Genomic DNA, 43556 nt, shown 5'->3' on the forward strand with positions numbered 1-43556 from the left:
CCGCTTCGGCGGGGTTTTTGCTATCTGAATACCGGACGCAGGATGAATGACTGTCCACGACGCTATACCAAAAGCACGCGGCTTAACGGTCAGTTTCACCTCTTTATGTCAAAACCCCGCTTCGGCGGGGTTTTTGCTATCTGAATACCGGACGCAGGATGAATGACTGTCGACGACGCTATACCAAAAACACGCGGCTTATCGGTCAGTTTCACCTCTCTATACCAAAACCCCGCTCCGGCGGGGTTTTTGCTATCTGAATCCGTGACGCGAATGAATGACTGTCCACGACGCTATACCAAAAACCCGCGGCTTACCGGTCAGCTAGCGTTATTTAACCACCTTAGGATTCTGTAGCGTCGGTATCGTGGAATCTTGCACCTGATGAACCTGGCCGATAATCGTGGCGATGCTGCCGTTGCTTAAAGACTCGACGTCTGCGCTGTTATGCGATCCAAAATTAAAGGTCAGACGTTTATCCGTTTTATTCTGCTCATCGCGCATAGTCACGATAAAATAGTAGCTGCCGGCGATGCCGCTCATTCTGCGAATGTCGACAATCACGCCGCGCACCTTAACCCATTTACCCAGATAATCGCTGCTGGCCTTCGCCGGATTGAGAGTAAACGGCTGCAGAAACTGCGCGACGGAATACGTTTGCATCGAAGCGACGGCGTCATCTCCCGGCTGAAATAATTTATCGCCTGCGGAATAAAAGGCTTTAGAGGCCAGGCCGCAGCCGCTTAACAACAATATGAAAAATACCAACGGTAATACACGAAAGCGTAATAACATACCTATCTCCCTATTTATTTTTTTAATGATATCCCTGATTCACTGGATAACGTGATGTGCGCTGATTAAATTAAAGAAAAAGTCACCACTGTCAACTATTTGATCTGCTTCTTTAATTGAAGGTAATGAGTTAATGTTGTTGTATGGATTGTACGAATTAACATAGTGACCTCATTCATGTAATCAATGCGTTTGGTGTTTTTATTCTTATCACGAATGAAAATAATCTTTAGGTATTATTTTTTACAATTATTCACTCCCGGCTGTAAAATAATAAACCGCTATTTCTGGCAATTTCACATCAGGATAAGACAATGAAATTAATAACCCGTATTGCGTTCGCCACCCTTCTTACCAGCAGTTTCTCTCTGACGGCACAGGCCGCGGACGTGCAGGCGGCGCCAGCGCCAGCGCAGGATCCTATTGTCCAGCACTTAAAACTCACCAGCGATCAGGTGGCGAAAATTAAAAGCCTGCATCAGCAGCTGGAAAATAATGTGCAGCAGATTTCACAGCAAAACATTAAAGATGGCGCGCTGATTAACGTGATTGATTCCGGTAAATGGAATGAGAAAGCGGTGAAGGATCAGCTGGCGGCTTTCAGTAAAATTGATCAACAGGTACGTTATTATCGCGTGAAGTACTATTTTGATGTGAATCAGGTACTGACACCCGAGCAGCGTACCCAGGTGAAAAAAGATCTTGCCGACGCGCTGAGTGAATAATGCCATCGGCCCCTTTCGGGGCCGATATAAGTGGGAAGTCATCAAGGATAGCCGAATAATCCATACTGCAGGTTCAGGCGAGACTTTCTTCATCCCGCAGGCGAATCTCCGCCTCGGCAACAATGGCTTCCAGTTCGCTAAGCATCTCATCATAACCAAAGCTGACGACGCCGACGGTTTCCGGCGGCGTCGGGGCTAGCGGCGTCGGAGACGCCTTTTTTCTGTTTTTCTTCTTACTCACTGACAGACTCCATCACTTCCGTTGTTACACCGGTAAATCTATCAGCAAAGCGCGCAGCGGCGTATCGGCGACGAGGGTAATGTTAGCTTCGTCACGAATAAATGCCCCATCACCACAGGTGAGAGCCTGTTTTGGTTGTTCCTGCGCGACGGCATGGACCGTGCCGTGGATCGACTGCAGGTAGGCGCGTGGCCCATGCAATTGCACGTTGATCTGCTCACCTTTTTCCAGCGCGATATGATAGACCCAGGCCTGCTGGCGAAGTTGGAGGCTATTATTCCCCCCATCCGGTGAGGCCAGCAGCTGTAGCGGCGCGTTGGCGACCTCGATTTTCTGCTGCAACGGGTTTTCCCGCTGCGGGCAGGCATCGAGCCACAGCTGCATCCGCGTTAACGACTGCTCTTTGCTCAGATTATGCTCGCTATAGCTCACGCCAGGCTGGGTGGCGATCAGCAGTGCTTCACCGGCTTTGGCCTGCACGTGGTTGCCGTCGCTGTCGCGATACTCCGCTTCGCCTTCCAGAATCAGGTTCAGGATATCGACTTTTGGGTATGTTCTGGCCTGGAAGGAAGCGCCTGGCGCCAGCACTTCCTGATTGAGAACGCGTAAGGACGCGAAGCCCAGTAATTTCGGGTCGAAGTAGTGGCCAAAGGAGAAGGTGTAGCGGGCCTGCAGCCAGCCGAAGTCTGCTTGTCCGCATTGTTTGGCTGTTCGGGTAGTAATCATGTTCTTGACCTCTCTTTACACTAAATCAATGGTAAAGGTATGGACGCTGTATTGTTAGCCAGATATTCTGCCCGGTATGTTCAAATTTCCTGAATGAGAAAGCGATGGCCAAAGAGAGAGCATTAACGCTGGAAGCGTTACGCGTGATGGATGCGATCGACCGTCGCGGGAGCTTCGCTGCCGCGGCTGATGAGCTGGGACGCGTGCCTTCCGCCCTGAGCTACACCATGCAAAAACTGGAGGAGGAGCTGGACGTGGTGCTGTTTGACCGCTCAGGTCATCGCACAAAGTTCACCAATGTCGGACGGATGCTGCTGGAGCGCGGGCGCGTGCTGCTCGAGGCGGCGGACAAGCTCACCACCGACGCCGAAGCCCTGTCACGCGGCTGGGAAACTCACCTGACGATCGTCACTGAAGCGCTGGTGCCCACGCCGGATCTGTTTCCGCTGATTGAGAAACTGGCGACCAAGTCCAACACCCAGCTGTCGATTATCACTGAGGTGCTGGCCGGTGCCTGGGAGCGGCTGGAGCAGGGGCGGGCGGATATCGTTGTCGCGCCGGATATGCATTTTCGTTCCTCCTCGGAGATTAACTCGCGCAAACTCTATTCGGTGCTCAGCGTGTACGTCGCGGCGCCGGACCACCCGATCCATCAGGAGCCTGAACCGCTCTCTGAGGTCACCCGCGTGAAATACCGTGGCGTCGCGGTGGCGGATACCGCGCGCGAGCGGCCCGTTCTCACCGTTCAGCTGCTGGATAAACAGCCGCGCTTAACGGTGAGCACCATTGAAGATAAGCGCCAGGCGCTTCTGGCCGGGTTAGGCGTGGCGACCATGCCCTATCCGCTGGTGGAGAAGGATATTGCCGAAGGACGCTTGCGGGTGGTCAGTCCGGAATATACCAATGAAATTGACATTATCATGGCCTGGCGACGGGACAGCATGGGCGAAGCGAAGTCCTGGTGCCTGCGCGAGATCCCTAAGCTTTTTGCCGGCAGATAGTCGAGAACGCTCCTCCCGCTAGCGGGAGGAGCAGGAAGATTTAGTATGAAAAGGGTTTTGGATCGGGCCCGAATCGGTTGTTGCCTTCCGTTCCGCGCTGGCAGTTAAAGATCAGAATCACCAGCCAGCCGATGACCGGGATCAACAGCAGCAGCAGCCACCATGCCGAGCGGTCGGTGTCGTGCAGACGCCGAAACTGCACCGCCCACCACGGTAAAAAGACCAGTATGCCATAGATGGTCGTCAGAATGCCTTCGCCGCCCGCCCGCTGCCAGCCCAGCATTTTATCGATGATGCTCAATACGCCGGTCAGGATGAGGTTGACCAGAATAAACATCCAGTACTCTTTGCGCCGCGCACGGCCGCCAAATCCTATATAGTTTTTTAATACCTTGAGATACCAGTCCATTTCTACGCCTCAATTAACCGTCAATCACTTGTTTTTTAAGCGATCGCAATAAGAATAGACGTGAATGAATGGTGGGTAAATATCTGTTTTCTGAATTATTGGGCGCCATCACTGGCGCCCGACGGATCAACGGAAGCGCTGGTCGCGACCGTGCGGTTCGCTGAGATCCTGCTGCGGCCCAATGGAGATGATGCCGGTAGGGTTAATGGTTTTATGGCTGCGGTAATAGTGGTGACGAATATGCGGAAGACTCACCGTCTCCGCGATACCCGGCATCTGGTAGATGTCGCGCAGGAAACCGTAGAGATTGAGATAATCGCTGATGCGTCGTTTGTCACATTTAAAATGGGTCACATACACCGGGTCGAAGCGTACCAGCGTCGTCCACAGGCGAATATCCGCTTCCGTCAGCTGATTGCCCGTCAGGTAACGATGCTGACCGAGGATCTGCTCCAGCCGCTCCAGTGAGGTAAACACCGCATCCACCGCTTCGTCGTAAGCCTGCTGACTGGTGGCAAAGCCGGCTTTATACACGCCGTTATTGACGTTGTCGTAGATCCAGCCGTTCAGCTCATCAATTTGTTCCCGCAGCGCCGGCGGGTAGTAATCCCCGGCTCTGGCGCCCAGGCCATCGAAGGCGGTATTAAACATACGGATGATTTCTGCCGACTCATTGCTGACGATGGTCTGCTGTTTTTTATCCCAGAGTACCGGGACGGTGACGCGGCCGGTGTAGTGCGGGTCGGCGTGCAGATACAGCTGATAGAGAAAATCGTGCTGATAAAGGGTGTCACCGGTGGCTTCCGGGAAGCTGTCGTCAAAGGTCCAGCCGTTTTCCAGCATCAGCGGATGGACCACGGAGACAGGAAGAAAGGGCTCCAGTCCTTTCAGCTTACGCATAATTAACGTGCGATGCGCCCACGGGCAGGCGAGAGAGACGTACAGATGATAGCGATCTTTTTCCGCCGCAAATCCCCCTTCGCCACTCGGGCCGGCCGCGCCATCGGCGGTGAGCCAGTTACGGAAGGCGGAAACGGAACGCTTAAAACGCCCACCGGTGGATTTTGTGTCATACCAGGTATCCTGCCAGACGCCGTCGACTAATTGTCCCATCTTTGTTCCTCCTTCAGACTTCAGATAGCAAAAGCGAGGAGTGGTCTCCTCGCTTTTTTCATTCATTCAGTATAGTGCGCTTACCATTTCTTATTCAGTACACGGTCGATGCTGAATGCGCCCGGTCCGGTAATGGCCAGCAGCAGGTAACCGCCAGCGATGGTCAGGTTTTTCATGAACATCAGGGAGTTCACGCCTTCCGCAAAGTTGCTGTGGAACAGGAACGCGGTCAACAGGGTAAAGCCTGCGGTGAACAGCGCGGTGGTCCGGGTCAGGAAACCGAACAGAATCGCCAGTCCGCCGCCGAATTCAAGGAGGATGGTCAGCGGCAGCAGCGCGCCCGGTACGCCCATGGCTTCCATATACTGCTGGGTTCCCGCATAACCGGTGATTTTGCCCCATCCTGCAGTGATAAACAGAATCGGCATCAGAATGCGCGCTACCAGTACACCAACATCTTCTAATTTTTTCATTTCTTACTCCAGAAAACCCAAAGGGCGGCGGTTTTGTTTTTTAGCGCAATCCCGCGTAGTTACGCGGTGTTGCTGTCGATGGAGAGGATAGTAGCGAGGCGGAGAGGGAATTGTTAGCAAGGAAAACTGTAGATCTAGTTCAAAGTTTCTGAGTAATCGGCAAGAGGGGGGGCGAAAGATTCCTGAACGCGATGGATCACTACCGCTCCTGGTATAGGCCTGGCCAGGCGGGTAAGAGGAGTGGCTGACCGCGGATGACGGCCAGGAGGCAAGCTGTTACGAACGGCGTTGCGTATCGGGCGGGGAAGTGGCAGAGCGGGGCGCCGGGAAAAGCGCCCGCGCTCCGGGCGGCTAGCGGAGTGTCGACTGGCGCAGGATCCCGCGGACCAGCCGCCAGGTACTCCATAAACCCAGTCCGCGTTTGGTCCAGCGCATTAAAAAATGCGGGTGCCGTACGGACCACACGGCCATCAGACCGCTGCCTACCATCAGCCACGAACGTAAACTGAGCAGCGTATGCCAGCCTCGGTCTAAGGGCGCAGTCGCATCCAGCCAGTGGCGGCGACAGGCGCTCAGCTCCAGCCGTTGCTGCTGGATCTGGCGCAGCAGCTGCGCCTTTTGCCGTTCACGCTCCTGTCGGCCATTCATGGTTTATCTTCCTCCAGAAGGGCACGGTCGTTCTCCAGCTCTTTCCGCGTCAGGCGCAGCAGCGTGGAGCGTCGCGCCTTACGTAAGGTAAGGATTCCGACAATCGCGGCGGCGAGTAGCAGCACGACGGTGGTGGCGATCATGACGTGCAGGCGGTACTGAGCGTCAACGGCCCAGATAACCAGCACCAGCAGACTCATGAGGCCAAACGCGGCAAATAGCAGCGTCAGTCCGGTCATGATCAGCAACTGGAAGAGGTTGGCTTTCTCCTCCTCCAGCTCCACGACGACCAGGCGCAGCCTTGTTTCCACCATTTCGACCAGCAGCGTAACGATACGCTGGCCAATGGAGAAGACGCGCTGACCCGGCCCCTGCGTGTGTTGTGTATTCGCCATAATCAGCGACGCGACAGCAGGACACCCAGCACCAGCCCGACGGCGGCGCCTATCCCGACCCCAGTCCACGGATTTTCGCGAACATAATCATCCGCTCGCGCGGCGGTCTCACGAGTTTGACGCAAAATCGCTTCGCTGGTCTCACCCAGGCGGGCGCGGCTCTCTTTCAGCGCGCTCTCCGCTTTACTGCGCAGTTTACCCATCTCTTCTTTCGACTTGTCCGCCGAGGAATTCAGTACTTCCTCCAGGGTGTCCGCCAGCGTTTTCAGTTCTGCACGAAGGTCGTCAGTCACATTCTCTTTAGCCATGTCGTTCTCCTGTAGCGTGGTCCGTATTGCGAAAGTTAATGGTGATTAGTAATCCCGAGACTCCAGCGTTTTCAACTCCTGTTGCGCTTCATTGAGTTTATGCTGGCGTTTGTTGATTTTGTCCGCATCGCCTTTCTTCCGGGCTTCCTGCAGATCGCGCTGACGTTCAGCGATCTCTTCCCGCTGTTTGGCAATTTTTTGCTGATGATCGGCTTTGAGTTTACTGTCGCTGCAGTTCTCCCGTACCTGACGTAGCGCGGTATTTAGCCCATCAATGCGACTTTGATTGTGATGCTTTTCGGCATAGCTGATCTCTCGTTGAATATCCTGCTCTTTTTCCTGGCAGGGAGAGGCGGCTATGGCGCTGGCGCTAAGTGAAGACAGGGCCAGAAGCAGAGCGATGCGGTGTTTCATGGATAGTACCTTCCATTGTCTTAGGGTATACCCGGAGGATAAACCCGTTCCCGTTGGTAAACGTGAATGCGTTGATTCACGCAGGTTTAAGCATAGTAACAAATGCGGGAAACCACCAGACTGCGTTGAAAACGCAGTCTGACGGCCGTTTACCCGAGCCGATGCGGCGCGTCGCGCAGGCGGGATAACCAGGCGGTGGGCGAGTTATCGTCCTCCAGCAAGGCGATAATATAACCATGTGGCAGAGCGCGACCGAGAACCTCTTTCGCCGCCGCGCCCTGGGCGGTGGAATCAAACTTAATCAGCAGGCCATCCTTTTGCGGCGTAATGCTCTTGAAGCGGATACCGTTAGCGTCGAGGTGATGCCAGACGGAGAAACCATCCGGCATACTGACGCCCTGGCCAACCGGACGGATCGCCAGCGTGGCCTCCTGCTGCTGCACCGCCAGCCAGAGCCAGAACAGCGCGCAGAGCAAAAGAGAGCCACCCAGCAGCCAGCTGAGCTGGCGCAGGGAAGGGCGTTTTATGACCATCATCAGCCCCGGCTTCTGTATTTTTTCTTCCACAGCACCACCAGCGAGCCGATCAGTCCGAAGACCAACAGCGCAACCGGCAGGAGCATCAGGCAGGACATCAGCTGATCTTCATACTTAAGGAATACCGGGGTTTTGCCCAGCAGATAGCCCAGCGAGGTCAGGATGAGCACCCACAGCAGGCCGCTCATCCAGTTAAAGAACTGAAAGCGGGCGTTATTGAGACCGGAAAGCCCGGCGATGGTCGGCAGCAGCGTGCGCACGAAGGCGATGAAGCGGCCGATCAGCAGCGCGGAGAGGCCATGCTTATGAAACAGGTGATGCGCGCGCTGATGATAGTGAGAGGGCAGATGCGACAGCCAGTTTTGCACGATCCGTGTGTTGCCTAGCCAGCGCCCCTGGATATAGCTCAGCCAGCAGCCGAGGCTGGCGGCGGCGGTGAGCAGCAGCAACGTTTCCGGAAAGCCCATCGCCCCTTTGGCGATCAGCACGCCCACGAGCACAAGCAGGCTGTCCCCCGGCAAAAACGCGGCAGGCAGTAACCCGTTCTCAAGGAACAAAATCATAAACAAGACAAAATACAGCATGCCAATCATGGAGGGATTCGCGAGCGTTTCGTAATCCTGAGCCCACAAGGCATTCAATAACTGGGTTAATAGTTCCATTCACGATTCCTGGTACATCGGTTAACGGCACGTCTGAGCGCGTGGCATGTAGGGCGACAAGATTTTTATGAGATTATGGTCGCTGCTTCGGCGCTCTGAACGCTTCCCTGTATAAAACTGAAGTAAGTCAATACCTACTCCCAGAACGGCAAAATGCATCTAATTGTAACAAATCGCCTGACTTTCCGTCAGAGAAATTGCAAGGTGTTGCTCGTTGATTTTGCTGATTGCGGCGATGTGAGGCGAGAGGATTTACACAGGCTGACACTATATATGTTTTGCTTACCTCAGCCTGCCTGGGGAACAGGCGCGCAGGGGCCGCGCGCCGGGAGGATAAAGGCTTATTTCGCGCCGTTGGCCGCCGTATCGAGATGAACCACCGGGTTTTCGGCAAATAAGTAGCGATCGGCATTAAATTCAAAGTCGTCGCTGGTTTCGTTAAATAGCATTTGCTTGGTATTTTCCAGATGCTGCCACATCGCCAGTTTGGCGGCGTTCGGATCTTTTCGCAGCAGCGCCTTCAGGATCTGATCGTGGTCGTCGCACCAGTTATCGACGGTGCGCAGGTCGATATGCTCATGCAGCTTTTTCCAGTACGGGTTATGCACGCGCTGGGTCCACATTTTTTCCACGATCGCCGCCAGGGCGCTATTCTGCGTGGCCAGCGCCACCTGGACATGAAACTGCAGATCCCACTCGGAGTCGCGGAAACACTTCTCGTTGCGCGCTTTCTCCTGAATCTCCATCAGCTTCATGATGTCCTGCTTGGTCACCTGAGTGGCCGCGAATTCGGCGATATTGCTTTCAATAAGCTGCCGCGCCTGCAGCAGCTCAAAGGGGCCATAGTTGGCGAACTCAAGGCTTTCATCGGCCACTTGCTGGTATTTCGGATGGTTAGAGATGACGTGAATGCCCGACCCTTTGCGGACTTCGACATACCCTTCCACTTCCAGCATGATAATGGCTTCACGAACCACGGTGCGGCTAACGTTTTTTTCATCGGCGATAAAGCGCTCGGCGGGCAGCTTATCCCCTACAAGGTAGACACCTTGTTCGATGCGCGTCTTCAGCTCAGCGGCAAGCTGCTGATAAAGACGGCGTGGTTCAATGATTTCCATATTCGCTCCCGCAAGATGGCGACAATATTCGATTTGTTATACCACTTTTACGCGATTTCCACCACTGGCAGGGATGAAAAAGCCGCCTGAGAAGGCGGCTTGGCAGGCGATCACCTCAGCATAAGCGTCTCTAACTCTGGGTGGCCGGTTTGCGGCTGCTAAGCGGCGGCGTGTCATCGTCAGCCGGTTTGTTTTTCAGCACCGTCCAGATGACCAGCGCGCCCAGCAGGTCAAAGACCGCCAGTACCGCAAACAGCGGGCTGAAGCCGATGGTGTCTGCCAGCGCGCCGACGACCAGGGCGAACATGGTGCTCGCCAGCCAGGCGGCCATCCCGGTCAGACCGTTGGCGGTAGCGACTTCGTTACGGCCAAAGACGTCGGAAGAGAGGGTAATCAACGCCCCGGACAGCGCCTGGTGAGCGAACCCGCCGATGCACAGCAGGGCAATCGCCACGTACGGGCTGGTGAACAGGCCGATCATCCCCGGGCCAATCATCAGCAGAGCGCCCATGGTGACCACCATTTTACGCGACACGATCAGATTGACGCCGAACCAGCGCTGGAACAGCGGCGGCAGGTATCCACCGACGATGCAGCCGAGGTCGGCGAACAGCATCGGCATCCAGGCGAACATGGCGATCTCTTTCAGGTTAAAGCCGTAAACCTTAAACATGAACAGAGGGATCCAGGCGTTAAAGGTACCCCAGGCCGGCTCGGCGAGAAAACGCGGCAGGGCGATACCCCAGAACTGACGGTTGCGCAGGATCTGCCACGGCGACATTTTCTTCGCGTTATTGGTCTGGTGTTGAGACTCCTGGCCGCCAATGATGTAGTCGCGTTCTTCGTCAGATAATTTCTTCTGATCGCGCGGGTGTTTGTAGAAGATCAGCCAGGCGATGGCCCAGGCGAAGCTCAGCACCCCGGAGATAATGAACGCCATCTGCCAGCTGTGCATGACAATCGCCCACACCACCAGCGGCGGCGCGATCATGGCGCCGATAGAGGAACCCACGTTGAAGTAGCCCACTGCGATAGAGCGCTCTTTCGCCGGGAACCATTCGGAGCTGGCTTTCAGCCCGGCGGGGATCATCGCCGCTTCCGCCGCGCCCACCGCGCCGCGGGCCAGCGCCAGGCCACCCCAGCTGCCGGCGAGGGCGGTCGAGCCACAGAATATCGCCCAGGCGATAGCGAAGAAGGCATAGCCGACTTTAGTCCCCAGAATATCAAGGACATAGCCTGCGACAGGCTGCATGACGGTATAGGCAGCGGAATAGGCTGCAATGATATAGGAGTACTGTTGGGTCGAGATGTGTAACTCTTCCATCAGCGTCGGCGCGGCCGCCGCCACGGTGTTACGGGTCAGGTAGCCCAGCACGGTGCCCAGCGTCACCAGTGCGATCATGTACCAACGTAACCCTTTAATTTTACGCATGTAAACCTCATCGTCTGTAATTTCTCCGCACCAGGTGCGGCCTCTCCTGACGGCGATACGCGGTCGGGAAAGCGAAACGGAGGGTTCAGGAGGGCGGTCCCCTCTGGCCCGAACCTTACCATCAGTTGTTATGTAAAAAGTCGGTATCCATTCCGTATAAGCCGATGCCATCAACACCGGTAAAGCATTCCGTCGGTTTATATGTTGCGACGGCAGAAAGATAACTTGTCATACAACTTTAAAAGTTGAGTGCTGTCACAAAAGTGGGAAAGTTAGTGTGGTCTTTATGACTGGCGAGGAAAGCCAGATACGGCGCGCCCTGGCGAGACGTTTGCCGTGGACAGGCGGTTTTTTTTATCAGCGTTTATTGATCTAACTCACGAAAAACAGTTCAGTCTGTGGAAATTGGTGTGATAACTTTGTCAGCATTGTAGTCAATCATCTGAAAGGCTCCTGTTCCGGAGCGAAGAGGACACACGAATGACACCGTTTATGACCGAAGATTTTCTACTCGATAGCGAATTTGCCCGCCGCCTGTACCACGATTACGCGAAAGATCAGCCTATTTTCGACTACCATTGCCACCTTCCGCCGCAGCAGGTTGCCGAAAATTATCGTTTCAAAAATCTGTATGACATCTGGCTGAAAGGCGATCACTACAAATGGCGCGCGATGCGCACTAACGGCGTGCCGGAGCGTCTGTGTACCGGGGATGCCTCCGATCGCGAGAAATTTGACGCCTGGGCAGCCACCGTGCCTCACACGATTGGCAACCCGTTATACCACTGGACCCATTTAGAGCTGCGTCGCCCATTTGGTATTACAGGTAAGCTGCTGTCACCTTCCACCGCCGATGAGATCTGGGAACAGTGCAATGCGTTACTGGCGCAGGACGCCTTCTCCGCCCGCGGGATCATGAAGCAGATGAACGTGAAGATGGTCGGCACCACCGACGATCCGATTGATTCCCTGGAACACCATGCGGTTGTCGCCAAAGACACTTCATTTGATATCAAGGTGTTGCCGAGCTGGCGCCCGGATAAAGCGTTCAACATCGAGCAGGCGACCTTCAATGACTATATGGCTAAGCTGGGTGAAGTGTCCGACACCGATATTCGCCGTTTTGCGGACCTGCAAAGCGCGCTGACCAAACGTCTGGACCACTTTGCCGCTCACGGTTGCAAAGTCTCCGACCACGCCCTGGACGTAGTGCTGTTTGCGGAAGCGACCGACGCCGAGCTGGACGCCATTCTGGCGCGTCGCCTGGCTGGTGAAACCCTTAGCGAACACGAAGTGGCGCAGTTCAAAACCGCGGTGCTGGTGTTCCTCGGCGCAGAGTATGCTCGTCGCGGCTGGGTGCAGCAGTACCACATCGGCGCGCTGCGCAATAACAACCTGCGTCAGTTCAAACTGTTAGGCCCGGACGTGGGCTTTGACTCGATCAACGATCGTCCGATGGCTGAAGAGCTGTCTAAGCTGCTGAGCAAGCAGAACGAAGAGAACCTGCTGCCGAAAACCATTCTCTACTGCCTGAACCCGCGCGATAACGAAGTGCTGGGCACCATGATCGGTAACTTCCAGGGCGAAGGGATGCCGGGCAAGATGCAGTTCGGCTCCGGCTGGTGGTTCAACGATCAGAAAGACGGTATGGAGCGGCAGATGACCCAGCTGGCGCAGCTCGGCCTGCTGAGCCGCTTTGTCGGGATGCTGACCGACAGCCGCAGCTTCCTCTCCTACACGCGCCACGAATACTTCCGCCGCATTCTGTGCCAGATGATCGGCCGTTGGGTGACCGCCGGCGAAGCGCCTGCGGATATCGCGCTGCTGGGCGAGATGGTGAAAAACATTTGCTTTAACAATGCGCGTGACTATTTCGCCATTGAACTGAACTAAGACCAGAGGTCGGTTGATATGCAATACATCAAAATCCATTCGCAGGATAACGTCGCGGTCGCGCTGGCGGATATGACGGCCGGTAGCGTGGTGACGATCGACAATGACCCGGTCACCCTCGGTCAGGATATCGTTCGCGGACACAAGTTTGCACTGCGCGCTATCGCGAAAGGGGAAAACGTCGTTAAGTATGGGCTGCCGATTGGCCATGCGCTGGCGGATATCGCGCCGGGCGAGCATGTCCATGCGCACAATACGCGCACCAATCTCAGCGACCTTGACGCGTATCGCTATCAACCGGAGCAGGTTGCCCAACCGCCGCAGCCAGCGGATCGCGACGTGCAGATTTATCGTCGCGCCAATGGCGACGTCGGCGTGCGCAATGAGCTGTGGATCCTGCCGACCGTCGGCTGCGTCAACGCCATGGCCCGCCAGATGCAGAACCGTTTTCTGAAAGAGGCAAACGGCGCTGAGGACATCGATGGAGTGCATCTCTTCAGCCATACCTATGGCTGCTCGCAGCTCGGGGACGATCACCTCAATACCCGCACCATGCTGCAGAATATGGTTCGCCATCCGAACGCCGGGGCGGTGCTGGTGGTGGGCCTTGGCTGTGAAAACAACCAGGTGGAGGCCTTTCGCGAAACGCTGGGCGAGTATGATCCGCAGCGCGTGCACTTTATGGTTTGTCAGCATCAGGACGATGAAGTGGAGGCGGGAGTGGCGCATCTCCACCAGCTGTATGACGTGATGCGTCAGGATAAACGTCAGCCGGGTAAGCTGAGCGAGCTGAAGTTTGGCCTCGAGTGCGGCGGGTCTGACGGCCTGTCCGGCATTACCGCCAACCCGATGCTGGGGCGCTTCTCAGACTACGTGATCGCCAACGGCGGCACCACCGTGCTGACCGAAGTGCCGGAGATGTTCGGCGCTGAACAGCTGCTGATGAGCCACTGCCGCGACGAAGCGACCTTCGACAAGCTGGTGACTATGGTCAATGACTTTAAGCAGTACTTTATCGCGCACGACCAGCCTATTTACGAAAACCCCTCTCCGGGCAACAAGGCTGGGGGGATCACCACCCTCGAGGATAAGTCGCTGGGCTGTACCCAGAAAGCGGGCTCCAGCCAGGTCGTGGATGTCCTGCGCTACGGCGAACGTCTGAAGGTTCATGGTCTGAACTTGCTGAGCGCGCCAGGCAATGATGCCGTCGCCACCAGCGCGCTGGCCGGCGCCGGCTGCCATATGGTGCTGTTCAGCACCGGCCGCGGCACGCCGTACGGCGGCTTTGTGCCGACGGTGAAGATCGCCACCAACAGCGAGCTGGCGGCAAAGAAAAAGCACTGGATCGACTTCGATGCCGGACAGCTGATCCACGGCAAAGCGATGCCACAGCTGCTGGAGGAGTTCGTGGATACCATTGTGGCTTTCGCCAACGGCAAACCGACCTGTAATGAGCAGAATGACTTCCGCGAGCTGGCCATCTTTAAAAGCGGTGTTACCCTGTAAAGGCGCATTCATATTGGCGCCCGGGCGGCGTTGATCGCGCATTGGCCTGATAGCGCAGCGTCATCGGGTAAGCAGCAGCGGCGTTTCAGCCTGTGAAGCGCCGTTTGTTTTTTCTCTCTGGGAGCTTTCATGACCGCGTATTGGCTGGCTCAGGGCGTCGGCGTCATCGCCTTTCTTATCGGCATTACCACCTTTATCAACCGCGACGAACGTCGCTTCAGGCTTCAGCTGGCGGTCTATAGCGCCGTTATCGGCGTCCATTTTTTCCTGATGGGCGCCGCGCCTGCCGGGATGAGCGCCGGGCTTAATGCGCTCCGCACGGTCATTTCCCTGCGCACCCGCAGCCTGTGGGTGATGACAGTCTTTATCCTGCTGACGTTGATCCTCGGCCTTGGCAAGCTGCACCATGCTATGGAGCTGCTGCCGATTATTGGCACTGTCGCCAGCACCTGGGCGCTGTTTCGCTGTAAAGGGCTGACCGTCCGCTGCGTGATGTGGTGCTCTACCGCCTGCTGGGTGACGCATAACCTGTGGCTGGGTTCGATTGGCGGGACGCTGATTGAAGGTAGCTTCCTGATCGTCAACGGCCTGAATATCATTCGCTTCCGCCGGATGCAAAAGCGGGGTATCGATCCGTTCAGGGTTGAAAACGCGGTGCAGGAAGAGAGCCCCTCCGCGCGGTAGCGGAGGGGAAAGGCATTAACTGCGCAGGGCGTTTTTCGCCAGCTGGTCGTCTTCCGCCATGCAGGCGGCGGCGGTAAACAGGGCGTCGGTGGAGGAGTTCAGCGCGGTTTCGCAGGAATCCTGCAGCACGCCGATGATAAAGCCGACGGCAACCACCTGCATCGCCACATCGTTCGGAATACCAAACATATTACAGGCCAGTGGGATCAGCAGCAGCGAACCGCCCGCCACGCCGGAGGCGCCGCAGGCGCACAGCGAAGCGACCACGCTCAGCAACAGCGCCGTCGGCAGATCCACCGGAATGTTCAGCGTATGGACCGCCGCCAGCGTCAGCACGGTAATCGTGATTGCCGCGCCCGCCATATTGATGGTCGCCCCCAGCGGAATGGAGACCGAATAGGTATCGCGATCCAGGTTCAGCTTCTCGCATAGCGCCATATTCACCGGAATATTGGCGGCGGAGCTGCGGGTGAAAAACGCGTAGACGCCGCTTTCGCGCAGGCAAGTCAGCACCAGCGGATAGGGGTTACGGCGAATCTTCCAGAACACCAGCAGCGGGTTAATCACCAGCGCCACCAGCAGCATACAGCCCACCAGTACCAGCAGCAGCTGGGCGTAGCCCCACAGCGTTTCAAAACCGGTGGTTGCCAGGGTGGAAGAGACCAGGCCGAAGATCCCCAGCGGCGCAAAGCGGATCACCACTTTAACGATAAAGGTCACCGCGTGGGAGACATCGTTGATCAGGTTTTTAGTGGTGTCGTTACCATGGCGCAGGGCGAAGCCAAGCCCCACCGCCCACACCAGAATACCGATATAGTTGGCGTTCAGCAGGGCGTCGACCGGGTTGGATACCATGCTCATCAGCAGACTACGCAGCACCTCAACAATCCCCGACGGCGGCGTGATGCTGTCGGCGGCGGTGGTTAAGTGCAGAGTCGACGGAAAGAGAAAACTGAACAACACCGCGGTCAGCGCCGCGCTAAAGGTGCCCAGCAGATAGAGAAACAGAATAGGGCGAATACTGGTTTTTTGTCCGTGCTGATGGTTGGCGATCGAGGCCATGACGAGCATCAATACCAGCACCGGCGCTACCGCCTTTAACGCGCCGACGAACAGGGTCCCCAGCAGGCCGACGGCGATAGCCGCTGGCTTAGAGACCAGCGCCAGCAGCACGCCAAGCACCAGGCCGATTAAAATTTGTTTCACCAGGCTGCCTTGCGCCAGGCGGGAGAGCCACCCTGATGGGGGAGTGCGTGTTGTCATAATTCATTCCTTCCAGTGATGTAGCAAGCCATCCCAGCCACGTATTATTTGTTACGTTTATGTCAGGATGTAAATAGATGTTTGCATAGCCGAGTATACGGAAAGAAAGCCTGGCGGGAAGCGTAAAATACTGTGATTTTAATCTGGATCTGATTTTTTAACTACGCAGTAACATAATTGTGACATGAGCAGGCATTCTCGTTATGAGAAGGTCTGCTATAGCCGATTACCGCGCCGCCAGCGGGAGCCGACGGCGCGCCAGGCAGGTTATTCAGGCAGTTTGCGCTGCTTGTCGTGCTGCTTGTTGACCCAGGCGTTAATCAACAGCGTGACGGTCAGGATGCCGCCCACGACCCCCAGCGAGATGGCGACCGGGATATGGTAGAAGTCGACGATCAGCATCTTCACGCCAATAAACACCAGGATCACCGACAGGCCATATTTGAGCATCGAGAAGCGCTCAGCGACCCCCGCCAGCAGGAAGTACATGGCGCGCAGGCCGAGAATGGCAAACAGGTTCGAGGTCAGCACGATAAACGGGTCGGTGGTGACCGCGAAGATCGCCGGGATACTGTCGACGGCGAATATCACATCGCTCAGCTCGACCAGAATCAACACCAGCAGCAGCGGCGTGGCGAACAGCACCCCATTTTTACGGGTGAAGAAGCGCTCGCTCTCGATTTTATCGGTCATTCGCAGATGGCTGCGGATCCAGCGCACCAGCGGTTTGTCGCCGATGCCGGAATCGTCCTCTTTCGCCAGCGCCATCTTCACGCCGGTAAACAGCAGGAAGGCGCCGAAGACGTACAACAGCCAGTCGAACTGGGAGATAAGCCAGCTGCCGGCGAAGATCATAATGGTGCGCAGAACAATCGCCCCGAGGACGCCATACACCAGCACCCGGCGCTGCAGAGCAGGCGGCACGGCGAAGTAGCTGAACAGCATCAGCCAGACGAAGACGTTATCGACCGCCAGCGCTTTTTCAATCAGATAGCCGGTGAGGAAGGCCAGGGCCTGCGGATCGGCGACGGCGCGGCCCTGGGTTTGCACCAGATACCACCAGAACGCGGCGTTGAACAACAGAGAAAGTGTGACCCAGAGGATAGACCAGCCAGCGGCCTGCTTTATGGTCATGCTATGCGAACCGCGTCGTCCCTGAAGCAGCAGGTCGATCGCCAACATGATCGCGACGACGACAGCGAATCCACCCCATAGCAACGGCGTGCCGACAGTATTCATTTGATATTCCTTACATAAAAACAAAAACGGCTGACGTCGGAAGACGGCAGCCGCTGCGCTTTTATGCATAGACCTCGCCTTCCGGCAAGGTCTCACTTACAACAACCAAAGTTCATCGCGATGGGCTTTGGTGATTGCCCGGCGACCGGATGCGGTATTACACGCATCGTAATGACGATCGGCCGGCAAGGAAGTTACTCCCCTTTGCTCGTAACAAAATATGTCACGAGGCGGTTTTCGTCAATGGCGGCCAGACGGGCCTTTACACTCTTTTACGCCAGCGGCTGCGTATCGGCCGGGAAGATCACCCCGGTCTGGCGACGAATTTCGCTCGACAGTTTCGCCGTGATACGGCTCACAGACAGGCCCGGATGGTCGACATCCTCTGTTTCCACCAGCCGCGCGAAGGTCTCCGCCTCATACAGCATAGTATTGATATGCTGCGGCTGCGTCAGGTCCTGGGCTTTGCCGCCGCGCGGCACAAACGCCAGCTTCTGGCACTCGGAGATTTTTTCGATCACCAGTACCCCCTCTTCCCCCTGAATTTCGCTGGGGATCGCCGAGTCGCTCACCTTGGAGTGATGCAGCGTCACGTCGAAGTCGTCATAGCTCAGCACCACGGTGCCCTGGGCGTCCACGCCGCTGTCCAGCAGGCTGGCGGTGGCATGAACGGCCCGCGGTTCGCCCCACAGCGCCACAGCGGACGCCAGGCAATAGAAGCCGATATCCATAATCGAACCGTTGGAGAACGCCGGATTAAAGGTGTTGGGGTTTTCGCCGTCGAGGTAGCGCTGGTAGCGCGAAGAGTACTGGCAGTAGTTAATGAAGGCTTTACGCAGTTTACCCACTTTGCCGAGGGTTTCCTTCAGCAGCAGAAAGTTGGGCAGGCTGGCGGTTTTGAAGGCTTCAAACAGCACCACGTGGTTGGCTTTCGCCACCGCGATGGCCGCCTCGACCTCCTGTAGATTCGACGCCAGCGGTTTTTCGCAAATGACGTGCTTCTTGTGGCTCAGGAACAGCCGCGTCTGCGGGAAGTGCAGGGAGTTCGGGCTGGCGATATACACCGCATCAATGGCGTCGCTTTGCGCCAGCGCCTCCAGCGAGGTATACAGATGCTCGACCGGATAGTCATTGGCGAAGGCTTGCGCCTGTTCGAGGCTGCGGGAGTAGATGGCGGTAAGTTTATATTTGCCGGTTTCATGGGCGGCATCGACAAACTGCTTAGTGATCCAGTTTGTGCCAACAACTGCGAAACGTATCATAAACGGTGACGAACTCCATTAAAGGGAACCTGTCGCCACTCTATCATGCCCCCATGACAAAACCAGTGCGTGACTACGCAGAACGCTTCAACGAAAGGTGCGTCAGCCACAGGCGGGTGTCGAACTCCAGCTGGTGGTATTGCGGCTCCATATGGCAGCACAGCTGATAGAAAGCCTTGTTGTGATCCTTCTCTTTCAGATGCGCCAGCTCATGAACCACGATCATGCGCAGAAAGGCCTCCGGCGCGTCGCGAAATACCGTCGCCACGCGGATCTCCGCTTTGGCTTTCAGCTTGCCGCCCTGAACGCGGGAAATGGCGGTATGCAGGCCGAGCGCATTGTTCAGCACGTGGATCTTACTGTCATACATCACTTTGTTGATCGGCGCCGCGCCGCGCAGAAAGCGGTTTTTCAAGTCCTGGGTGTACTGATATAGCGCTTTATCGCTGTTAACGTCGTGCCCTTGCGGATAGCGCTTTTGCAGCACCTCGCCGAGGCGGTCTTGCTCGATTAACGTGGTCACCTGCGCCAGCAGAGATTCAGGATAGCCCTGTAAATAAATGAGTTTTGTCATCGTCTTATCATTACGTCTGTCAGGAGGGCAGTTCAGCCACGGTCATGGTAAAGACCAGCGGCGCGGTACCCTCATTGCGGTAACCGTGCTCTATTTCGGTGCGGGCCACCGCGGATTCTCCGACCGCCACCGTGCGGCAGGTCTCGCCAAGCGTCAGCGTCAGCGCGCCGGCTTCCACGTGCAGCAGCTCGAAGGTCGTCGCCGGGTGGCCGGGCGAGGTAAAGGCTTCGCCGGGCTGCATCTCCCAGCGCCACAGCTCAATCATATTCGGCCCGGCGGTGCCGGCGAGAAGCCTGGCGCTGCCTCCCTGCGGGCCTTGCCAGAGGGTGGGGATCTGCTCGGCGGGAATAATATGCAACGCGGGTTCGCTTGCCACATTGACAATATCCGCCACCGATACGCCCAGCGCGGCGGCGAGTTTGCAGAGGATCGCAATGCTGGGGTTGGCGGCCTCTTTTTCCATCTCGACCAGCATACCTTTGCTGATGCTGGCCCGGCGCGATAGCTCGTCCAGCGACATTTTTTTCGATTTACGGTAGGCCTTCAGCCGCGTGGCGACGGCGCGACTTACCTGGTCGACATCAGATCCTGAATCGGTCGTTATATTGACTTTTACGTTCATTGGTCACTATGATGAAACAAATTGGTCATTACAGGATTATCGAATGCGTAGCGTAACGCCGTCAATCGAATCTGCGGTCAGCCGCCTGGCGCCGGGCTTTCGGGCATTAAGTATTGTGGTGGAGAGTGCGCCGGTGGCCAACCCCTCCATCGCGGAGCAGGCGCTGGCCGAGGCCTGCCAGGCGGTGCAGCAGGATGATGTGCCCTGGGCGCAAGCGCACCTGGCGGCATGGGATGAAGCCTTCAGCGCCTTCGGCGCGAAGGCGAAACGTACCCCCTGTTCGGCGCAGGCGCTGCGCAAGCGGGTGCGGAAAGAGGGGAGCCTGCCAGCCATCGATCCGGTAGTGGATATCTACAACGCGATCAGCATTCGCTATGCCGTCCCGGTCGGTGGGGAAAATCTGGCCGCCTATCGTGGCGAACCGCGGCTGGCCATTGCCCGCGGCGATGAGCCATTCGATACGCTAAAATCGGCGGAGCCGGTGGTGGAATATCCGGAGCCGGGCGAAGTCATCTGGCGGGATGATATAGGCGTAACCTGCCGACGCTGGAACTGGCGACAGGGCGTACGTACCCGGCTGGACAGCGGCGCGCAGACGATGTGGTTTATTCTCGAAAGCCTGCCGGCGATGCCGTTGTCGGCCCTGCAAGAGGCGGGAGAGCGGCTGGTAGGCTATCTGCAGCAGCTGATGCCCGGTGCCCGCGCGTCGATAACGCTGCTGCAAGCCGATGACGAGGGCGATCTACGCTGAGCGGCGATGATCAGCGATCTCTCTTCAACTGGACAGGATTTGCGTATAAACTCGCGGGTTTTACTATTCCGGAGGCGGAGAGGCGATGAGCCAGGCAGAGTTAAACGGTGAGTTATTCACATTAGAGCGGTTCCCACCTAACGCTGAAGAAGAAGCGCTTCAGGCGTGGGAAGCGGCGGATGAATATCTGCTGCAACAGGTGAATGACGTCGACGGCCTGACGCTCATCTTCAACGACGGCTTCGGCGCGCTCGCCTGCGCGCTGGCGGAGCGCAACCCTGTCAGCATCAACGATTCCTTTATTTCCGAGCTGGCGACCCGCCACAACCTGCGGATGAACGGCATTGATGAAGAGAGTGTGCGCTTTCAGGATAGCCTGAGCCCGCTGCCGGCCGCGCCGGCGCTGGTGCTGATTAAGGTGCCAAAGCAGCTGGCGCTGCTGGAACAGCAGCTGCGCGCCCTGCGCCAAGTGGTGACGCCGGAAACCCGTATTATCGCCGCGGCGAAAGCCCGCGATGTGCATAACTCGACGCTGGCGCTGTTTGAAAAAATTCTCGGTACCACCACCACCTCGCTGGCATGGAAAAAAGCGCGTCTGATCCACTGCGTTTTCACCGCCCCTGAGCTGGCCGATGCGCCGCAAACCTACAGCTGGAAGCTGGACGGCACGCCGTGGACCATCCAGAACCATGCCAACGTTTTTGCCCGCAGCGGTCTGGATATCGGCGCGCGCTTCTTCCTGCAGCATTTACCGTCTAATTTAGAAGGCGAGATCGCCGATCTCGGCTGCGGCAACGGGGTGATTGGCCTGCAGGCGCTGGCGCAGAACCCGAACGCGCGGGTCATGTTCACCGATGAGTCGCACATGGCGGTGGCTTCCAGCCGGTTGAACGTCGAGCACAACCTGCCGGACGATATCGACCGCTGTGAATTTATGGTCAACAACTCGCTCTCCGGCATTGAGCCGGACCGCTTTACGGCGATCCTGTGCAATCCGCCGTTCCATCAGCAGCACGCCATTACCGACCATATTGCCTGGCAGATGTTTAACGACGCCCGCCGCAGCCTGAAATACGGCGGCGAGCTGTACGTCGTCGGCAACCGCCACCTCGATTACTTCCGTAAGCTGAAGCGCGCGTTTGGTAATTGCACGACGATTGCGACGAACAATAAGTTCGTCATTTTGAAAGCGACCAAGGTGCGTAAGCAGCGCTGATTCGTGTTGCTGTTTCCCCGGCTACCGGCTGACGCCTTCGCCGGGCTAGCGTGCGGGATTATCGTGGTAGCCCGGGGAAGGCGCATCGCGCCGCCCCCGGGACACGGCTAAATCGTCAGCGCCAGCTTCGTGCCCTGGGCAATCGCCCGGCGCGCATCCAGCTCCGCCGCCACGTCGCAGCCGCCGATCAAATGCACCGTTTTCCCTGCCGCGCGCAGCGGTTCCGCCAGCTCGCGGCGTGGCTCCTGACCGGCGCAGACAATCACATGATCCACCGCCAGCAGCTGGCGTTCGCCGCCGATAGTCACATGTAACCCCTCATCATCGATCTTCTCATAGCTGACCGCCGGGATCATTTTCACGCCGCGCGCCAGCAGCGTCGCGCGATGGATCCAGCCGGTGGTTTTGCCGAGCCCTTCGCCCGGTTTGCTCGCTTTGCGCTGCAGCATCACAATTTGTCGCGGGCTTTTACTCAGCTGCGGGCCCTCAGGGCTCAGCCCTCCCGCCGTTTGCAGGCTGGTATCGATACCCCATTCGCGACAGAACTCGCCGATATCCTGGCTGGTGGCCACGCCCGACTGACTTAGGTACATCGCGGTGTCGAAGCCGATGCCGCCGCAGCCGATGATCGCCACCTTCGCGCCAACCGGCGCTTTGTCGCGCAAGACATCCAGGTAGCTGAGCACCTTGGGATGATCGATCCCGGCGATCGCCGGCAGGCGCGGGGCGATACCGGTGGCGAGGATCGTCTCATCGAACGCCAGCAGATCGTCTGCCGTAACGCGGGTGTTCAGGCGCAGATCGACACCGTTAAGATCGAGCATGGTGCGGTAGTAACGCAGCGTCTCGTGGAACTCCTCTTTGCCAGGGATCTGTTTGGCGATATTAAACTGGCCGCCGATCTCCGGCAGCGCATCGAACAACGTGACCTGATGGCCACGGGCGGCGGCGTTAACGGCAAAGGCCAGACCGGCCGGCCCGGCGCCGACCACCGCCAGCCGTTTAGGCGCGTTGGCAGGCAGGACCGGCATCAGGGTTTCATGACAGGCGCGCGGGTTGACCAGACAGGAGGTGACTTTGCCGACGAAGATCCGATCGAGACACGCCTGGTTGCAGCCGATGCAGGTGTTGATCTGATCGGCACGATCGTGCTGCGCTTTTGACATAAATTCGGCGTCGGCGAGGAACGGGCGGGCCATCGATACCATATCGGCATCGCCGCGGGCGAGAATATCCTCCGCGACCTGCGGATCGTTGATGCGGTTGGTGGTGATCAGCGGGATCGACACCGCGCCTTTCAGCTTGCGGGTGACCCAGCTAAAGGCGCCGCGCGGTACCGGCGTGGCGATGGTTGGAATGCGCGCTTCGTGCCAGCCGATCCCGGTGTTGATGATGGTCGCTCCCGCCGCTTCAATCGCTTTGGCCAGTTCGGTGACTTCCGCCAGCGTGCTGCCGTCGTTGACCAGATCGAGCATCGACAGACGGTAGATGATAATGAAATCGTGGCCGGCGCGCTGGCGCACGGCCTTGACCACTTCAACGGCGAAACGCATACGGCGCGCGTAATCGCCGCCCCATTGATCGCTGCGCTGGTTGGTGCGCGCAGCGAGAAATTCGTTAATCAGATAGCCCTCAGAGCCCATCACCTCGACGCCGTCATAGCCTGCTTCCCGCGCGAGCTGGGCGCAGTGGGCAAAATCATCGATCAGCGTGAGGATCTCGTCGTGGCTCAGCTCATGAGGGGTGAACCGGTTAATCGGCGCCTGCAGAGGCGAGGGGGCGACCAGCGCGGGCTGGTAGCTGTAGCGCCCGGTGTGCAGGATCTGCAGGGCGATTTTACCGCCTTCCTGATGTACCGCGTCGGTGATCTGGCGATGATGCGCCAGGTGGCTGGCATCGTTGAGCACCGCGCCGCCGGCCATGGTCACGCCGGACGGGGCGGGAGCGATGCCGCCGGTGACGATCAGTGCCACGCCGTGACGCGCGCGCTCGGCGTAAAAGGCCGCTAACCGCTGCGCGCCGTCGGGCAGTTCTTCCAGACCGGTATGCATGGAGCCCATCAACACGCGGTTTTTAAGGGTGGTGAAGCCCAGCTCAAGCGGGGCGAAAAGCGACGGATAGCGGCTCATAATGGCTTCCAATGTAAAATTATTGTTATGTGGTCGGATGAGTTACTAATTTAGCCGTCGTGGAGAAAAAGGGAAAAGGGGAGTGCGGTGATTGTGATGGGATTCAAAGAACGGCGAAGCGTTGCCCCTCACCCCGGCCCTCTCCCAAAGGGAGAGGGAGAAAGGCGGACCAGCACTGGTACTCAGGCTTGCGCCAGACGGTTCCTTCTCCCTCCGGGAGAGGGTTAGGGTGAGGGCGAAGACGGGCACCGATATTCAGGCCTGCGCCGGACGGTTCCCTCTCCCACCGGGAGAGGGTTAGGGTGAGGGGGAAGACGCAACGCGCTGGCGGCGTTCCAGACCCGGCGCCTGCCACATCGATGTTGTCAGCCCGCTATCGACAAGACCAAGCTGATCGGCATACACCGACTGCCATTTACTCATCATCTCCTGATAAAGCTCGCGATGCTGCGGATTTGGGGTGAACTCGCGGTGCCAGCTCACTAACCGCTCTCCGGTGCTGGCCATATCGTCATACAGCCCGGCGCCAGCGCCGGCGGCAATGGCGCAGCCCAGAGCGGTGGCTTCGCGGACCACCGGCACCCGCACCGGCAGGCCGGTGACGTCGCTGAGGATCTGGCTCCACAGCGCGCCTTTAGAGCCGCCGCCGGCAAACACCAGGCTGTCGAATGTCACCCCGGAGAACTGCGAGATCTGCGCGAGGTTGCAGGCGGAGACAATCGCCGCGTTCTCTTCCAGGGCCCGGAACAGGGTGGCTTTATTGCACTTCTCCGGATCGATGGAGAGGTTAATAAACGATGGCGCAGCGTGGTACCACTGCTTAAAGTGCATGGCGTCGGAAAAAATAGGCATCACGCCGTGGGAACCGGCGGGTACGCGGCTGGCCATCTCCTCCAGCAGCGAATAGGCATCGACGCCGAGACGCTCGGCAATCAGCTTTTCTTCAGCGCAGAAGGCGTCGCGGAACCAGCGCATGGTCAGTCCGGTAAAGAAACTGATCGATTCCGCCTGCGCCATGCCGGGGATCACGTGAGGATTGACGCGGATATTCATCTGCGGGTCGGTGCGCACCTGCGGCAGATTGACCACCTGCTGCCAGAAAGTGCCGCCGAGTACCGCGCTTTGCCCGGCGCGTACCACCCCGAGCCCGAGGCAGCCGAGCTGCACGTCGCCGCCGCCCATCACCACCGGCGTCCCGACGCGCAGGCCGCTCTGCTGGGCTGCTGCTTCGGTGACGGCGCCCAGCAGCGTGCCGGTCTCTTTCACCGGCGAGAGCATATCGGCGCGCAGCCCGGCCATATCCAGCAGCGCCGGACGCCAGTCGCGGCTGAACAGATCGAGCATGCCGGTGGTGCCTGCGTTTGACGGGTCGACCGCCAGCTCGCCGGAAAGCTTCGCCGCCAGCCAGTCGCTGATCATGGTGATAGTCGCCGCCTTGCGGTAGATATCGGGACGATGGTGCGCCAGCCACAGCAGGCGTGGCATGGCGCTGAGCGCCAGCGTTTGCCCGGAGACCTCGTACACCTCGGATTCAAAACGATAGTCGTGGATCTCCTTAAGCTCCGCCACTTCGCGGCTGGCGCGGGCATCAACGTTGGCGCAGGCCCAGATGGCCTCGCCGTTGCGGTCATAGAGGACGATCCCTTCGCGCATCGAACAGCAGGCGACGGACTGAATATCGGCGGCAGAGAGCCGGGCGGCGTCGAGCGCCTGGCGAATGCACTGGCAGGCCAGCTGCCAGTTGGTGGTAAGGTCGAACTCCATCGAGCCGGGGACGTTATCGACGCTCAGGTGTTTCCATTCGGCCTGGCCCACCGCCAGCTGGCGGCCATTAAGATCGAAAATGACCGCCCGTATGCTGCCGGTCCCGGCATCTAACGCTAACAGGTAACTCATGACATGCGCCTCACTGTTGTCGCGCGGCGCCGGGCCGTCAGGAGGCCAGTGCGAGCACCGCGCGTGCTGTTGTCTCTTCCGTTACCAGGCCATTAATGCGCTTGCCAATCAGAGCGGCATGAATCGCCTGCGCTTTTTGTTCTCCCCCGGCGACGCCGACGATGGTCGGCAGCTGCGCCAGCTCATCAAGGGTCACGCCGAGCAGTTCCCGATGGATCTCCAGTCCTTCTACCGGCCGGCCGTCGGCCTGCAGGAAATAACCTAAAATGTCGCCGACCGCCCCTTTGCGGGCGTACATCAGCTGTTCGCCCTCGCTGATATAGCCGGAGCGCAGAATGGTCGCGTCGCGCCGCTGATCGATAGCGCCAATGCCAACCACCGCCGCGTCCGCCGCCGTCGCCGCCAGCATCACATCGCGCACGCTGGATTCGCGGCGCAGGATCTCAGCGACCTCCGCCGACGAGACCCGCAGCGGCGCCGGAATAATACTGACGCTGCAGGCGGCATCCAGTTGGCCGATGCCGGTCATATAGGGGCCGACGCCGCCGGAGAGAGTGACCAGTCGCACCTGCTGCGAGCCGATAAAGCCGCTGAGATGCTGCAGGCAGCTCATGGTGGCTTCGCCGAAGCCGACCGCCAGCAGCTGTCCCGGTTGCAGAATGCCCATCAGCGACTGCGCGGCACCGATCCCCAGCCGGGTATTCATCGGCGGGGTGTTGAGCGCCGGCAGCACACGGGCAATCTTGAGGCCAAAGCGCTGCTGGAGTTCACTTTCCAGCGCCAGACAGCCCTCATAGCGCGAGTTGATCTGCACGCGGATCACCCCGGACTGGCGGCCTTTCTCCAGCAGGCGGGAAATCTTCAGCCGCGGCAGCCCCAAACGCTCGCCGATGTCGTTTTGCGTCAGGCCGTCGTGGTAGTAACACCACGCCACCCGCGCCACCAGCTCTTCCTCGGCTAACGCCAGCCCGGCGTAGCGATGGTCTTCCGTAATGCGTTTTTCGCTCATAAATTGAACTCTTATAAAAATTTAGATCATATGTTCGCTATTGCGCGGCCGGAAAGTGTGAGCCGACTGGCAAAACGGATCTTTCATCTCTGGCCGCTTTTTTCCGGACGATCTGAAGCGCCAAACTGTGATCTTCGCACGGTTGTAAATATAGTTCACCGTCTACGCTTTTGAACATTATTAAATTTAAAAATCATTTGTTCAAACGAGGCGCGACGATGAAGCCACTGCTTGAAGCTCGCCAGATCCGCAAACAGTTCTCCGGCGTTGCCGTGCTGAAGGGCATCGACTTTACGCTATGCGCGGGCCAGGTGCATGCGCTGATGGGGGGCAACGGCGCGGGTAAATCGACGCTGATGAAGATCATCGCCGGCGTCGAAACCCCGGATAGCGGTGAACTGACGATCGGCGAACGCGCGTTTGCGCGCCTTAACCCGGCGCTGGCCCACCAGCTGGGCATCTATCTGGTGCCGCAGGAGCCAATGCTGTTTCCCAACCTCAGTGTGCGCGAGAACATTCTCTTTCGTCTGCCGAAGCGGGCGGATACCACCGCGCGGCTGCAGGAAAAACTGCAGCAGCTGAACTGCCAGATCAACCTCGATGCCAGCGCCAGCACGCTGGAAGTGGCCGATCAACAGATGGTCGAGATCCTGCGCGGGCTGATGCGCGAGGCGCGGATCCTGATCCTGGATGAACCCACCGCCTCTTTAACGCCGGGTGAAACCGAGAGACTGTTTAGCCAGATCCGCGCGTTACAGGCGCTGGACGTTGGGATCGTCTTTATCTCGCACAAACTGCCGGAAATCCGCCAGCTGGCCAGCCATGTGTCGGTGATGCGCGACGGGGCAGTGGTGCTCAGTGGCGAAACGGCGGGCTACGGCGACCAACAGCTTATCAGCGCCATGACGCCGGCCAGCCGCGACCATGCGCTGAGCGACACGCAAAAGCTGTGGCTGGCGCTACCGGGCAACCGCCGTACCCAGGCGCAGGATTTTCCCGTTCTGCGGGTGGAGGATCTCACTGGCGAAGGTTTTATCGATCTCAGTCTGGAGATCCGCGCCGGGGAGATCGTCGGCCTTGCCGGGCTGGTGGGATCCGGGCGCACCGAATTTGCCGAAACCTTATACGGCCTGCGTCCGCCGCGCGCCGGGAGGATCTGGCTGGAGAACCGCGAGATTAGTCAGGAGAGCACCCGCGCCAGGTTGGCCAGCGGGCTGGTCTATCTGCCGGAAGACCGCCAGGTCTCCGGGCTGTTTCTCGATGCGCCGGTGCGCTGGAACACGGTGATGTTCAATCAGCCGTCGTGGTGGCAGCAGGGGAAACGGGAGGCGGCGGTGGTCGAGCGCTATCACCGGGCGCTGGGGATCAAGCTGGCCGATGGCGACCAGCCGGTACGCACTCTCTCCGGCGGCAACCAGCAGAAGGTGCTGCTGGCGCGCTGTCTGGAAGCTAATCCGTTGCTGCTGATTGTCGATGAGCCGACGCGCGGCGTGGATGTCTCCGCCCGCGCCGATATCTATCAGCTGCTGAAAAGCGTCGCCGCGCAAAATGTGGCGGTGCTGATGATCTCTTCCGATGTGGAGGAGTTCGTCGGTCTGGCCGACCGGGTGCTGGTGATGCATCAGGGCCGCCACAGCGGCGAGCTGGCGCGGCAGGCGGTGACCGTCGATCGCATGATGACCCTGGCCTTCGGAGGGCAGGCATGAAAACGTTATTCAAGAATCGCGAACTGAGCGCCTTTTTTGCCATCGTGGCGCTGTTTGCCGTGCTGGTGGCGCTCAATCCGGCCTATTTCAGCCTGCAGACGCTGGCGATGATTTTCGCCAGCTCACAAATCCTGTGCCTGCTGGCGCTGGGGGCGACGCTGGTGATGCTGACCCGCAATATCGACGTGTCGGTGGGCTCCACCGTTGGCCTGAGCGCCATCGCCGTTGGGGTAGCGCTGAACAACGGCTACGGGCTGGCGACGGCGATCGCCTTCGCGCTGGCGATAGGCGCGCTGGCCGGGGCTTTTAACGGCCTGCTGGTGGTGGGGCTGCGCATTCCGGCGATCGTCGCGACGCTCGGCACGCTGGGGTTGTATCGCGGGGTGATGCTGTTGTGGACCGGAGGGAAATGGATCGAAGGCTTGCCCGACAGCCTGAAATCGCTCTCGGAGCCCGCGTTTATCGGCGTGTCGCCGCTGGGCTGGCTGGTGCTGGCGCTGCTGCTGGCGGGCGGCTGGCTGCTGTCGCGCACCGCCTCTGGACGTGATTTCTATGCCGTTGGCGATAACCTCGCCGCTGCCCGCCAGCTGGGCGTGGCGGTCAACCGCACGCGGATGCTGGCTTTTACCCTCAACGGTATGCTGGCGGCCTGCGCCGGGATCGTCTTCGCCGCGCAGATTGGCTTTGTGCCCAATCAGACCGGCAGCGGCCTGGAGATGAAAGCCATCGCCGCCTGCGTGCTGGGCGGAATATCGCTGCTCGGCGGCACCGGTACGCTGCTCGGCGCGTTTCTCGGCGCCTTTTTCCTCACCCAAATCGACACCGTGCTGGTGCTGTTCCGCCTTCCTGCCTGGTGGAATGACTTTATCGCCGGCCTGGTGCTGCTCGGGGTGCTGGTGCTTGATGGACGCCTGCGCCAGGCGCTGGCCCGCCATCAGCGGGCGCTGAAGTACAGTCGTTTCCAGCCCGGCAACAAAGGGGGCAAACAGGTTGCCCGCTTTCCCGAACGCAAAAGCAAAGAGGTGGCTTAAATGAAGCTGAAGCTTAACTGGGAAAGCGCGCTGCTGGCGTTATTAGTCGTGGAAATCCTGCTGTTCGGCGCGCTGAATCCGCGCATGCTGGATCTCAATATGCTGCTCTTTAGCACCAGCGACTTTATCTGCATCGGCATCGTCGCGCTGCCGCTGACGCTGGTGATTATCAGCGGCGGGATCGATATTTCGCTGGGCTCGACCATCGGACTGTGCGCCATCGCCCTCGGGGTGATGACCCAGGCGGGCTGGCCGCTGTGGCTGGCGGTGTCGCTGACGTTGCTGCTGGGGCTGCTGTGCGGGCTAATCAACGCCGCGCTGATCCACTACACCGGCATCAGCCCGTTGGTGATCACCCTCGGGACGCTGTATCTGTACGGCGGCGGCGCGCTGCTGCTTTCCGGCATGGCCGGCGCCACCGGTTATGAGGGGATCGGCGGCTTTCCCGACAGCTTCACCGCCTTCGCCAATTTAACTCTGGGCGGGCTGCCGCTGCCGCTGGTGCTGTTCGCGGGTATCACCTTTCTCTTCTGGCTGCTGGCCCATCGCGGGCGCTTTGGCCGCCACCTCTTTTTACTCGGGCAAAACCCGCGCGCCGCGCGCTATGCGGCGCTGTCGGTGAACGGCATCCCGTATGTGCTGTATGGCTTGGTCGGTATTGCCTCGGCGGTCGCGGCGCTGGTGATGGTCTCCTATTTCGGCTCGGCGCGTTCGGATTTAGGCCGTGACCTGTTGATGCCGGCGCTGACCGCGGCGGTGCTCGGTGGGGCCAATATTTACGGCGGCTCGGGATCGATACTGGGTACCGCGCTGGCGGCATTGCTGGTGGGGTATCTGCAACAGGGTTTACAGATGGTCGGCATCCCCAACCAGGTGTCGAGCGCGCTGTCAGGGGCGCTGTTGGTTGTGGTGGTGATGGGGCGTTCGCTGAGCCTGCACCGTGAATGGGTGCGCGCGACCTGGCGGCGTCTTTTCTCGCGTAAAACAATCGGAGCACAACAATGAAAACAAAACGTATCCTGCAGGTCAGCGCGCTGGCGCTGGCGATGAGCGTGGCAACCGCGCAAGCGGCGGACCGCATCGCCTTTATTCCTAAGCTGGTCGGCGTCGGCTTCTTTACCAGCGGCGGCAACGGCGCGAAAGAGGCGGGGAAAGCGCTGGGCGTGGATGTCACCTATGACGGCCCAACCGAGCCCAGCGTCTCCGGCCAGGTGCAGCTTATCAACAACTTCGTCAACCAGGGCTACAACGCGATTATCGTCTCAGCCGTCTCACCGGACGGCCTGTGTCCGGCGCTGAAGCGGGCGATGCAGCGCGGGGTGAAAGTCCTGACCTGGGATTCCGATACCAAGCCGGAGTGCCGCAGCATCTATATCAATCAGGGCACGCCGCAGCAGCTCGGCGGCCTGCTGGTGGAGATGGCGGAAAAGCAGGTGACGAAGCCCGCTGCCAAAGTGGCTTTTTTCTACTCCAGCCCGACGGTGACCGACCAGAACCAGTGGGTGAAGGAAGCCAAAGCCAAAATCGAAAAAGAACATCCGCAGTGGCAAATCGTCACCACCCAGTTTGGCTATAACGATGCCACCAAATCGCTGCAAACTGCCGAGGGGATCTTAAAAGCGTATCCGGATCTCGACGCCATTATCGCGCCGGATGCCAATGCCCTGCCGGCGGCGGCGCAGGCGGCGGAGAACCTCAAGCGTCAGGGCGTGGCGATCGTCGGCTTTAGTACCCCCAATGTGATGCGCCCCTACGTGGAGCGCGGCACGGTGAAAGCCTTTGGCCTGTGGGATGTGGTTCAGCAGGGCAAAATTGCGGTTAACGTCGCCGATCGATTACTGAAAAAGGGCGATCTTAACGTCGGCGATAGCGTTGAGGTGAAAGATATCGGCTCGCTGAAGGTCGAACCGAACAGCGTGCAGGGCTACCAGTATGAGGCGAAGGGCAACGGTATCGTGTTGCTGCCGGAGCGCGTGGTGTTCAGCAAAGAGAACATCAATAACTACGACTTCTGACGGAGGATGAGATGGCTGATTTAGATGATATCAAAGAGGGCAAGGACTTCGGCCTCGACCGCCCGCAGCAGAACACGCTGTACACCCTGAAAGGCTGCGGCTCGCTGGACTGGGGCATGCAGTCGCGGCTGGCGCGCATTTTTAATCCGCACAGCAACCGTACGGTCATGCTGGCCTTCGACCACGGTTACTTCCAGGGGCCAACCACCGGGCTGGAGCGTATCGACCTGTCGATTGCGCCGCTGTTTGAGGAGACCGACGTGCTGATGTGCACCCGCGGCGTTTTGCGCAGCCAGGTACCGGCGGCGACCAATAAACCGGTGGTGCTGCGCGCCTCCGGCGGTAACTCGATTTTGAGTGAACTCTCCAACGAATGCGTGGCGGTGGCGATGGAGGACGCCCTGCGTCTCAACGTTTGCGCGGTGGCGGCGCAGGTCTATATCGGCAGCGAATACGAACATCAGTCGATCAATAACATCATCAAACTGGTGGACGCCGGCAACCGCTACGGTATGCCGGTACTGGCGGTCACTGGCGTCGGCAAAGAGATGGCCCGCGACGCCCGCTACTTCTCGCTGGCCAGCCGGATTGCCGCCGAAATGGGGGCGCAGTTTGTGAAGACTTATTTTGTTGAGGACGGTTTTGAGAAAGTGACCGCCAGCTGCCCGGTACCGATCGTCATCGCCGGGGGCAAAAAGCTGCCGGAGCATGAGGCGCTGGAGATGTGCTGGCGGGCGATCGACCAGGGGGCGTCCGGGGTGGATATGGGACGCAATATCTTCCAGTCCAGCGCCCCACGGGCGATGCTGAAGGCGGTGAAAAAGGTGGTGCATGAGAATCTGAACGCGCGCGAAGCGTACCAGTTCTGGCAGGAAGAGAAACAGGGAGAGCGGAAATGAACGTGACGCTGGTGGAGATCAATATCAAACCCGAGCGGGTCGATGAGTTTCTCGAGGTATTTCGCGCCAACCACGAAGGCGCGCTGCGGGAGCCGGGCAACCTGCGCTTTGATGTCCTGCAGGATCCAGAGGTGAAAACCCGCTTTTTTATCTACGAAGCCTATAAAGACGATGAGGCGGTGCTGGCGCATAAGAAGACGCCGCACTATTTAGCCTGCGTCGAAAAGCTGGAGGAGATGATGTCGCAGCCGCGGCAGAAGCGCAGCTTTATCGGCCTGCTGCCGCAGGTGTGAGACGAGCCCTCACCCCGACCCTCTCCCGAGGGGAGAGGGAGAAAAGCGGCTTCGAACGGTTCCCTCTCCCTGTGGGAGAGGGTTAGGGTGAGGGGAAAACGCTACGGCTTACGGAAAAACTCGTTATACAACATATATAAATGCGCCGCGCTCCACGAGAAGTTGGGCGCCCCCTGCTGGGCGCCAGTCAGCGGATTGTAGTTCTCCTGAATCGGGCCATCGGCGGTTAAGCCTTTGGCGTGCTGGAAGAAGGCGTCCGCCAGCTTCAGCGCCTCATCGCGATGACCGTAGCGCTCCATTCCCTTCAGGCCGAACCAGAACTGATCCACCCACACCCGTCCACGCCAGTAAATATCGGCGCCAAAGGCCGGGTTGGTCAGTGCGGCGGTGCCCAGCGGCACAAAGGTGTTGAACTCTTTCGGGTCGAGCATCACCGAAATCACATCGTCAGCATGTTGCTGCGTCGCCGCGCCGTTAAACAGCGGCGACCAGCCTTCCGGCCCTTTGCCGCGCTCGACGATCGGTTTACCGGCGCAGCCGTTGGCTAGCGGTTGTTCCTCGATACGAATGTCGTAATAGAAGCGGGTCTGCGGGTCGAACATGCAGGTATTGATATAATCCGCCAGCTTCGCCGCCAGCGCCTGATAGCGCTTTGCCTCTTCCGCTTTGCCAATAACGGTCGCCATCTGCGCCAGATAGTGGTTATCGCTGTACATATAGCTGGCCTGATCGACCGACTCCTGAAGCAGCGAATACCCCAGCAGGTTGCCGTCGCGGTCGCGGTTTTCGGCGAATTTGACCGTCCAGTCGCTGCGTTTGCCGCCGTTGGCGACATATTTATCCAGCTGTTCTTTATCGATAAAACCAAATACCGCCGCATCGTCTCGCCCGGATTCCCACGATGCCGCTACCTGCGCCGGGATTTCGAGGCTGTCGTAATCGCCTTTGGCCGTCACCTGCTCGTAGGCGCTGAGGCCGGAAAGCGTCTGCTCGGTTTGCCCTTTTTTCACCGTGAACAGCATGGCGCCGTCGGCAGTGTTGTGCGCCTTATCGCGGGTCGCGCCATATTCCGGCACGCCGTTACCGTTATGGTCGCGATTGCGCAGCCACCAGTCGTGATAGGCCACCAGCTTCGGATACATCTCTTCCAGCCACGCTTTATCTTTGGTGACGTTATACACCTCCATCACCGACCAGGCCGCGAGGCTTGGCTTAGTGTTGCGTTCGTTCCAGTTGCCGCCGTCGCCGCCGCGCTCGGGGCTCAGGTTCCAGGCAATCAGATCGGGCACAAAACCGGCATCCTGCGGACGCACCTTATCATTGGCTTTAATCTGCCAGGAGAAGACGGCGCGGATATTCTCTTTGGCGATATCCGGGTTGAAGTGGGCCATGGCGTAGGCTTACTTCCAGGTATCCCACGGCCAGGTCTGGTTGCCGGAGAACCAGCGGCCGGTCACGGATGGGGTGACGGTGTGGTAATGCACCGCGCCGCCCGGCGCGCGCCAGTTGCCGTTGAGCGTCTCAATGGCTTTCACCGCTACGCGAGTCTGTTCGGCGGTGGCGTCCGGATTAATGAGCCCTTTTTGCAGATAGCCGTCCCAGCGCTGTTCGGAGGCGGCGAGATAATACGCCGGGCGCGCCAGAATATCGCGGATTTGCGCTTTTTCCTGTCGCGCTTGCTCCGCGGTAAGTAGGTGCGAATAGGTAGTGTACAGGATGGTGGAGCCGCGGATCTCCGCGCTGCTGGTAAAGCGATGACCGTCGATACGGGTCTCGGTTACCAGCGAACGATGGATCTGATACTGCGATTCACCGGAAGTCATCAGGTCAGAGGCGGCGCGAACTTTGCCAAAGCTGACCGTCAGGCCGTCGGGCGTGGCGCTCAGGCGGCGCTGATAGCCCGGGAAAGCTTCATCAATGGTTTTGTCCGATAGCGCTTTACCCTCTTTGGCGGCCAGTTTGTCCAGCAGTTCGCCATCCCATACCAGCTTCAGCGGAGTGTTGCTGGTGATTTTGGTCTCCAGTAGCGAAGTGTGGGCGCTGGCGAAGCGCAGCGTCATCTCCACCTTCACGCCGGGGGCGGTCAGCGTTTGTTTCAGCGCGCCGGGCAGGCTCCAGGCCTGCAGGGTGAAATCGACTTTTTTGCCGTTCTGATACACCGTCAGGCGATCGAAGTTGGTGGCCATAAAGTTGATGTACTCTTCGGTCAGCAGCGCCGGGCCGGGGAAGCCGCCCATGGTCGCCGGGCCGTCGGGCAGCAGGTGGCCGTGCCACGCCCCGAGGTCGAAGAAGGGGTTGAAGCGCTGGTGGTCATCGGCGTCGAAATCCTGCATATACTGCGGCGTGCCGCTGCGGTCGATGACGTTTTTAAACGCCTGCGCGGTGACGGCGTGGGCGGAAAAACTCAGCATCAGCGCGCAGGCCAGCGGCGTCAGCGTAGTGGTGAGGTTCATGGTATCTCGGCTCCTTGTTACCAGTAGAAGTATTGCATCAGGAAAATTTTGTCGCTCGGGTCGCCGCTGGCGTTGCTGGTATAGAAACGGCTGTCGGCGGCGGTGGCGAAACGCCCGCCGCCGTATTCGTACCAGATGCCAAATTGCATAAACGCGGTGGTTTCATCAGCGGCGTGGTCCGGGCGGTGTTTGGCGTAGCTGTATGCGGTGGAGAAGTAGAGTCCGCTTAATGCTTCATACATGGCGCTGGCCATAAAGCCGGTTTCGCTGCCGGGAACATCCAGCCCTTTGGCGCGGCCGGTATGGTGCCAGGCGCGGAAGGCCAGATTGGGCGACAGAACGCCGGTCAGGAATAGCTGTCCGGTGCCGTCGGTCACTTCAAGGCCGTTCATCCAGGTGACATCTTTGACGATGTCGTACTGAACGTAGCCGTTGACCATTGCCGGGTAGGTGTACTTATCGTCATAGCGATCATATTTGCCGAAGTGCAGCCAGGCCTTGCTTTCATCGTGATGACCGGCCGGCGTGGCGGTGACGCTATAGCGGAAATCGCCGCTGCGGTTTTGTACTTTCAGCGCGTACATGATGTCGCGGGTATTGGGGATCACATAACCCAGATCGGGGGTAAAGTCGCCCCACCACTGCAGGTCGTCCAGCGACGAATCCTGGCGCAGGCTGAGCATGATCTCGGTGTTGTTATCGGTTTTATAGCCGCCATAGAGGCGGTTAAGGCCGCCTTCCACGCCGCCCCAGCTGTGGCCGGGCGTCCAGGCATTGCCCTGGCTATCGGCCTGTACCGTCCAGGCTTCGCCGTAAATCAGCCCGAACCAGTGGCCGTTTTTGACCTCCAGCCCGCCCTCGATATAGGTGCCATCGCTGTATCTATGTTTGTCCTCGCCTTCTAAATCCATGTATCCGCCAACCCCCAACTCGCCGTAAAAGCGATAGGAGGTGGTGGTTAATTCCGGCGTTTTGGTATCGTCGTGCTCGGCCGGATGGACGGTCTCCGCGGCCGCCGCAGGGGCGCAAAAAGCCAGGGCAACGAGTGCCCCGTATAAGTAAGAGTTAGTTTTCATTTTTTTAAGGTATTTAAGAGGTATGGGAAGCCGGAGCCGCTTCTATTTGTTGTTGTTCCTGTGTTAATCCTTTGACGTATCTGCTGTATTTCCACCACGCGAAGCCAAGGAAAATCACGATCCCGCCAACGTTGTAGAAAATAATGGTCAGGATGTTGCCGCCGGTTGGGAAGGTTGAGGCGACGAAACCGATGGCGAAAATCACAATTAGCATGGATACCACCACGATGCCGGTGGTACGCGAGCCCATGCGGAAATCGCGCGGCAGATGGTCGAGCTTGCGGCGCAGGTTGAGGTAGGCCAGCATGATGAACAGCGGCGGCAGCATGGAAGCGGCGGCGGTCATGTTGATGATGGTGTTCATCAGATCCTGCACGGTGTTGGATCCCAGCGTCGGGATGATCATCAGTGGAATAACGATCAGATACTGGATCCAGGCCGCGCGCGCCGGGACACCGTTCTCATTGAGCTCGACGGTTTTTTTACCAAAGATGCCGGAGGGAATTTCCGAGAAGAAAATCTTAACCGGAGTGGCGGTCCACATCAGTAGCGAGCCAAACATCGCGGTAAACGAAACGAGGCCGACGAAGCGGTTCATCAGCATTTCCGGCAGGCCAAAGTAAGCCGCCAGGCCGTGGAACACCTGCACCGATCCGCCGGTAAACTTCAGCTCTTTGCTGCTGACGAAGACGTTGATCAGCACGGAGGAGATCGAGTACAGCACGCCGATGAAGATCCCGGCGAGGATGATCACTTTAACGAAGGATTTCGAGCCGCCTTTCACATCGTTGACGTACACCGCCACCGATTCCGCGCCGCCCGCCGCCATAAAGATCCACGTGGTAATACCGAGGAACGCCCAGTTGAAGTTAGGGATCATCGCTTCGACGGTGATCGGATCCGCTGGCTGCACGCCGCCCACCAGTGCGGAACCGGCCAGCAGAATATAAGAGAGCGTCAGCAGCAGCATCAGCGATGAGGTGACGGAGGTGATAGGCCCCAGCATTTTCGCGCCGTTGGTGGAGATCCAGGTGGAGAAAGCGAACAGCGCCATGCTCAACACGGTAGTGGCGAACGGCGTCAGAATGTATTCGTAGCCGAGGAAGGCGTAAGAGGCATAGGCGATCACGCGCGGCAGCAGCGAGGTGAAGAAAAACAGGTTTACGAACCAGTAGGTATAGGCGGTGATAAACGCCCAACGGCCGCCGAGCGAACTCTTCACCCAGGCGTAAACCCCGGCCTCGGAGTTTTTATTCAGTGACACGAACTCGGCGATAATCAGGCAAAACGGAATGAAGTAGAACAGGGTAGCGAGGAAGAACATCGGCGCCGACGCCAGCCCCAGTTCGATATTGTTGTTGATGACGTTATTGAAACTGTAAACGGCGGCAAAGGTCAGCGATAACAGGCCGAACTTGCCGATGGTATTACGTTTAGTATCAGACATAACACATCTCCACACATTGTCCTTCAGAGGGTCGCTGAAGGGGGTTGTGTTGTTTGTAGGGTAGAGGTAGTTAAGAATTAATGTCGATTTTAGTAAAAGTTTTAGTAAATAGAAGTAAAGAAACCGAATAGCTTTAACTCGATCACGAAAAAGGTTGAGTAATACGTAATCAGGCGAGGGTTAAAAAAATCCCGCCAGCCGATGAGGGGCTGACGGGACAACAGGAATGTTATTTACCGGCGGCGGCAGCGTTAACCGGCGCCGCGGCGCGCAGACGTTGCTGCTTTTTTTCAAAGCGGGTGATCCACCACCACGCCAGGCCGGAGAAGACCGCGGTCATAAAGACGTTGATAAAGAAAGCGTTAACCAGATCGACGCCTGGCGGGAAGGCCGAAGCGGTCATGCTAACCACGAAAATCACTATCAGCATCGATACCACGCTCATGCCCACTTTCCTTGAGCCCATACGGAAATCGCGCGGCGTGTCATCGTGTTTCCAGCGGAAGACGAAGTAGGCGACCATGATGAACAGCGGCGGCAGCATGGCGGTACCGGCGGTGAGATTAATGGCGGTGTTCATCATCTGCTGCACGCTGGCGGAGCCGAAGCCGTTAACTATCAGCATCAGGAAGACGAACAGGAACTGCCACCAGGCGGCGCGTACCGGCACGCCGTGAGCGTTCAACTCGGTGGTTTTCTGGCCGTAGATACCTTTCGGGATTTCCGAGAAGTGGATTTTGACCGGCGCGGCGGTCCACATCATCATGCTGCCGAAGATGGCGATAAACAGAATGATGCCAACGAAGCGGCCCATCAGCGCTTCAGAAATGTGAAAGTAGGCGCCGAGACCGGTAAAGATTTCCACCATTCCGCCGGCGTAGGTCAGGTTCTCTCGGGCGACAAAGACGTTAACCAGCAGCGAACCTAAGGCATACATACCGCCAATCAGCACCCCGGCGGTGATGATGACTTTAATAAAGGATTTCTGCCCGCCCTTGGTGTCGTTGAGGTAGGCGGCAACGGTTTCCGCGCCGCCCGCGGCCTGGAAAATCCAGCACATAATACCGAGCGTCGCCCAGTTGATGGTCGGTTCCATCGCCGCCAGGGTAATCGGCTGCGCCGGGACGTGACCGGAACCCAGCGCGGTCAGCGCGCCGACGACGTAAATCGCGAACAAAGCGAACACGCCGTAGGCCACGCATTCGGAAATTTTACCCAGCCAGGTCGCCCCTTTGGTGGATATATGGGTAGCCATGGCGAACAGCACGATGGAGATAAGCGAGGTCACCATCGGCGAGAAGGGGATCGCGTAACCGGTGATCGCGTATGAGGCGTAGGCCACCACGTTCGGCAACAGCGAGAGGAAAAAGAACAGGTTCACAAACCAGTAGAGGAAGGAACCAAGATAGGCGGCGCGTGTGCCCAGCGGCTGCTTCAGCCACGCGTACATCCCGGATTCGGAGTGTTTATTGGCCGAGACGAATTCGGCGATGATAAACACGAACGGGATAAAGTAAACGATAGTGGCGAATAAGAAGATAGGCGCGGAACTGAGCCCTAACTCAATGTTGTTATTGACGATATTTCGCACGTTAAAGACGGCGGTAAAGGCCATCGATAACAGCGCGAACTTGCCGATTTTGGCACGTACAGCTTCGGACATACGTCCTCCAATCATTCATCTACCCGCCGCAGCGGGCTGGAACCGAAAGGCCAACGGGCGTACCCGTTGACCTCCCTTGTCGCTTAACGCGGGTTTACTTATTGAGGAAGTAGCCGTCTTCAACCGTGACTCGCAGCACCACTTTTTTTACCGGCGCATCGCAGATAAAGCGGTAGGCTTCGTCGATATCGCAAATCACCATCTGCCCTTCGTGAACCTTCACCGTTTCACCGATCCCTTTCAGGTATTCGCGATCGGTTTCGTCGCGGTAGCAGGCGACAGTTTGCAGATTTTCTTTGGCGGCAAACTCGATTTTCTGCTGCCCCTGCAGGTAATAGTGCACCTCAAAGTAGCGGCGGTTGCCAACAAAGAGCGCGTCGGTCGTACTATCGGTTTCCACTCGATAGGAGAGCGAATCGCCAATGGAATGCGCCACGCCCGGGCGGATGTTGTCGATGTTATTGATGGCTTCCACGCAGCGCTGCCATTTGCGGCCGCTATGATAAACCTGCTTAAACTGTTCTAAATTATCGAGAATTCTCATTGTTCAGCCTCGCTGTGTGCAACGGGGGAAAAGAAACCGGCGCCGAAGCTATGGTTCGCCAGTACCTGCGAGGTGCCGCATCCGCCCTCCAGCGGCAGCAGCGTAAAGCCATAGTTGAAGGTGTTGAGCCAGACGCGCCAGCTATCCAGCACTTCGCTGCCCCAGGAGTTGGAGCCGAGGCCGAGCAGTTGCGCATCGATATTCAGAGTGATGTCATCGCTGCGCTGTAGTTCGTTGCAGTGCTGGGCGGCGTGCAGGTTTTCCGCCGTATAATGCCAGGCGCTGATATTGAGCGGATTGCGCGGTACGACCAGCAGACCGCTGCCGTGGCGGTCGCTGAACGATGCCCAGCGCACGTGCTGACGGTTGCCGTTGTTCTGCGGGAACGGATAATTGACAAACATATCGTCGACGGTGGTATGCCAGATATCAATGATGTTGCTTTGCTGGCTGTCGGCGTAGTTCTCGCCCGGTCCGCGGCCATAGTAGTTCACCTGGTCGAACTCACCGTTAATGCCCAGCATAAAGCCGATGCACGGGACGATGTGCGGATAGTCGCCGTAGCGCTCGCCGGCCAGCTCAACGTTGATGTGGCCCTGTGGGGTAATCTGCCAGCGATAGGTACAACGCATACCGAAGTCGAACACCGGCGGCGCAATTACGCTGCGGGTGGTGATCACCACCGTTTCGCCCTCTATTTCGGCGCTGAATTCGCGCAGATGTTCCTGCATTATCTGCAGGTGGGCCGGCTGCCACAGTCCTTCGTATTCCTGTTTATGGTTATCAATCATGGGCTTGAAGAAATTGATCTTCGGCTCGCGGGTTACCTGGTCGACGCCGTTGACCTGCCATTCGCTCAGTTTGCCGCTGACCTTACTGAACACCACGCGGAAGTTATGGCCGCAGATGGTGTAGCTGAGGCGTTCATCGACAATCTGCAGCGGCGTGGCGCTGGCGTTTAACAGCGGGGTTCGCGCGGCGGTTCGCGCTTTAAGCGGGAACTGATAGACGGCGATATCGTGATTAGCTTCGCTATACGGGGTACGCGAATCTTTGGTCACCATGATGTTGACGAAAGCTTCACGCTCGTCGAGCTGCGGCAGGGCGATTTGCAGGTCGCGGCCGCTATTCGGCGCCAGGTCTTTCACTTTCAGCAGCTGACTGGAGAGCGTTTCGCCTTCGGCGCGCACTTCAACGCGCAGGGTGTAGTCATCGAGAGTGGAGAACCACAGTTTGTTTTCCACTCGCAGTTCGCCGCGGCAGATATCCCGCGCCTGTACTTTCACCGGGGCGATGACCTGTTTGTATTCGCGCAGGCCCGGCCCCGGCGTCTGGTCGGAGAAAATTAGACCATCGAGGCAGAAGTTGTAGTTGTTCGGGTAGTCGCCATAATCGCCGCCGAATTTGTACCACACCGCGCCGTTTTCGTCGGTGGCCTGAATACCGTGATCGCACCATTCCCACACGTAGTGGCCCTGGATGCAGTCGTGCTGGTAGAAGACGTTCTGGTATTCGGTTAATCCGCCGGGACCGTTGCCCATCGCATGGGCGTACTCACAGATAATGCGTGGTTTTTCATGCGGATGTTCGCCAAATTCGTTCATCAGCGGCACGCGGGTGTACATGGTGGAGATGATATCCACCACCTCGGCGTCGCGATCCTCTTCGTAGTGCACCAGCCGGGTATCATCCAGCGCTTTAGTGGCGTGGTACATGGCGCGGATGTTGCAGCCATAACCGGATTCGTTACCCAGCGACCAGATGACGATCGACGGATGGTTTTTCTGCGCGTGGACGTGGCGCACGATGCGCTCAACGTAGATGTGTTCCCAGGCCGGGTCGTTAGTGATGGCGCTGAGGTTGCCGACGTTGGCGAAACCGTGGGACTCCACGTCGGTTTCCGCCATCACGAACAGTCCGTAGATATCGCACATTTCATAGAAACGCGGGTCGTTCGGGTAGTGGGCGGTGCGAACCGAGTTGATGTTGTGCTGCTTCATCAGCAGCAGATCTTTTTCCACGCGATCCATGCCGACCGCGCGGCCTTTCAGATGATCGTTATCGTGGCGGTTTACGCCGTGCAGCATCACGTAGCGGTTATTGATATAGAACAGGCCGTCACGCACTTTGATATCGCGGAAACCGACGCGCTGCGGGATGATTTCCAGCACCTCGCCGGCGGCGTTCTTTAACGTCAGCACCAGATGATAGAGATACGGGCTTTCCGCCGACCACTGCTGCGGCGCGCTCACATCAATCGTGAAGCCGGTGTTCAGCTGCTGACTGACCTGCAGTTGACCGACGTTGCCCGAATAAAGTGCCTTTTCGCCGTCGAACAGGGTATATTCCAGCGTCGCCGCCGCCGTCTGCGGAGCCAGGTTTTCCAGCGTCAGCTGGCAGGAGAGGGTCGCGTCGATGTAGTCATCGTTAAAATCGGTGCGCACGGTGAAATCCTGCACGTGCAGCGGATTTTTCCCCACCAGATAGACGTCGCGGAAAATGCCCGCCGACCACCACATGTCCTGATCTTCAATATAGGTGGAGTCCGCCCACTGCATCACGCGCACGCACAGCAGGTTGTCGCCGGTTTTCACCGCCGCGCTGATATCGAACTCGGCGGTCAGGCGGCTGCCTTTGCTAAAGCCGATGTACTGGCCGTTAACGTAGACTTCGAAATAGGTTTCGACGCCATCGAATTTGATGATGGTTTGTTTGCCCTGCCAGCCGTCGCCGAGGGTGAACAGGCGCTGGTAGGCGCCGGTCGGGTTATCGGTCGGAACATACGGCACGTCGATGGGGAAGGGGAAACCTTCGTCGGTGTACTGCAGCTGACCGTGGCCCTCCATCTGCCACATACCCGGTACGGTAATCGGCCCCCACTCGTTCTGAAAGCACGAGGTAAAGCTCTCCGGTACCAGCAGCGGGTTGGTGAAAAAGCGGAAGTTCCACTGCCCGCTGAGAGACAGGAAGCGGCTGCTGGTTTCGCGGGCGAAGGTCCGCGCCTGGGCCAGTGAGTCGTAAGAGAAGAAATACGCCCGCGGCGGCAGCCTGTTTTCATGAGTGAGTTGAAGGTTTTCCCAGCGATTCATATCGCCTCCCTGAACGGCTTAATAAGATAAACCTCATTTTAGTAAAACTTTTACTAAATAAAATCGTCAGGGATGATTTACTTTAACTTGATCACAAAATGAGCCGCTTTATGCCGGGTGGCGGCTTCGCCTTACCCGGCCTACAGAGTGGCGTTCCGGCCAGGACCTGTAGCCCGGCCAGGCGAAGCGCCGCCGGGGAACTGGATGGGGGATGAAGCCGCTTTATGCCGGGTGGCGGTTTCGCCTTACCCGGCCTACAGAGTGGCGTTCCGGCCAGGACCGGTAGCCCGGCTAAGCGTA

40 protein-coding genes and 1 pseudogene are annotated in these 43556 nt (G+C 58.3%); 13 read left to right on the forward strand and 28 right to left on the reverse strand.

The genetic code is table 11. The annotated features are described in order from the left end of the window. Positions 1-330: 330 nt before the first annotated feature. Positions 331-795 carry an OB-fold putative lipoprotein gene (locus ABLU50_RS08645; RefSeq protein ID WP_087833172.1) on the reverse strand — a complete coding sequence of 155 codons (465 nt, stop codon included), beginning with the start codon at positions 793-795 and terminating at the stop codon, positions 331-333. A gap of 314 nt (positions 796-1109) precedes the next feature. On the opposite strand from ABLU50_RS08645, the gene ABLU50_RS08650 reads away from it, so the two are divergent. Then, entirely contained in the window at positions 1110-1520 is a 411-nt protein-coding gene (locus ABLU50_RS08650) for a Spy/CpxP family protein refolding chaperone (protein WP_087833171.1), read from the forward strand. Between the two features lie 73 nt (positions 1521-1593). On the opposite strand, the gene ABLU50_RS08655 is transcribed toward ABLU50_RS08650, so the two are convergent. Both ABLU50_RS08655 and ABLU50_RS08660 read right to left on the reverse strand, forming a co-directional pair. Next, positions 1594-1761 carry a hypothetical protein gene (locus ABLU50_RS08655; protein ID WP_004206134.1) on the reverse strand — a complete coding sequence of 56 codons (168 nt, stop codon included), beginning with the start codon at positions 1759-1761 and terminating at the stop codon, positions 1594-1596. A 24-nt stretch (positions 1762-1785) separates the two neighbouring features. After that, a complete protein-coding gene (locus ABLU50_RS08660) occupies positions 1786-2487 on the reverse strand; it encodes a pirin family protein (RefSeq protein ID WP_004206132.1) in 702 nt (233 codons plus the stop codon). Between the two features lie 104 nt (positions 2488-2591). Between ABLU50_RS08660 and ABLU50_RS08665 the strand changes: the two genes are divergently transcribed. Next, on the forward strand, positions 2592-3488 hold the full coding sequence (locus tag ABLU50_RS08665; protein WP_004144865.1) for a LysR family transcriptional regulator: 897 nt from the start codon (positions 2592-2594) through the stop codon (positions 3486-3488). Positions 3489-3528: 40 nt separating this feature from the next. On the opposite strand, the gene ABLU50_RS08670 is transcribed toward ABLU50_RS08665, so the two are convergent. From ABLU50_RS08670 to ABLU50_RS08720, 11 genes are all read right to left on the reverse strand, one after another. Next, complete coding sequence (locus ABLU50_RS08670) at positions 3529-3897, reverse strand: DUF805 domain-containing protein (protein WP_017900662.1); 369 nt, start codon at positions 3895-3897, stop codon at positions 3529-3531. Positions 3898-4023: 126 nt separating this feature from the next. Then, positions 4024-5010: a glutathione S-transferase family protein gene (locus ABLU50_RS08675; protein ID WP_004206129.1), complete on the reverse strand. Its 987-nt coding sequence runs from the start codon at positions 5008-5010 to the stop codon at positions 4024-4026. A gap of 80 nt (positions 5011-5090) precedes the next feature. Further along, positions 5091-5483 (reverse strand): DoxX family protein, encoded by a 393-nt coding sequence (locus tag ABLU50_RS08680; RefSeq protein WP_002917920.1) that lies wholly within the window; start codon positions 5481-5483, stop codon positions 5091-5093. A gap of 351 nt (positions 5484-5834) precedes the next feature. Then, positions 5835-6131 (reverse strand): YqjK-like family protein, encoded by a 297-nt coding sequence (locus ABLU50_RS08685; protein ID WP_004206127.1) that lies wholly within the window; start codon positions 6129-6131, stop codon positions 5835-5837. Further along, positions 6128-6526, reverse strand: coding sequence for a phage holin family protein (locus ABLU50_RS08690; protein WP_004206125.1), 399 nt, complete (start codon positions 6524-6526; stop codon positions 6128-6130). The genes ABLU50_RS08685 and ABLU50_RS08690 overlap by 4 nt, the downstream gene beginning before the upstream one ends. Positions 6527-6528: 2 nt before the next feature. Continuing rightward, positions 6529-6834 (reverse strand): YqjD family protein, encoded by a 306-nt coding sequence (locus ABLU50_RS08695; protein ID WP_002917916.1) that lies wholly within the window; start codon positions 6832-6834, stop codon positions 6529-6531. A 45-nt stretch (positions 6835-6879) separates the two neighbouring features. After that, entirely contained in the window at positions 6880-7248 is a 369-nt protein-coding gene (locus tag ABLU50_RS08700) for a DUF1090 domain-containing protein (protein ID WP_004206124.1), read from the reverse strand. A 149-nt stretch (positions 7249-7397) separates the two neighbouring features. Next, positions 7398-7775: an EnvZ/OmpR regulon moderator MzrA gene (gene mzrA / locus ABLU50_RS08705; RefSeq protein ID WP_072096611.1), complete on the reverse strand. Its 378-nt coding sequence runs from the start codon at positions 7773-7775 to the stop codon at positions 7398-7400. Positions 7776-7783: 8 nt separating this feature from the next. Then, positions 7784-8446: a DedA family general envelope maintenance protein YqjA gene (yqjA, locus tag ABLU50_RS08710; RefSeq protein WP_004206121.1), complete on the reverse strand. Its 663-nt coding sequence runs from the start codon at positions 8444-8446 to the stop codon at positions 7784-7786. A gap of 341 nt (positions 8447-8787) precedes the next feature. Then, on the reverse strand, positions 8788-9564 hold the full coding sequence (exuR, locus tag ABLU50_RS08715) for a transcriptional regulator ExuR (RefSeq protein ID WP_004206120.1): 777 nt from the start codon (positions 9562-9564) through the stop codon (positions 8788-8790). A 130-nt stretch (positions 9565-9694) separates the two neighbouring features. After that, positions 9695-10996 (reverse strand): MFS transporter, encoded by a 1302-nt coding sequence (locus tag ABLU50_RS08720; protein ID WP_004206119.1) that lies wholly within the window; start codon positions 10994-10996, stop codon positions 9695-9697. Positions 10997-11476: 480 nt separating this feature from the next. On the opposite strand from ABLU50_RS08720, the gene uxaC reads away from it, so the two are divergent. From uxaC to ABLU50_RS08735, 3 genes are all read left to right on the forward strand, one after another. Next, positions 11477-12889, forward strand: a complete 1413-nt coding sequence (uxaC, locus tag ABLU50_RS08725; RefSeq protein ID WP_087833170.1) for a glucuronate isomerase — start codon at positions 11477-11479, stop codon at positions 12887-12889. Positions 12890-12907: 18 nt separating this feature from the next. After that, entirely contained in the window at positions 12908-14395 is a 1488-nt protein-coding gene (locus ABLU50_RS08730; protein WP_004206117.1) for an altronate dehydratase family protein, read from the forward strand. 129 nt (positions 14396-14524) lie between these two features. After that, positions 14525-15079, forward strand: coding sequence for a YgjV family protein (locus ABLU50_RS08735; protein WP_106479236.1), 555 nt, complete (start codon positions 14525-14527; stop codon positions 15077-15079). Positions 15080-15094: 15 nt separating this feature from the next. Here ABLU50_RS08735 and sstT read toward each other — a convergent pair whose 3' ends face one another. The 5 genes from sstT to ABLU50_RS08760 form a co-directional block, all read right to left on the reverse strand. After that, positions 15095-16342 (reverse strand): serine/threonine transporter SstT, encoded by a 1248-nt coding sequence (gene sstT / locus ABLU50_RS08740; protein WP_023319190.1) that lies wholly within the window; start codon positions 16340-16342, stop codon positions 15095-15097. A gap of 267 nt (positions 16343-16609) precedes the next feature. Beyond that, on the reverse strand, positions 16610-17581 hold the full coding sequence (locus ABLU50_RS08745; protein ID WP_060656502.1) for a TerC family protein: 972 nt from the start codon (positions 17579-17581) through the stop codon (positions 16610-16612). 272 nt (positions 17582-17853) lie between these two features. After that, positions 17854-18843: a Gfo/Idh/MocA family oxidoreductase gene (locus tag ABLU50_RS08750; RefSeq protein ID WP_087833168.1), complete on the reverse strand. Its 990-nt coding sequence runs from the start codon at positions 18841-18843 to the stop codon at positions 17854-17856. Positions 18844-18916: 73 nt separating this feature from the next. After that, complete coding sequence (locus tag ABLU50_RS08755) at positions 18917-19417, reverse strand: M48 family metallopeptidase (RefSeq protein ID WP_023319188.1); 501 nt, start codon at positions 19415-19417, stop codon at positions 18917-18919. A 19-nt stretch (positions 19418-19436) separates the two neighbouring features. After that, a complete protein-coding gene (locus ABLU50_RS08760) occupies positions 19437-20039 on the reverse strand; it encodes an XRE family transcriptional regulator (protein WP_087833167.1) in 603 nt (200 codons plus the stop codon). Between the two features lie 43 nt (positions 20040-20082). Between ABLU50_RS08760 and ABLU50_RS08765 the strand changes: the two genes are divergently transcribed. Both ABLU50_RS08765 and rlmG read left to right on the forward strand, forming a co-directional pair. Further along, on the forward strand, positions 20083-20790 hold the full coding sequence (locus tag ABLU50_RS08765) for a B3/4 domain-containing protein (RefSeq protein ID WP_087833166.1): 708 nt from the start codon (positions 20083-20085) through the stop codon (positions 20788-20790). Between the two features lie 85 nt (positions 20791-20875). After that, positions 20876-22006: a 23S rRNA (guanine(1835)-N(2))-methyltransferase RlmG gene (rlmG, locus tag ABLU50_RS08770; RefSeq protein ID WP_087833165.1), complete on the forward strand. Its 1131-nt coding sequence runs from the start codon at positions 20876-20878 to the stop codon at positions 22004-22006. A 107-nt stretch (positions 22007-22113) separates the two neighbouring features. On the opposite strand, the gene ABLU50_RS08775 is transcribed toward rlmG, so the two are convergent. The 3 genes from ABLU50_RS08775 to lsrR all read right to left on the reverse strand — a co-directional run bounded on the left by ABLU50_RS08775 (position 22114) and on the right by lsrR (position 27040). Beyond that, positions 22114-24135 (reverse strand): NADPH-dependent 2,4-dienoyl-CoA reductase, encoded by a 2022-nt coding sequence (locus tag ABLU50_RS08775; protein WP_087833164.1) that lies wholly within the window; start codon positions 24133-24135, stop codon positions 22114-22116. A 297-nt stretch (positions 24136-24432) separates the two neighbouring features. Further along, positions 24433-26031, reverse strand: a complete 1599-nt coding sequence (lsrK, locus tag ABLU50_RS08780) for an autoinducer-2 kinase (protein ID WP_087833163.1) — start codon at positions 26029-26031, stop codon at positions 24433-24435. A gap of 37 nt (positions 26032-26068) precedes the next feature. After that, on the reverse strand, positions 26069-27040 hold the full coding sequence (gene lsrR / locus ABLU50_RS08785) for a transcriptional regulator LsrR (RefSeq protein ID WP_004206105.1): 972 nt from the start codon (positions 27038-27040) through the stop codon (positions 26069-26071). A gap of 218 nt (positions 27041-27258) precedes the next feature. Here lsrR and lsrA point away from each other — a divergent pair, with 218 nt between their 5' ends. Genes lsrA through lsrG form a run of 6 tightly spaced genes read left to right on the forward strand, consistent with a single transcriptional unit; the run spans position 27259 to position 32984 of the window. Beyond that, the gene (gene lsrA, locus ABLU50_RS08790; protein ID WP_017900672.1) at positions 27259-28746 is read left to right on the forward strand and encodes an autoinducer 2 ABC transporter ATP-binding protein LsrA; all 1488 of its coding nucleotides are present in this window, start codon (positions 27259-27261) and stop codon (positions 28744-28746) included. Then, positions 28743-29777: an autoinducer 2 ABC transporter permease LsrC gene (lsrC, locus tag ABLU50_RS08795; protein ID WP_004206103.1), complete on the forward strand. Its 1035-nt coding sequence runs from the start codon at positions 28743-28745 to the stop codon at positions 29775-29777. The genes lsrA and lsrC overlap by 4 nt, the downstream gene beginning before the upstream one ends. Next, on the forward strand, positions 29778-30782 hold the full coding sequence (gene lsrD / locus ABLU50_RS08800; protein ID WP_004206102.1) for an autoinducer 2 ABC transporter permease LsrD: 1005 nt from the start codon (positions 29778-29780) through the stop codon (positions 30780-30782). Then, on the forward strand, positions 30779-31792 hold the full coding sequence (gene lsrB, locus ABLU50_RS08805; protein WP_004206101.1) for an autoinducer 2 ABC transporter substrate-binding protein LsrB: 1014 nt from the start codon (positions 30779-30781) through the stop codon (positions 31790-31792). The genes lsrD and lsrB overlap by 4 nt, the downstream gene beginning before the upstream one ends. Before the next feature lie 11 nt (positions 31793-31803). After that, entirely contained in the window at positions 31804-32691 is an 888-nt protein-coding gene (gene lsrF, locus ABLU50_RS08810) for a 3-hydroxy-5-phosphonooxypentane-2,4-dione thiolase (RefSeq protein ID WP_004206100.1), read from the forward strand. Beyond that, a complete protein-coding gene (gene lsrG, locus ABLU50_RS08815) occupies positions 32688-32984 on the forward strand; it encodes a (4S)-4-hydroxy-5-phosphonooxypentane-2,3-dione isomerase (RefSeq protein ID WP_004181386.1) in 297 nt (98 codons plus the stop codon). Before lsrF ends, lsrG begins: the two co-directional genes overlap by 4 nt. Before the next feature lie 101 nt (positions 32985-33085). Here lsrG and ygjK read toward each other — a convergent pair. The 6 genes and pseudogenes from ygjK to ebgA form a co-directional block, all read right to left on the reverse strand. After that, a pseudogene (gene ygjK, locus ABLU50_RS08820) lies at positions 33086-35437 on the reverse strand (alpha-glucosidase). A 17-nt stretch (positions 35438-35454) separates the two neighbouring features. Further along, entirely contained in the window at positions 35455-36513 is a 1059-nt protein-coding gene (gene ygjJ, locus ABLU50_RS08825; protein WP_048295617.1) for a protein YgjJ, read from the reverse strand. Positions 36514-36526: 13 nt separating this feature from the next. Next, on the reverse strand, positions 36527-37960 hold the full coding sequence (locus ABLU50_RS08830; protein ID WP_017899717.1) for an amino acid permease: 1434 nt from the start codon (positions 37958-37960) through the stop codon (positions 36527-36529). Positions 37961-38189: 229 nt separating this feature from the next. Then, positions 38190-39623: an amino acid permease gene (locus tag ABLU50_RS08835; protein ID WP_062914466.1), complete on the reverse strand. Its 1434-nt coding sequence runs from the start codon at positions 39621-39623 to the stop codon at positions 38190-38192. A gap of 94 nt (positions 39624-39717) precedes the next feature. Further along, positions 39718-40167 (reverse strand): beta-galactosidase subunit beta, encoded by a 450-nt coding sequence (locus ABLU50_RS08840; protein ID WP_004900777.1) that lies wholly within the window; start codon positions 40165-40167, stop codon positions 39718-39720. Further along, positions 40164-43256, reverse strand: coding sequence for a beta-galactosidase subunit alpha (ebgA, locus tag ABLU50_RS08845; RefSeq protein WP_087833161.1), 3093 nt, complete (start codon positions 43254-43256; stop codon positions 40164-40166). The genes ABLU50_RS08840 and ebgA overlap by 4 nt, the downstream gene beginning before the upstream one ends. Positions 43257-43556: the final 300 nt, after the last annotated feature.

This window comes from Klebsiella sp. GG_Kp173, from assembly GCF_040062415.1.
Classification (GTDB): Bacteria; Pseudomonadota; Gammaproteobacteria; order Enterobacterales; family Enterobacteriaceae; genus Klebsiella; species Klebsiella quasipneumoniae.

What these genes read in the sequence shown, in the direction of transcription:
- exuR (WP_004206120.1), bottom strand. Translation starts at nt 9,564, where the DNA reads ATGGAAATCATTGAACCACGCCGTCTTTATCAGCAGCTTGCCGCTGAG.
- ABLU50_RS08760 (WP_087833167.1), bottom strand. Translation starts at nt 20,039, where the DNA reads ATGAACGTAAAAGTCAATATAACGACCGATTCAGGATCTGATGTCGAC.
- ABLU50_RS08660 (WP_004206132.1), bottom strand. Translation starts at nt 2,487, where the DNA reads ATGATTACTACCCGAACAGCCAAACAATGCGGACAAGCAGACTTCGGC.
- ABLU50_RS08735 (WP_106479236.1), top strand. Translation starts at nt 14,525, where the DNA reads ATGACCGCGTATTGGCTGGCTCAGGGCGTCGGCGTCATCGCCTTTCTT.
- ABLU50_RS08755 (WP_023319188.1), bottom strand. Translation starts at nt 19,417, where the DNA reads ATGACAAAACTCATTTATTTACAGGGCTATCCTGAATCTCTGCTGGCG.
- ABLU50_RS08730 (WP_004206117.1), top strand. Translation starts at nt 12,908, where the DNA reads ATGCAATACATCAAAATCCATTCGCAGGATAACGTCGCGGTCGCGCTG.
- ABLU50_RS08675 (WP_004206129.1), bottom strand. Translation starts at nt 5,010, where the DNA reads ATGGGACAATTAGTCGACGGCGTCTGGCAGGATACCTGGTATGACACA.
- lsrB (WP_004206101.1), top strand. Translation starts at nt 30,779, where the DNA reads ATGAAAACAAAACGTATCCTGCAGGTCAGCGCGCTGGCGCTGGCGATG.
- ABLU50_RS08695 (WP_002917916.1), bottom strand. Translation starts at nt 6,834, where the DNA reads ATGGCTAAAGAGAATGTGACTGACGACCTTCGTGCAGAACTGAAAACG.
- ABLU50_RS08665 (WP_004144865.1), top strand. Translation starts at nt 2,592, where the DNA reads ATGGCCAAAGAGAGAGCATTAACGCTGGAAGCGTTACGCGTGATGGAT.
- ygjJ (WP_048295617.1), bottom strand. Translation starts at nt 36,513, where the DNA reads ATGAAAACTAACTCTTACTTATACGGGGCACTCGTTGCCCTGGCTTTT.
- ebgA (WP_087833161.1), bottom strand. Translation starts at nt 43,256, where the DNA reads ATGAATCGCTGGGAAAACCTTCAACTCACTCATGAAAACAGGCTGCCG.
- ABLU50_RS08650 (WP_087833171.1), top strand. Translation starts at nt 1,110, where the DNA reads ATGAAATTAATAACCCGTATTGCGTTCGCCACCCTTCTTACCAGCAGT.
- ABLU50_RS08685 (WP_004206127.1), bottom strand. Translation starts at nt 6,131, where the DNA reads ATGAATGGCCGACAGGAGCGTGAACGGCAAAAGGCGCAGCTGCTGCGC.
- lsrA (WP_017900672.1), top strand. Translation starts at nt 27,259, where the DNA reads ATGAAGCCACTGCTTGAAGCTCGCCAGATCCGCAAACAGTTCTCCGGC.
- uxaC (WP_087833170.1), top strand. Translation starts at nt 11,477, where the DNA reads ATGACACCGTTTATGACCGAAGATTTTCTACTCGATAGCGAATTTGCC.
- lsrG (WP_004181386.1), top strand. Translation starts at nt 32,688, where the DNA reads ATGAACGTGACGCTGGTGGAGATCAATATCAAACCCGAGCGGGTCGAT.
- ABLU50_RS08720 (WP_004206119.1), bottom strand. Translation starts at nt 10,996, where the DNA reads ATGCGTAAAATTAAAGGGTTACGTTGGTACATGATCGCACTGGTGACG.
- rlmG (WP_087833165.1), top strand. Translation starts at nt 20,876, where the DNA reads ATGAGCCAGGCAGAGTTAAACGGTGAGTTATTCACATTAGAGCGGTTC.
- ABLU50_RS08840 (WP_004900777.1), bottom strand. Translation starts at nt 40,167, where the DNA reads ATGAGAATTCTCGATAATTTAGAACAGTTTAAGCAGGTTTATCATAGC.
- ABLU50_RS08700 (WP_004206124.1), bottom strand. Translation starts at nt 7,248, where the DNA reads ATGAAACACCGCATCGCTCTGCTTCTGGCCCTGTCTTCACTTAGCGCC.
- ABLU50_RS08645 (WP_087833172.1), bottom strand. Translation starts at nt 795, where the DNA reads ATGTTATTACGCTTTCGTGTATTACCGTTGGTATTTTTCATATTGTTG.
- ABLU50_RS08670 (WP_017900662.1), bottom strand. Translation starts at nt 3,897, where the DNA reads ATGGACTGGTATCTCAAGGTATTAAAAAACTATATAGGATTTGGCGGC.
- ABLU50_RS08750 (WP_087833168.1), bottom strand. Translation starts at nt 18,843, where the DNA reads ATGATACGTTTCGCAGTTGTTGGCACAAACTGGATCACTAAGCAGTTT.
- ABLU50_RS08680 (WP_002917920.1), bottom strand. Translation starts at nt 5,483, where the DNA reads ATGAAAAAATTAGAAGATGTTGGTGTACTGGTAGCGCGCATTCTGATG.
- lsrK (WP_087833163.1), bottom strand. Translation starts at nt 26,031, where the DNA reads ATGAGTTACCTGTTAGCGTTAGATGCCGGGACCGGCAGCATACGGGCG.
- ABLU50_RS08775 (WP_087833164.1), bottom strand. Translation starts at nt 24,135, where the DNA reads ATGAGCCGCTATCCGTCGCTTTTCGCCCCGCTTGAGCTGGGCTTCACC.
- lsrC (WP_004206103.1), top strand. Translation starts at nt 28,743, where the DNA reads ATGAAAACGTTATTCAAGAATCGCGAACTGAGCGCCTTTTTTGCCATC.
- yqjA (WP_004206121.1), bottom strand. Translation starts at nt 8,446, where the DNA reads ATGGAACTATTAACCCAGTTATTGAATGCCTTGTGGGCTCAGGATTAC.
- ABLU50_RS08835 (WP_062914466.1), bottom strand. Translation starts at nt 39,623, where the DNA reads ATGTCCGAAGCTGTACGTGCCAAAATCGGCAAGTTCGCGCTGTTATCG.
- lsrR (WP_004206105.1), bottom strand. Translation starts at nt 27,040, where the DNA reads ATGAGCGAAAAACGCATTACGGAAGACCATCGCTACGCCGGGCTGGCG.
- ABLU50_RS08830 (WP_017899717.1), bottom strand. Translation starts at nt 37,960, where the DNA reads ATGTCTGATACTAAACGTAATACCATCGGCAAGTTCGGCCTGTTATCG.
- ABLU50_RS08690 (WP_004206125.1), bottom strand. Translation starts at nt 6,526, where the DNA reads ATGGCGAATACACAACACACGCAGGGGCCGGGTCAGCGCGTCTTCTCC.
- ABLU50_RS08745 (WP_060656502.1), bottom strand. Translation starts at nt 17,581, where the DNA reads ATGAATACTGTCGGCACGCCGTTGCTATGGGGTGGATTCGCTGTCGTC.
- lsrD (WP_004206102.1), top strand. Translation starts at nt 29,778, where the DNA reads ATGAAGCTGAAGCTTAACTGGGAAAGCGCGCTGCTGGCGTTATTAGTC.
- ABLU50_RS08765 (WP_087833166.1), top strand. Translation starts at nt 20,083, where the DNA reads ATGCGTAGCGTAACGCCGTCAATCGAATCTGCGGTCAGCCGCCTGGCG.
- lsrF (WP_004206100.1), top strand. Translation starts at nt 31,804, where the DNA reads ATGGCTGATTTAGATGATATCAAAGAGGGCAAGGACTTCGGCCTCGAC.
- sstT (WP_023319190.1), bottom strand. Translation starts at nt 16,342, where the DNA reads ATGACAACACGCACTCCCCCATCAGGGTGGCTCTCCCGCCTGGCGCAA.